Raw genomic sequence first — 57,671 nt, 5'->3', positions numbered from 1 at the left:
TACAGTGTGGTGTTGAAGTCGCCGCCAAAGCCGCGGACGGTGATGCCGGTGGCTTCGCCGCGTGCGCCCGAACGCTGGATCGACACGCCCGGCAGGCGCTGCAGCGAGGCCGCGACGTTCGAATCGGGGAATTTGCCGATGTCTTCGGACGAGATCGCGTCGACCACGCCGGTGGCCGAACGCTTGATGTCGAGGTTGCGCTGGAGCGAGCCGCGCAGACCCGTGACGATAATGTCCTGGCTGACCTCCTCGGGGGTGGCGGTGTCGGTCGCCGGTCCAGCCTGCGGCGTTACCACTTGCGTGGTCTGGATATTTTGGGCGTCGCTGGTTTGCGCTGCAGCCGGGTCTGCCAAAGCGAGCGCGAGCAAGCTCGGAGCGCCAATCAGGATAAATTTGCGCCGGCGTGAGCCTGATGAAGCGCTAATGCCGCGTGCGGTCATGTACGTCACAATCCCCTCCCTCTTGAACTATCATTATTATTCAGTGGCTTGACCCAAAACTCTCGGCGTCGGGGAAGCCACTTGCACTGCTGCCGGTATTGTCCGACATATCGCGCTGGAGAGATTGTTATCGCTACCAGAGACGCTGCGCAATGGTATTTGTCGGTGTAATGCGAAAAAACAATCAACCCACTTGGCCAGATGCGGGTGCGCCGCTTATGCCTGTCGGACGACCGTGAGCAGCGGCGCGAGATGTTGGAGAGGACGTGGATGGCGACGCTTGAGGTCTTGAGTACCGATCATCATGCCGGGTTGCGGCTTGGTCCGCCGCTGTCCGCCGACCGTCATTTCGTGCAGATTGTCCTCGATGAATTCGAGTCGGTTGCGGCGCGATTTCCGATCCTGTTTACCAAGCATCCGGAAACCGGGGCCTTTTATGCCGGCGCGTTGCTGGGCCTGAAGCCCGGTGAAAATATCGCCGCCGGTTCGGGCGATGGAGCCGCTGTTGACCGCCTGTTCGATCTGGTGCGGCAGGGCTTCTTTATCTCCGGCGATCATATTGCGATCGATCCGGCGCACACCCGATTTGTGCGCGCGGGCGGGCAACCGGTGTTCGACGACGGGGGAACGCCCGCTGTGGCGCTGCGACGCGTCCAGAGTGCGTTGAGCCAGTTGCACGCGGGGTTGCCGCAGACCGAGCAGTTCCTCAAGCGGCTGCTTGCGCTGAAACTGGTGGAGCCGATCGACCTGTCGTTCCGCTTCGACGATGGCGAACGACTCGCGTTGGAGGGGCTCTATACGATCAGTCGCGATGCGCTGGCCGAACTGGACGACGCGGCAGTGATCGACCTGTTTCGACAGGGCGATCTCGCGCTGGCGCATGCCGTGCTTGGGTCGCAACACCACATTTCCAGGCTCGCGCACCTGCGCAACGATCGCCTTGTTGGCGGATGACAGCGCTCGATTCGCCGCGTCTGCGCACCCTTGACGGTGGCGCGTTGGACCGCGACCGGTTCCTGCGCGATATTGCGGAGCCCTGCGCGCCCGTCGTGCTGCGCGGTGTGTGTCGCCACTGGCCGGCCTATACGGCGCAGGCGCAATCGCACGCGGCGCTCGTCGCCTATCTGGCGGGCTTCGCGGTCGACCGCGCGGCCGAGATGTTCGTCGGCGACCCTGCGATCGGTGGACGATATGATTATGCTGATGGGTTGAGCGGGTTTACCTTTTCGCGGGAAAGCGTGCAGTTCGGCGAGGCGCTGCGACGGATCGCGGCGGCTGCCCAGTCTCCGTCAGAACCGTCAATCTATGTCGGTTCGCTGCCGACGGATGACTATCTTACTGGTTTTTCTACCGAAAATGCCCTGACGATGTTGTCGCCGGATGTCGCGCCACGGATCTGGCTCGGCACCGCGTCGTCGGTCGCTTGCCATTATGATACGTTCGACAACCTTGCCTGCGTTGTGGCCGGGCGGCGGCGTTTTACGCTCTATCCCCCCGATGCGATTGCGGACCTGTATGTCGGGCCGATCGATCATACGCTGGCCGGGCAACCGGTCAGTCTGGCCGCCAGTGCGCCGCCGGGCGATGGGCGCTATCCGGCCTTCGCCAACGCCCGCGCGCGCGCGATCACCGTCGATCTGGCACCCGGCGATGCGCTGTATCTGCCGAAGCTGTGGTGGCATTCGGTTGAAGCGACCGCGCCTTTCAACGTGCTGGTGAATTACTGGTGGGATGGCTTTGCCAGCGGTCCGGACGCGCCGCACACCGCGATGCTGCTCGCGATGATCGCGATTGCCGAGCGCCCGGCACCCGAGCGCGCGGCATGGCGGGCGTTCTTTGACCATTATGTCTTTCGCCCCGATGGGCATCCGCTCGCGCATCTGCCGGAACAGCAGCATGGTATCCTGGGGCCACTGCGCAGCGGCAATTATGGGCGGATCCGCGCGCTGGTGATGCGGCTGCTGCGCGGCGGGTGAGAAAGCGGCGGGAAAAGGCGCGGCGGGGAATTGACGCGCGTTTGCTTTAGACAGACAAGACGGCGAGTCGCGACGACGCGATATCGGCCTAATGGGGTGTGGGAGAGAGATATGCGATCGCATCGGCAGCTAAGCGCGCTGTGGCGTGCAGCGCGCGTTATAGGCGCGGGCACGGCCACCTTGATGTTGGGCGCGATGCCGGCAATCGGGCAAGTGCCGACGCACGTGCCGCCGCCGGTTGCCGGTGCTCCGACCGTGACGATCGAACGGATCAAAGTCCACGCCCCCACCATCGTCGGCAATCTCGAAGGCGATTCGGCGGACCGCGACGTCCTGGTGATGCTGCCGCCAGGCTATGCCGCCAACCCGAAGCGGCGTTACCCGGTGCTCTACGCGCTCCACGGGTATTCGATCGGTGCCGAGCAATGGACCCACGAAATCCATGTGCCGCAGACGATCGAGGGCGCGTTCGCCACGGGTGTGCCCGAGATGATCGTGGTGCTGCCCGATTCGAAAACGCTGCATAACGGATCGATGTATTCGAGTTCGGTCACCACCGGCGATTTCGAGACCTTCATCGCGCGCGACCTGATCCATTATGTCGACGCGCATTATCGCACGATCGCCGACCGGCGCAGCCGCGGGCTCGTCGGGCATTCGATGGGCGGTTACGGTACCGCGCGGATCGGGATGCGGCATCCCGACATGTTCGGCGCGATCTATATGATGAGCCCGTGCTGCCTGTCGCCGCGCGATCCCGGCCAGATTGACCCCAAGGCCGCCGCCGCGCTGGAGGCCATCCATAGCCGCGAGGAAGCCACCGCGCTGCCCTTTTTCGGGCGCGCGCAATTCGCCACCGCCGCCGCCTGGTCGCCCAACCCGCAAAATCCGCCCTTCTTCCTCGATTTGCCGACCAAGAATGGCGTCGTGCAGCCCGAGGTGCTGGCGAAATGGGCGGCGAACGCGCCGCTTGCCTTTGTCGACCAATATATCGGCAATTTGCGCCAGTATCGCGCGATTGCGATCGATGTCGGCGACCAGGACGGTCTCAAGGAGGACGCCGCCAAACTCCACGCGACGCTGGACCGTTATGGCGTCGCCAACAGCTTCGAACTGTACCACGGGACGCATGTCAGCGATGTCGCGGTCCGCTTTCAGGACTATGTCATGCCCTTCTTCGGCAAGAACCTCGTGACCAAGGCGGCGCGCTGATGCGCAGTGCGCGCATGTTTCTGCGGGGCGGTGCGGCGCTGCTCGCCGCGACGGTTTCGAGCGTGCCCGCGATCGCGCAGTCCGACGATCTCGCGCCGAGCGGGCGGTGGAGCGCCTATAGCGCGGGTGCGGCGCAAGTGCCGCCAATGGGGTGGAGCAGCTGGAACGCCTTTTACGAAGATGTCAGCGAGGAAAAGGTGCTCGCCTCGGCCCAGATCATCGTCGATTCAGGGCTGGCGGCGAAGGGCTATCGCTATATCGACGTCGATGATGGCTGGTGGCTCCAGCGCCGCGCGCGCGACGGGCGGATGGTCATCCGCACCACGACCTTTCCCTCGGCCAAGGGAGCGGGGCCGGGCGGTGACACCAGCTTCCGCCCCTTTACCGACCGGCTCCATGCGATGGGGCTCAAGGCCGGCATCTATTCGGATGTCGGGCGCAATACCTGCGGGCAGGCGTTCACCTCGACCATGGCCAACATGCCCGAGGGCACGCTCGCCGAGCGCGAGGTCGCGCTCTACGGCCATGTCGACCAGGATATCGCGCTCTACTTCAAGGAATGGGGCTTCGATCTGATCAAGGTCGACGGCTGCGGCATCCGCGCTTTCCCGGCGAGCGATCCGCGCGTGAAGGCGGGCCAGTATCGCGCGCTCGCACCGCTGGTCGATGTTGAATCGGTCGGGCGCAGCGACATTGCGGCAGTGCGCGGGCTGTATGAAGAGGTCGGGCGGGCGCTCAAGCGCTACAACCCCGATAATGACTTCCTCTATTCGATCTGCCTGTGGGGCGCGGCCGACGTTCGCGCCTGGGGCAAGGATGTCGGCAATATCTCGCGCACCAGCGAGGACATTTCGCCAAGCTGGTCGCGGATGCTGCACAATTTCGACAGCGTGTCGCGCCGCGCGCTCTATGCGCATCCGGGATCGTGGAACGACCCCGACATGCTGTTCATCGGCACCGGCGATTTCGATGCGGCGCACAGGACCGAGGCGCGGACGCATTTTTCGCTGTGGGCGATGGCGAATGCGCCGCTGTTCATCGGCTATGACTTGCGCAAGGCCCCGCCAACGATGCTGGCAATCCTCGGCAACGCCCGGATCATCGCGCTCGACCAGGATCCCGCCGGCAATCAGGCTGTGCTGGCGTTCGATACCGACGACGTGCAGATCCTCGTCAAGGCGCTGGCCAGCGGCGACAAGGCGGTGGCGATCTTCAACCGCACCGCGTCGCCCGCGCAGGCGGTGCTGACGGCCGACCATCTCAAATTCACCGCTGACGGCGACGTCACGCTCGACGATCTGTGGGATGGTGGCACGACGCACTTCCGCGGCGAGACCAAGCTCGCGCTCGCGCCGCATCAGACGCTTGTGTTCACCGCGCACGGTACCCGGCAATTGCCCGGCGGTCTCTATCTGTCGGAACAGCCGGGCAGCGTGAATCCGGCGGTGGATGGCGTCATCGTCCCCGAGCACGAACCGCTGATCCACCGCGGCATCCTGCCGTGGCGCGGGACGCGCGGCGATGGCGACCACCCGCGTTATGGCGGCTGGGGCGGGGCGCAGGCGGATGGCACGCCTTATGGTGAGACGCTGCAAGTGGCGGGACGGCGCTTCACCACCGGGATCGGCGTGCTCGCCAATTCGCGGCTCGAAGTGCGCAATACGGGCTTTGCCCGCTTCTCGGCGCTGGTCGGCGTCGACGATTCGGCGCGTGACCGCAGCCAGCCGGTGCGCTTCGCGGTCTATGGCGATGGCAAGTTGCTCGGCCAGTCGGCACCGATGCGGTACGGCGACGCGGCCGCGCCGCTGTCGGTCGATGTGCGCGGCGTCACGCTGATCGAGCTCGTCGCGCGCACCGCGACGCCGATGCGCTTCCCCGATCCGGTAAGCTGGTCCGAGGCAGCGCTGACACGCTGACCCCGGCGCGGTCAGCTGGCCATCGCGCTTTGCGTGTCTTCCAGCGCGAGTTCGACCAAACGGCGCATTGCCGCGCTGGCGGCGTCGGGGTCGCCTGCGGCAATCGCGTCGTAAACGAGGACGTGATCGGGGATCGGGTTGCGCGGCAGCGCGCGCAGGCGTTGCTTGAACTGCGTTGTCCAACTGACCGCTGCGCCGATCGAGGCGCTGAGCACCACCAATGCATCGTTGCGGGTCGCACGCAGGATCGTATCGTGAAACTGCCGGTCGGCGGCGCGGCCGAGATCGGTTGCCAGCGAATGCCGCCGCATCGCGGCCAGCGCTTCCTTCATGCGTTTGAGTTCGCTGCGGTCGCGCTTGACGGCGGCCATCCCGGCGGCGGCAGGCTCGATGATCAAGCGCAGTTCGAACAGGCTGCGCACCAGCTGGGGATCGGGTTCACCGGCAAAGGCCCAGCCGAGCACATCGGGGTCGAGCAAATTCCAGCGATCGCGCGGGAGCACGCGCGTTCCCGCTTTTGGTCGGCTTTCGACCAGTCCCTTGGCAATCAGCGCCTGGATGCCTTCGCGATAGGCGCTGCGCGATACGTCGAGCGATTCGGCAAAGACGGTCTCGCTGGAAAGCGTTTCGCCCGGGGCATATTTGCCCGACAGGATCGCCACGCCGAGTTTGTGGGCAATGGCCCCGCGCAGCCGCCGACCCTTGCCGCGCGGGGAGCGCGTTGGCGGCTCGCTGTCGATTGCGGATCCGGCCTCTTCAGCCAGGGAGAGGGAATGTTCGATCGTCACAGCGCCGGACTCTAGCAGCAGCCAGTCGTGACGGAAACTGCGACTATCGTAGGACGGCTTTCCGCAAAGACCGGTGGCACGCTCCGCTACGGTCGCTTGAAGGCCCAGCGGCCGACGACGCTGGCGGGGTCGAACGGGGCCAGCGCGGGGGTGCTGGCTCCTACGGCAATCAGCGCGCGCGACGGGCCTTGTCCCGTCACCTTCGGCGTTATCCGGTAGGTGCCGTCGGTGAGTTGATCGATCCGCCACAATTGCTCGGGTGCGTCGGTGAAGGTCGGCACGGTTGTGACCGTGTCCCCCGACACCGCGAGCGCGCGGCCGGTGCCCGCGATGACGATGCTATAATATGGCGCGCCGAAATAGCCGCCCGCCCCGGCGACGGGCGTGACCGTCCATTGCTGATGCGGCCGGATCATATAATCGCCAAGGTCGACCTTGATTGGCCCGCTTGGCCAACTCGCCTGATCTTCTCCAAGCGTCTGGTTCGCAATCGGGCTGACCGGCGTGTTCGGTGGGGCAAAGAAACTGCGGCGCGCATCGAAGGCGATGCGGGTGTCGTCGACGGCAAGCTCCAGTGCGCCGCCACTGCGCTGCGATTCGATCTCATATGTTCCGGCCGCAAGATTTTCGCCGCCGACCGGCCAGCCATCTTTCCAGAGCAAGGGCTCGATCGCGAGCACGCTGCGCCCGCTGCGATCCATGTCGGCTTCATAGTGCATCGAGAACTTTTCGAGTCCATCGCCAAGGTCGACCAGGCCGAAATGGCCGGCCCCATAGCGCCGCCCGCGCCCCGCCACGACCAGCTTCCCGCCGCCTTTCAGCAGCGGTACGCCCATATGGTCGACGAACGGGCCGGTCGGCGAACGCGAGCGCCCGACGCGAATGTTGTACGACGAATTCGGCCCGTCGCAGCACGTGCCATGCGTTCCCAGCAGATAGTAATACCCGTCGCGGTACAGCAGCGCGGTCGCTTCCATGTCGATCGCGATATCGACCGGTTGGTTGCCCGCACGCCGGGCACCCGTTGCGGGATCGAGCTCGACCATGCGGATATAGCCGAAATAGGTGCCATAGCTCAGCCACAACCGCCCATCGGCGAGCAGGAAGGCGGGATCGATCGCGTCGGCATCTTCGATGCCGTTGCTTTCCGCTACGACGCCGACCTCATGATATCCGAACGCTGGGGAGCTCGGGTCAAGCGAATGGGTCCACATCACCTTGATCTGGCTGGCATGGCCGCCATTCATCCCGCCGCCGCCGACCGCATAGGCGACGTAATAGCGATCGCCGATGTGGATGATGTCGGGCGCGACCCCGCCGCCGGGACGCACGCCACCGCTATGCCAGGTCCAGCCATCTTCGGACACGAGGCCACCGCGACCGGTGCCGAACGTATAATATTTCCCGTCCGACAGCGCGATCGTGGAGGGATCATGGATAATGGGCTCGCCCCCCAATTGGGCAGCGGCGGCACCCGGCAGTGCGAGCAGGGCCGACAGGACGGCAATCGCAGCGTACTTCATGGTCTCTCCAACGGGATCGCGCGCGTTCAAGCGAAGTCGGGGCTATTTCAGGTCGATCGTGAGGTCGCGGACTGGTCGCCCGTCGGCATCGACAAAGCGGACGCAAAAGTCACTGAGCCCAGGGCCGTTGATGACCGCGCCGCGGATGATGTTGCGCCCTTTGTGCAGCGTGAGCGGTTGCGATACGCCATCGTCCATCACCATCCGGCGGTCGCCGTACAGGCCGACGGCTTCGGTGCCATTGACCCACCACATCGATGCCGCGTTCGAGCCGACCGCGAGCCGCACATTGTGCATGTCGCGTGGGCTGTCGACGACGGTTATCGCATGGAAGATCACACCATAAACCGGCTTGCCGAGACTCTGCGCGAAATTGAACAGCTTCACATCGAACAAGCGCGCATCGAGCGCGTGCCAGCGCAGCGGCTCCGGCGTCTTGATCAACGCACCATCGCGCGGCACGGCCTCGGTGCGGCCGGGGAAATCGCTCAGCGCCGCGCGCACATAGCTTTGCGTGAAACCGATATTGCTGCGGTTTGGCTTGACGATCGGTTCCAGCAGCAGCCAGCGTTGCAGAAAGCCGTCGGCGTCGGGGGCCAGCGGCGCACTCGTCGGCGCGGCAAAATAGGGCTCGAAACTCGGTGCAGGCGCGGGTGCCTGTTGCGCCAAGCCGGCGGTCAACGGCGCGACGACGCTCATTGCCAATACGATCGCGATCTTGGTCGGTTTCATGGTTTCGTCGCTCCCGTGCCGCTTGCGCCTGCCGCGCCGCCGTCCTGCAGGCGTGTCAGCAAGCCGTTCATGTCGAGCCACCGGACGAAGGCGTCGAACCACTCGGTGCTCGTCGTGTTTGCTTTGCCAAGGCCGAAGCCGTGGCCGCCCTGGCCGTACAAATGAAATTCGACGGGCCGCCCTGCCTGCTGCCAGGAATCGATCAGGCCGAGCCCTTTGCGCGCGAACAGCGGGTCGTCGGCGGCGAGCACCGCGAACAGTGGCGGGGCATCGGGGCGAACGCGGACCGCCTCCATCGAGCCGTAGATCGGCGCGAGGAACGCCGGGTGCAGCTCGGGGGCGGTGAGCGCGGTGGCCATCGTCGTCATTGCCCCTGCCGAAAAGCCCATCATCCCGATGCGGGCGGGATCGACCCGCCATTCGCGGGCGTGCGCACGGATCAGCGCGAAGGCGGCGCGCGCGTCGGCGATCGGCTCGGCCAGCCCGGCGGCGGCGTCCTCGGGGCGCAGCCGCGACGTGGGACGTCCGGCACCTGCGAACATCGCCGCCACCGCCTGCTCGAAGTCGGGCATAGCGGCGGGGGTTGGCTTCAGGCGGTATTTCAGCACGAAGGCGGCGATCCCGTGATCGGCGAGCGCACGCGCGACGCGCCACCCCTCATTCTCCATCGACAGCATCAGGAAGCCGCCACCGGGTGCCACGATCACCGCCGCGCCGGTCGCCTTGGCTGGATCGGGGAGGAAGGGCGTCAGTGTTGCCGTGCTGACGTTGCGCGTCATCGCCACGCCATATTGACGGAACCACGCCTCTGGTGCCGTCGCGCCCGCGACTCCTCCGGTGTCGAGCCGGATTGCAGAGGGTTCGGCCGGGGCTACAGTCGGCACCATGCGCGCGTCCTGCGCCATAGCGGGGGCGGCCAGCAGCAACGCCACTCCGCACAATGCGGCGCGACCCGCGCCATGCGATGCGAACCAAGCACGACGTCGATCAACGGATCGCCCCACTCCGGTCATCCGGTCTTCTCCCGATCGCCCGGCCTTTTGCTGGCCGGAGCTTCTTGTTTTCGCCGATTGTGCGGCGCGCGCGTTTATGGATCGTTCGGCATTGCTAGACGGCCGGTCGTTCGGCGGTCAATAGTCCGACAAAATATTTACCAGCGCCTTGCCAATGCGGGCATCGGCACCGCACACACGGTTCGGGCTTGGACGAAGCCGCATGGGGAGAGCGATGATGTCATCAAGCGACGCGTTCGCAGCCGTCAATCGACGCGAGACGCTGGCGGCGGGGCTCGCGATTGCGGCGTCACCGACGCTGCTGGCGGCGAAAGCGAGCGACGCGAGCAGCGACCTGCGGCTTTGGTATCGGCAGCCTGCGGGAGCCTGGACCGAGGCGCTCCCGGTCGGCAACGGACGGCTGGGCGCAATGGTGTTCGGCCGCGTCGCGCAGGAGCGGCTTCAGCTCAACGAGGACACGCTATGGGCGGGTGCGCCCTATGATCCGGACAATCCCGAAGCCTTGGCGGCGTTGCCGGAGGTTCGAGCGTTGCTCGCCGCCGGACGCTATAAGGATGCGACGGACCTGGCTTCTGCAAAAATGATGGGCAAACCGCCCGCCCAGATGCCGTATGGCACGCTCGGCGATGTGCTGCTGACCTTCGCTTCCGCGCACGTCCCGACCGTCTATCGGCGCGAGCTCGACCTCGCATCGGGCATCGCCACAACCGAGTTCGAAACCGCGGACGGCCGTTACCGGCGCGAGGTGTTGGCATCGGCCCCCGATCAGGTGATCGTGATGCGGCTGGAAGCGGAAGCCGGCACGCTCGACTTCGATCTGGCTTATCGCGCTCCGCGTGCGATCAGCACGCCGCGCGCGCAATTCTCCGAGGGGGCGACACCCCAGACCACGCGGCCGACCGAGTGGATGCAGCGCGAGGATGCGGAGCGGCCCGGACCGGACGTGACGATCGCTGCCGATGGCGCGCATGCCCTGCTGGTGACCGGATCGAACGAAGCCGCGCTCGGCGTGCCTGCAGGGTTGCGCTACGCGCTGCGCGTGCAGGCGGTGGGGGACGGCGTCATCATCGCGAACCAAAAGGGCATAACCGTGTCCGGCGCGCGCAGCGTGACCGTGCTGATCACCGCCGCGACCAGCTATCGCAGCTATAGCGATACCGGCGGCGATCCGGTTGGCGCGGTGCGTGCCGCTGGTCGGGCGGCCGAACGAAAGGGCTACCCCGCGTTGCGACGGTCGCATGTGGCGGATCATGCGGCGCTGTTCGGCGGGGTGAAGATCGATCTGGGCACCAGCCCGGCGGCGGCGTTGCCAACCGACGCGCGCATTGCGGCGGGCGCGACCGCGGTCGATCCCGCGCTGGCGGCGCTGTATTTGCAGTATGGCCGCTATCTGCTTATCGCCTCGTCGCGACCGGGCAGCCAGCCGTCGACGCTGCAGGGCATCTGGAATGAGGGGACGACACCGCCCTGGGGCAGCAAATACACCATTAACATCAACACCGAGATGAATTATTGGGCAGCCGATCCGGGCGGGCTCGGCCTCTGCGTCGAGCCGCTGGTGCGGATGGTCGAGGATTTGTCCGTTACCGGCGCGCGGACCGCGCGGACTATGTACGGCGCGCGGGGCTGGGTTGCGCATCATAATACCGATCTCTGGCGCGCGACCGCGCCAATCGATGGGCCGTTATGGGGCCTGTGGCCGTGTGGCGGCGCTTGGCTCTGCAACACGCTGTTCACGCATTGGGACTTTGCCCGCGACCCGGCACTGTTGGCGCGGCTATACCCGCTGCTGAAGGGCGCAGCGCACTTCTTCGTCGACACGCTGATCGAGGATCCCAAGGGACGCGGGCTGGTGACCTCGCCCTCGCTCTCGCCCGAAAACGAACATCCGTTCGGATCGTCACTCTGCGTCGGCCCGGCGATGGACCGGCAAATCGTCCGCGACCTGTTCACCAACACGGTGGTCGCTGGCCGCACGTTGGGTCGGGACGGCGAATGGCTCGCCATGCTCGAACAGGTCGGTGCGCGCATTGCGCCCGATCGTATCGGGGCGGGGGGACAGTTGCAGGAGTGGCTCGAGGATTGGGATGCGCACGCCCCCGATCCATACCATCGGCACGTTTCGCACCTTTATGCGGTGTATCCGAGCGCTCAGATCAACGTCCGCGACACGCCTGCGCTGATCGAGGCGGCCAAGGTCAGCTTGCGCCAACGCGGCGATTTATCGACCGGCTGGGCAACCGCATGGCGCATGTGCCTGTGGGCGCGCATGGGCGAGGGCGATCACGCTTACGCGGTGCTGAAAGGATTGCTCGGCCCGCAGCGCACTTATCCCAATATGTTTGACGCGCATCCGCCCTTTCAGATTGACGGAAATTTCGGCGGGGCGGCGGGTATTCTCGAAATGCTGGTGCAGTCCTGGGGCGGCGAACTGCTTTTGCTCCCCGCGCTGCCAACGGCATGGCCCGACGGTTCCATCGCGGGAGTCCGGGCACGCGGTGGCGTCCGCGTCGATCTGACGTGGCGGCAGGGCCGTGCGACTGCGCTCACGCTTTCGGCACCGGCCGGATCGACGGTGAAGATCCGGCTCGGCACCGAGCGCTTTGCGGTAACGATCCCGGCCTCTGGCCGCTATGCGCGACGCTGGGCTTAGCCCGGGACTTTTGCCTTCAGTTCTTCTCGATCGTGACTCGCGCCGCCTTGCCCGGTGCCGCGATGGTGAAGCGCAGCGTCTGTGCCGACACGTCGCTTTCCGCACCGAGCGACGCTCCGTTTTGCGTCACGCGGCCCGGGCCTTGCCAGCCGTGCAGCGTCACCGCAATCTGCTTCCACCACGGCGCAAGCGACCCTTCTTTGCCATCAAACGTAACGGTGACGCCCGCCGCAGTAGCGGCGCAGCGCACGGTCTGACGGAAGAACGCGCCGCGTTGATAGCCAAGCGTGGTGCCATCGTCCTCATACAGCGTACCGCTGCACTCCCCGCCGGGATAAATGTCGAGCATCAGCGGCCCTGACGGCGTTTGCGCGGTGCTCTGGACGAGCGGCTGGCGCGGCAGGATCGTTCCGGCGCGGACGAACACGGGCAAGCGATCAAGCCGTGGCGTTTCGAGCACGCGCTCGCTTTTGGCGTGTTCGGTCGGCACGGCTTGGGTTGCCGACTGGATCGGACCGGTGGTGGCCGCTTCGGGCGTTCCCGCGCGCAGGCCGGTCCAATAGTCGTACCAGCCCCCGGCGGGGAGGCAGACATCGTAGGTTTGCGGCGATTCCGGGCTGGGCGGCGGCGCGATCAGCAGCGCCTTGCCGAGCGTGAAGGCCATCGACTGGTTGCAGCCCATGCTCGCGGCGCTTGGGTAATCGTAGAAGACCGGGCGCACGATCGGGTCGCCGAAGCGGCTGTTCTGGTCCGCCAGCGCATAGAAATACGGCATCAGGCGATAGCGCTCCTCGACGAAGCGGCGGCGGATCGCGAGGTGATCGGGGCCATCGACCCACGGCTCGACACGCGGCGTGCCGGTCGCGCTATGGTCGCGGAAGACCGGGGTGAAGGCACCGATCTCGAACCAGCGGGTGAGCAAATCGGGGCTCGGGCCGCCCGCAAAGCCGCTGACGTCGGCGGCGCTATAGGCAAAGCCCGACAGGCCAAGATTGATGATCTGCTGCACTGACAGTTTCAGGTGATCCCAGGTCGCGCTGTTGTCGCCGGTCCAGGTGACGGCATAGCGCTGCCCCCCGGCATAGCTGGCGCGCGTCATCACGAAGGGGCGCTCATTGGGGCGTAGCTTCAGCAGTCCGTCATAGGTCGCGCGCGTATTCTGCATGCCATAGACATTGTGGATCTCGCGGTGGTCGCCGGTGCGGGGCGCGAAATCGTCACTGGCGATGCGGTGGACGGTGTCGAGCGGCATCGTCTTGGTCGGCGTGTTGAAGATCGCCGGTTCGTTCATGTCATTCCAGAAACCGGCAATGCCGTCCTCAAGGAAGCCCTTGTACAATGTGCCCCACCACGTCCGCGACTTGGTTTGCGTGAAGTCGGGGAAGACCGACGCGCCGGGCCACACCGGCGCGACATAATCAGTGCCATCGGGGTTTTTGACGAATTCGTCGCCGCGTTTGCCGCTCGTATACGGCGCATAGCCAGTCTCGACCTTGGCGATATGCAGATCGGTGATCGCGACCAGCTTGATCCCTTGCGCCTTCATGTCGGCGGTCAGTTTGGGCAGATCGGGGAAGGTTGTGGGGTTGGTGGTGAAGGGCCGGTTGCGGTCCTGATAGTCAATGTCCATCCAGATCACGTCGGTCGGCACGCGATCCGCGCGCAAATGGCGCGCGATCTCGCGGATCTCGTCGGCGGACATGTAGCTGTAGCGCGACTGCTGATAGCCAAGCGCCCATTTCGGGGCGAGCGGGGCATGACCGGTGAGATCGGCATAGCGCCGCGTGACCTCGGCCAGGCTGGGACCGGCGACGAAATAATAATCGATCGGCCCATCGGGGCCACCAAAGGTCAGCGTATCGGCATCGCGGTGGCCGAAATCGAACCAGGTGCGGTAGGTATTGTCGAGCAGGATGCCGTAACTGCCGCCCGGCGCGCCGGTCGAGAGGAAGAACGGAATCGATTTGTAGATCGGGTCGTCGGCGCTGGTGAAACCGAACGCGTCGGTGTTCCAGTCGACAAATTCCTTGCCGCGCCGGTCGAGGCCGCCGGTCTTGTCGCCAAGGCCGTAGAAATGCTCGGTGATCGGCAGGCTTTTGCGCAGCGTAAAGCTCTTGCCGTCGATCGCGACGGGTGCGGCATCGGCGGATATGACCTTGCCGTCGAGCGTTTCGAAGGTGATTGCGCCGCCCGCACCGATGCGGACGCGCAGGCTGGCGGTGGTGAAGCCGTCTGCGGTCGCCGTTACCGTGGCGCGCGCCTTGCGCTGCTCGGGCAGCACCGCCCAACTGGCGTCTTCGGGATAGGCACCGTCGCGCGCGATGCGGACGCGCACCACGCCGTCGGCGAGCGCAATCAGGCGCATTTTGAGCGCACCCGCCGTCACCTCGACCCCATCGCGCTGCGCGGTCAGCACGGCGGCTTGCGGGGTGGCGGTCGCGGCGGTCGCGCTGAGCGGCAGTGCGGCAGTGGTCAGCAAGGCTGCAAGGATCAGGCGTTTCATCGCGTCTCTCTCAATTTGGTTGACCGGGGAGGTGAGTCAGGTGCGGGCGGAAGTTCAGCGCGCAGCGATCGAGGAAATCGTCGATCTTGAGCATGTCGATCCGCTCGATGTCGGGCCCGGCGGGGACCAGCCGGGCGTCGTCGGGAAACGTGCCGTAACCGGCCATCAGGCAGTGCCAGCTGATCGCGCTGTAATAGCGGCCAATTCCCATTTGCTCGATCAGCGCCGCCATGTCGGCCCCGGTGAACCATGCCGACATCAGCGATTTGAGCGGATCCGACAGCTGCGACAGCGCGCGCGCCTCGGCCCAATAGCCGGTCGGGTCGGTGGCGCGTTGGTTGAGCCGGTAATGCGCAACGATATAATCGCGCACGCCGTCATAGCGCGCGGCGATCGTGTCGTTGAACGGCGCGCTGGCGGCGGGGGTGAAGCCGTTTGCATCGACCGCGTCCAGAAACGCCTCGACCGTCGCCATCACGATGTGCAGCGCCGTTGCCTCAAGCGGTTCGATAAAGCCCTGGGCCAGGCCAATCGCCAGTGCATTGTGCGACCAGCTTTTGGCGACCCGGCCGACGCGCATCGTCAGATGGCGCGCGGTGCCGACGTCGCCCACCCCAAGATGCGCGCGCAATTCCGCTTCGGCCTGGTCGGGCGAAAGATGGCGGCTGGAATAGACATAGCCATTGCCGGTGCGCGTGGTCAGCGGGATGTCCCACACCCATCCGGCGCTGAGCGCGGTGGCGCGCGTCTGGCTGGGCAAGGGTGGCGCTTCGTCGCGCGGCGTGGGCAGGACGACCGCGCGATCGTTGAACAGCGTGTCGGCATAGGATTGAAACGGTACACCGAGCGTCTTTTCGAACAAGATGCTGCGAAAGCCGCTGGCATCGAGGAAGACGTCGCCCGGGATCCGCTCGCCATCGTCGCACAGCAGCGCCGCGATATCGCCGCTCGCATCGCGCTCGACATCGGCGATGGTGCGCTGGAGCCGAACCACGCCCAGCTTGGTCGTCGCATGGTGCCCAAGAAACGCGCCAACCTTGTGGGCGTCGAAATGATAGCCGTAGCTCACTTCGAACGGGAAATTGGCGTCGGGTTGCGGCGCGCAGGCCGCCGCCGCGAGCCGGGCGGGGAGCAGGAACCGATCGGGATGTGCCACCACATCGCGCCCGGTCCGCCGCGCGCGCGTATTGTAGAAGAAATGCGGCGCGGTGTGGCTGTCGAGCGCGGTCGGGAAGGGGTGGTAATAGGCGGTATAACCTGCCCGGTCGGACCAGCCGTGAAAGCCAATGCCGAGCTTATAGGTGGCGTCGCAGGCCGGCATCCATTCGGCCTCGGCAATGCCGAGCCGGTCGAAGAAGTACTTCAATTGCGGGGTCGAGCCTTCGCCGACGCCGACGATGCCGATCTCGGGGCTTTCGACCAGCGTCACCTGCGCGTGCGGCCACCGCTGCGCGATCAGACAGGCGGCCATCCACCCGGCGGTGCCGCCGCCGAGGATGACGATCGCCTTGCCTGCCGCCGCCTGCGTCACGCTCGCAGCACCAGCCCCGAATAGGGCGGGAGCGCAGCGGCGCTCGCGGCGTTCGCACTGAGCAGCACCGCGCCCGTTTGGGCAAGGTCGGATGGCCAACCGCGCGTCGTGTCGCCGAGGTTGAACACGCACAGCAAGCGTTCGCCCGCATCGCGGCGCTCGAAGGCGAGCACCGCATCATCGCTGTGCAGGATGCGGATGTCGCCCTGGCGTAGCGCCGGATGGGCATTGCGCACCGCGAGCACCTGCCGGGTCCAGTGCAGCAACGAGTCCGGATCGGCGTGCTGCTGGTCGGCGGCGAGCGCGCTATGGTCGCCCCCGAACGGCAGCCACGGCGTCTCGCTGCCAAAGCCGAGATCGGGCGCGGTGCCAATCCACGGCATTGGCGTGCGCGCGCCGTCACGCGACAGCGTCATCGGCCAATTGGCGATCGCCTCGGGATCGAGCAGCGCGTCGAACGGAATGTCGACCTGAGTCAGCCCCAATTCCTCGCCCTGATACAGGAAGATGTTGCCACGCAGGCACGCCAGCAACAGCATCTTCATCCGCCCAAAGGCAGGCGCGTGCTCGGGCGTCGTCCAGCGCGACAAGGCGCGCGGGGCATCGTGATTTTCGAAGGCCCAACTCGGCCAGCCGATGCCTGGCGCATCGGGCCAGCGCGCCACCGCGTCGGCGACGAGCGCGGGGGTGAGACGCTCGGCATAGAGGAAGTCGAAGCCATACGCGCTGTCGAGCCGCGTGCCGCCTTTGGTGAACAGCTTCATTTCACGGTCGCTGTCTTCGCCGCCAACCTCGGCCACGGTGAACCCTGCGCCATATTCGTCGAGCAAGGCGCGGATCCGCTCGAGGAAGGGCGGGATATCGGCATGGCCCTGATTGTGCAGCTTGAGCTGGAAATCGAACGGCCGCGTGCGTGCGCGGTTGGTGGCGGGCGCGGGCGGGTTATCGGTCAGCGCGGGGTCGTGCATCGCGAAATTGATCGCATCGAGGCGGAAGCCGTCCACTCCGCGATCGAGCCAGAAGCGCGCGGTATCGAGCAAGGCCTGCTGCACCGCCGGATTGTGCCCGTTGAGCTGCGGCTGCTCCTTCAGGAAATTGTGCATGTAATATTGCTGGCGGCGCGCGTCCCAGGTCCAGGCGGGGCCGCCGAACACCGATTGCCAGTTGGACGGCGGGCTGCCGTCGGGCTTGGCATCGGCCCAGACATACCAGTCGGCCTTGTCGCCCGACCGGCTCGCGCGGCTTTGCTGAAACCACGGATGCTCGTTCGAGGTGTGCGAATAGACCTGGTCGATGATCACGCGCAGCCCCAGCGCATGCGCGCGCGCGATCAGCGCGTCGAAATCGGCCAGCGTGCCGAAGATCGGGTCGACATCGCGGTAATCGGCGACGTCATAGCCGAAATCCTTCATCGGCGAGGTGAAGAAGGGCGACAGCCACACCGCATCGACGCCGAGTGCCGCGACATGATCGAGATGCGCGGTGATGCCGTTCAAATCGCCAATGCCGTCGCCGTTCGAATCGGCGAAGCTGCGCGGATAGATTTGATAGATCGCGGCCCCCTTCCACCACGGCGTCGTGGGCGCGGGATCGGGTTTCGGCTGGGCGGTCGATGGGGTCATGAGGCTCATTCGCTGGGGAGGGCGGCGCAGATGGCATAGCCGAGCGGAGGCAGGGTGATCGAGATGCTACCGGGCCCGGTGGCACGCGCGGGGCAGGCCCCCGCAAGCGTGGTGAAGCCGGCCGAGCGCACACCGATTTCGACATTGGCGCTGACCGGCTGGTTCGACGTGTTGAGCGCGACCAGGATTTCATGCCCGTCATCGGCACCGCGCGTGAAGGCGAGCAGGCCGGGCTTGTCCGATGCGGCGCGCACCACCGTGCGGCCGTGGCGCAACTGGACATGGTCGCGACGGATCTGCGCGAGTTTGGCGATCGTCTGGAAAATCGGGTTTTCGGTCCCGAAATGCGCGGTTGCAGTGGTGGTCGTCGTGCCGATCAGGCGGTTGTCGTTGTAACTGGCAACTTGGCTGCCAAACAGGTCCTCGCGCGCATCCTGGTCGCCGCCATGGCCGGTAAAGCCTTGTTCGTCGCCCGAATAGATCGTCGGCACGCCGCGCGCCGACAGCAGCAGGACATGCGCGAGCGTGAGGCGCTGCAGCCGCTCGACCTCGGTCGCATTGGGCCAGGCGAGATCGAGCATATGCCCGATCCGCCCCATGTCGTGATTGCCAAGGAAGGTCGGCAGGCGCTGCGCAGTGGCGTCGCCGCCTTCGTAGAGGATGTCGCCGTCGATCAGCTTGGCGAAAAGGTCGGTGCCAGCCTTGCCCGACAGCATCGCGCGCGCTGCCGCCTGAAAGGAGAAATCAAGGATTTCGGGAAAGCCGTCGCGGCGGGTATATTGCGCGGTATAACCGGGATCGACGGTCTCCGAATAGACTTCGCCGAAGATCGGGAAATTGGGGATGCCGCGTGCCGCCGCGCGCGCTTGCATCGCCGGGACGAACGCCTGCCAGAATTCGGGATTGACGTGCCGCGCGGTGTCGACGCGGAAGCCATCAATGCCGAAGCGATCGATCCAGCTTCCGTAGATGGCGATGAATCCGGCGACGACGCGCGGGTCCTCGGTCATCACATCGTCGAGCCCGCCGAAATCCCCATAACGCGCGGATTCGCCCGCAAAGGTCGAGTCGCCGCGATTGTGATAATAATGCGGGTCGTTCAGCCAGGCCGGGACTTTGACGGCCTTCTCTGCGGCGGGGACGAAGGGCGTATAGGCATAAGCCGGGTCGGTCAGCCGCGCGAAATTCTCGGGCGTTTGCACGGCATCGCCGGCAAAACCCGGATTGATCGGCAGGCCGTTCACCCCGCCGCGCCGCTGATACGGGTAATCGGCCTTGCTGCGATACGCGCAGGGTTTGCCGACGCATTCGCGATACTGGATCACGTCAGCCGTGTGGTTGGCGATGATGTCCATATAGACCTTGATCCCGCGCGTGTGCGCCGCAGCAACGAACGCGGAAAAGTCGGCATCGGTGCCGAAATGCGGGTCGACTGTAGTAAAGTCGGTGATCCAATAGCCGTGATAACCCGCACTTTCCTGCCCCGGCGCACCCTGGACCGGTTTGTTCTTGAAGATCGGCCCGACCCAGATCGCGGTAACGCCAAGCGCCTCGATATAATCGAGCCGCCGCGTCAGCCCCTTCAGATCGCCACCGTGATAGAAGCCCTTGGCGGTCGGATCATAGCCGGTGGCCAGCCGGTCGCCGGTCAGCCCGCCCCTGTCGTTGGTGGGGTCGGCATTGTCGAAGCGATCGGGCAGCACGAAATAGATGATCTCGTCTTCAGGCGCACGCGTACGCACCTGCTCGATCGGCACCGTCGCCGGACCAGCCAGCGCGAGGAGCAGCGCGGCGGCGATGCTCATGCCGTCACCGGCTGCGGCGCGGCGCAGTGGCGCGCGATGAAATCGGCATGGCTCGGCATCTGGGCGACCTCGCGCGCATTGAGTTTGGCGATCGTGTCCATGAATTCGGCGAGGTCGCTCGCCGGGATCGCATCGGCGAGCGGGTGATGGCCGGTCGGCAGCACGCCTTGCCCAGCGAACACCTGCAACCAGCCGACCTCGGTGAACAGTTCCTCATGCTCGCGCGTGATGTGGCCGTTGCCGCGCCACAGGTCGATCTTGGCGGTCAGCGTTTCGGGTAACTCCATGTCGCGGCACCTCTGCCAGAACGGCTCGCTGCGCGCGTTGGCGGCGTAGTGCAGGATGATGAAGTCGCGAATGCGCTCATATTCGAAGTCGCTTTGGCGATTGAATTCGACGCGGTCGGCCTCGGCGATGGTGCGGCCGGGCAGGAGTTTCATCAGTCGCGCAATCGCCGACTGGATCAAATGGATGCTGGTCGATTCGAGCGGTTCGAGGAAGCCACCGGCGAGGCCGATCGCAACGACATTGCGGTTCCACAGCTTGCGGCGCTTGCCGGTGCGGAAGTGGATCGGGCGCGGGTCGGCGAGCGCCTCGCCGTCGAGCCCCGCGAGCAGCGTCGCGGTCGCTTCGTCGTCGCTCAGATGCGCCGAGGCATAGACGATGCCGTTGCCGGTGCGATGCTGCAGCGGGATCCGCCACTGCCAACCGGCCGCCTTGGCGGTGGAGCGGGTATAGGGGGTAAAGGCAGCACTGCGCGCCGACGGCACCGCCAGCGCGCGGTCGGCGGGAAGCCAGTGCGTCCAGTCGTCATAGCCGGTGTGGAGCGTCTGTTCGATCAGCAGGCCTCGGAAACCGGTGCAATCGATGTACAGGTCCGCGCTGACGGTCGTGCCGTCTTCGAGCACCAGCCCCGATACGTCGCCCGTATCACCTTGCGTCACGCGGACGATCTTGCCCTCGATGCGGGTGATGCCGCGCGTCTCGCTATAGCGGCGCAAGTGGCGCGCATAGAGGCCCGCGTCGAAGTGAAAGGCATAGGGCATGTCCGGCAGTACGCGCGCGGTGCGCGCCGCCCCGCGCTGCATCCGCTCGGCCAGCGCCGCCTGGTTGTTGAGCGAATAGGCCGCGAGATCGCCCGCCAGCCCAAGCGCCCGTGCGCGCAGCCAGTAATGATGGAACGGCAGCAGCCCGACATCGCGGCCGATGTCGCCAAAGGCGTGCATGTAGCGCTGGCCGGGGGCACCCCAGTCGACAAATTCGATGCCGAGTTTATACGTCCCCTGCGTCGCGCGCAGGAACGCGTCTTCGTCCAGTCCGAGCGCATCGTTGAACAGCCGGATTTGCGGGATCGTCGCCTCGCCCACGCCGACCGTGCCGATCTCTTCGGATTCGATCAGGTCGATTTCGAAGCCGACCTCCAGAAAGCGCGCGAACGTGGCCGCCGTCATCCAACCAGCGGTGCCGCCGCCGGCAATGACGATCCGGATCGGTCTGGAGCCATTCGGCTCCGCAGGATTGGCCATGGTCCGCGTCCCCGCTTACTCAATTTCAGGTACCGGAAGGGCGAGCGATGGGTACCCCCACCGCTCGCCGATGGCATCGTCGTTCAGAACTTGTACGTGACGCCCAGATAATAGTCCCGTCCGTAGCGCTGGTAATCGATCACCTGGCGCGGGTCGTCATTCTGATAGGTCACGAACGGCCGGTCGGTGAGGTTCTTCGCCTGGGCGAGGATCGCGAAGCCCTTGAGGAAGCCTTCCTGGAATTCATAGCCGATCTGCGCGTCGAGGATGCCTTCCGATCGCGCGGTGCGATAGGTCGGGTTGGCCGACAGGCCGGCCACCTCGGCCAGGAACGACGAGCGGTAGCGATAGTTCACGCGCGCCTGGAAGCCGTTCTTCTCGTAATAGACCGTCCCGCTGCCGGTCCATTTGGACAGGCCGGGCAAGGTGATCGGCTGGGTTGGGTTGCTTGCGAACTTGATCTCGGATTCGGTGTAATTGCCCGAGACGAACACCCCGAAACCATCCAGCGCCTTGGTCAGCGACTTGAACGGCACCGACACCGTCGCCTCGAGCCCCAGCACCGTGCCGCGACCAGTGTTGGCGGGGGCGCTGACATTGCCGATGGTCAACTTGTTGGCGGTGACGATCGCTTGCTGGGCCGGCGTCAACGCGCCGAGCAGCGAGGAGAAGTCATAGGCATAGCTGTTGTTGGGATCGACGAAGTCGGTGAGGTGCTTGAAATAGCCCGACAGCGCGACATAGCCGCCGCCGTGGAAATATTTTTCCAGCGACACGTCGATATTGGTCGACTGATAGGGCTTCAGCGCGACGTTGCCGCCGGACGAGGTGAACACCGGATTGAGCCCGGCATTGGTATTGTTGGTCTGGATGTTGGCGACGTTGATGGCGACATCCTGCGTGACGCGCTCCTGATCGAGGCGCGGGCGCACCATCGTCTGCGAGGCACCCAGCTTGACATAGCCGAGCGGGATCAGCTCGACCGCCATCGTCGCCGAGGGCAGCACGTTGGTGTAGCTGATCTTCTGCGATGCCGGCGCGATCGTCACCACGCCGTTGACGACGCTGGCAATCTGCCCGTCGGAGCGCTGCTCGCTATGCACGACTTGCGTGCCGATCGAGCCCTTGAGCGCCTTGCCCCCCACATCGCCGTCAATGGTGATCTTGGCATAGCCGGTATAGACGTTTTCGGTCACGACATTGTCGCGCACCAGCGACGACGGGCGGTTGTCGTAGAAGGTGTTGAAGCTGTTATTGTAGAGATAGAGCGGGTTGAGCGCGAGCACCGCCGGCACGCCGAGATAGTCGAGCGGGATCTTGCCGAGGATCGCCTGGGTCGGGATCGGGGCCGAGGTCGGCGTGCCGCTGGCCACGGTGCAATTCGTGCCCGCACCCTTAGGGCAGAGGAAGTAGGACTGGTAGGCGCTGGTTTTCTCGCGGCGGCTATAATTGGCACCCGCCTCCCAGCTTTTGATGATGCTGTTATCGAACTCGCCGTTGAGGCTGGCGCGCAGCGACTTCAGGTCGTCCTTGAAGCTTGGGCGGTTGAGGAAGCCGGACTGCACCACGGCCTGCGTGCCGTTATAGCCCCAGCCTTGCGGATCGGTCAGCTTGAACACGCTGGTGTCGGTATAATCGAGCGTCGGCACGATCTTGTAGATGCCGTTCGCCTGCTGCGTCACCTTGACGGTGTCGTTGGGGCCAGAGCCGCCATAACCCACGCCGGTATAGGTCTCGAGCAGGAAGTCGGTGCGCGTGGCATGGCTCCAGCTCGCATCGACATTGAGGTGGATTTTCTCGGTCAGCTTCAGGTCGTTGTTCCAGCCGAACGAGAAATTCTCCGCCTTGCGCTGGTTATAGTCGTTGCGCTGGATCGCATGCACGCCAGAGAAGGTCGTGGTGGTTGCGAAACCATCGTTCACCGTCACGCCGCTTTGCGTGGGGCTGGAAAAGCCGAGCGGGAATTCGATGCCGCGCAGATGCTGCGTTTCCTCGAAATGCGAATAGAGCGCGTCAAAGGTCGAATGGAACACATCCGACGGCCGCCATTCGATCGTCGCCACGCCGCCATAGCGCTTGAGCTCGTTCGACTGGACATAGGGCTTGGCACCGCCGAGTACGAACGGGCTGGCCGCCGTGCCGCTGCCGGCATAGCCCCAGGCGTTGTAACGCTCGTCCTGCGACGGGGTCAGCGTGGCGGAGGCACCCAGCGCGATGCCGAGCGTGTCGCCCGCGAATTTGTCGACATAGGTCGCCGAGGCGCGATAGCCGTAGCGCGTGCCGTCGGGGTTGAGCTTGTTGATCCCGTTCATTTCCCCGCGCGCGCTGACCGCGATGACGCGCTTGCCCTGATCGAGCGGGCGCAACATGCGCAGGTCGACCGTTCCCGAAATGCCGGCGGCGACGAGCGAGGCGTCGGCGGATTTGTAGACGTTGACGGTCTTGAAGAATTCCGAGGGATATTGATCATATTCGACGCCGCGATTGTCGCCGACGGTGACCTGTTCGCGGCCGTTGAGCAACGTGGTCGAGAAATCGGGGCCGAGCCCGCGGATCGACAGGCGCTGGTCGCGGCCTTCAAGCCGCTGCGCGGTCACGCCGGGCAAGCGTGCGAGCGAGTCCGCGATCGATACGTCGGGCAGCTTGCCGACGTCTTCGGCGGAGACCGAGTCGACGATCAACACCGACTGGCGCTTGATCCTCGCCGACGATTCAAGGCCAGCGCGGATGCCGGTGACGACGATGGAGTCATCGACCGCAGCGGGTGCATCGGCAGGCGTGGGCACCGCCGGGGTGGCGGGTTGCGGGGTCGGATCGGCCTGGCTGGTGGTCGCCTCGACCTGCGCCTTGGCGGTCGGGTTGGCGTTGGGCGTGGTGGCCTGCGCGAAGGCGACGCCCGGCATCACCAATGCAGCGGCGAGCGCGGTCGTGCTGGCGCATTCGGCGAGCCGCGCGGACAAAGACAGGTGGCGCGTCGGCGCAACCGCGCGATCGGCGCGGCCCGGCATGAATTTGGTCATTTGGTTTCCCCTCAAGCGGGACGAACCCGCACATCCTCACGAAATTCAGTTTCCTCGACGTCGTCATCCGCGTCGATTGGCTAGGAGCAGGCTATATTTCGGACGGGGTCATTGCAAAAGTGGCGGGCATACGTATTCACAGGGGCGGCGGGTCGGGGGTTCTGCTGTATTATTTAAACAATACACTGGTATAACTGGGATGGCCAAGCGGCCGACTTCGTTCGATATCGCACAACTTGCCGGGGTCTCGCAGCCGACGGTGTCGCGTGCGTTGCGCGGGGTGAAATCGGTCAACGCGCAAACGCGCGCGCGGATCGAAGCGATTGCCCACAGCTTGCATTATGCGGTCGACAAACACGCATCGAGCTTGCGCAGCCAGGCGTCGAACACGCTTGCGTTGCTGTTCTTCGAAGAGACGGCGGACGAGGACGCGACGATCAATCCGTTCTTTCTGTCGATGCTCGGCTCGATCACCCGGGCCAGCGCGAGAGCGGGGTACGACTTGCTGATCTCGTTCCAGCAGCTTTCGGGCGACTGGCATGTCGACTATCAGGACAGCCACAAGGCCGACGGCATCATCCTGCTCGGCTATGGCGATTACGAGGCGTATCGCGCGCGGCTCGACCATCTGGCGGAACAGGGCACGCATGTCGTGCGCTGGGGCGCGGTCGGGACGGGGCCTGCGGGCATCACCGTCGGTTCGGACAATCGCGGCGGCGGTGCGCAAGCGACGGCGCATCTGATCGCGCAGGGGCGGCGACGGATTGCGTTCCTCGGTTCGGCCGACAGCCGCTATCCCGAGCTTGAGGAACGGCATCGCGGCTATGGGGATGCGCTTGCGCAAGCGGGGCTGGTCGCCGATCCTGCGCTGCGCGTCGATGCTATCACCAGCGAGGAGGCTGGTGTCGAGGCGGTTGCCACGCTCAAGGCGCGCGGTGCGGTCTATGACGCGATTTTCGCGGCGAGCGATAGCATCGCGATCGGCGCGATGCGGGCGCTGGCGGCGGAGGGACGGAGCATCCCGGGCGATGTCGCGGTGGTCGGGTTCGACGATATTCCCTCGGCCTCGCTGACCACGCCACCGCTGTCGACGGTGGCGCAAGACACGCGGCAGGCGGGGGCATTGCTCGTCAGCACCTTGCTCGGTCAGCTGCGCGGTGCGGCGATCACACCGCCGCCGCTGCCGACCCGGTTGATCGCGCGCGCCAGCAGCGGCGCGTGAGCCTCAATCGTCGAACAGGAACAGGTTGAGCGTCAGCCGCCCGACCAGCGGGTCGGGGGTAAGCACCACTTCTGGCGGCAGCCACGCACAATGCAGCGTGTTGCCAGCATAGACGAGCGCGCGGTTGAACGCCCCGGGCTGCACCGCGATTTGCTCGAACAGCGGGGTGTCCCCGGCGATATAGGACGGCGCGGGCAGCCCATGCGCGCGCACGCCGGCGTCGAGTTCGGCGGAATAGCGTTCGAGCCGCATAGCATCGACGCTTTCAAAACCAGTCGCGCGTTGACGGTAGAAGGCGGTGCCGCCCTGCGCCGTGTGGCCCAGGAACAGCAGCAGCGCGATCCGGCGCGGCTCGACCCCATCGAAATGCGGCAAACGCTGGATCGGTGCGAGCGCGCCCGGCGACGTGGTGACGAGCGAATAATAAGCCTCCGACACCGCCGGTGCGCGCTCGAGCCCGAAATGGGTGGCGAGCAGGGGTGCCACCTTCGCCCGCATCGCCTCGGCCAGTCGCGGCGGCACAGGCGCGCGCAGGCCCGGATAATGCGGCCCGATCGGGGTCAGCCGCAGCGCGGCGGCATCTTCGCGGAGCAATTCGGGGTCATTCCAGAACGAGTCGAGCACGAGCAGCGGGCGCTGCTCCTGGCCTTGGCGGTGGAGGGTTACGGTCATCGACATCGCACCGTCATGCCCGGCGCGGGACGATCCTCGCAAGCGGCGTGGTGGTTTGCGTATTCGTATGCACCCTTGTGCGCTACCGGGCTTGTCGGCAGTCAGGCGCGACAGACTGCGGCCGACCGAGCGGAACCGCAGCAGGGGAGGTGGGCTTGAACGAGAAACCGGTGCAGCGCTTCGGCGGGTTGTGGAATATCAGCTTCGGCTTCTTCGGTATCCAGATCGGCTTTGCGCTGCAAAACGCGAATATGAGCCGGATTTTCCAGACGCTTGGCGGATCGCTGGATGATCTGTCCTATCTGTGGATCGCGGCCCCGCTCACCGGGCTGCTGGTGCAGCCGATCATCGGCCATTATAGCGACCGCACCTGGACACGGTTCGGGCGGCGACGCCCCTATTTCTTTGCGGGCGCGGTGCTGGCGGCGCTGGCCTTGTTCGTCATGCCCGACGCCCGGATCCTGTGGTTCGCGGCGTTGACGCTGTGGGTGCTCGATGCGTCGATCAACGTGTCGATGGAGCCGTTTCGCGCCTTTGTCGGCGATATGCTGCGCAAGGACCAGCATACGGCGGGCTATGCGCTGCAGACGGCCTTCATTGGTGCGGGCGCGGTGGTCGGTTCGCTCTTCCCGTTCGTACTGACGCATCTTGGCGTGTCGGGCGATGCGCTGGGCGGGATTCCGGCGACGGTCCGCTACAGTTTCTGGTTCGGCGGTGCAGCGTTGCTGCTGGCGGTGCTGTGGACCGTCGGCACGACGCGCGAATATAGCCCGGCCGAGATGAAGGCCTTTGGCGAGCCGATGCTCGGCGGGCCCGCGACTCAACCCGTCCACGCGCTTGCGGCACGCGGGCTCGGCGCGAGCCTTTGCTGGATCGCAGCGGGCGCGGGCGTCGTGGTCACGGTGCCCACGCTTGGTCTGCAGAAGGAGGTCTATCTGCTGGGGGCGTTGCTGATCGCTTATGGCCTCGCCAGCATCGCGGCGATCCTGCTCGCGCGCGGCGGCAAGGCCGATAATCCGCTCAGCCTGATCATCGGCGATTTTTCAGGCATGCCGACGGTGATGAAGCGGCTGGCGCTGGTGCAGTTCTTCAGTTGGTCGGCGCTGTTCATCATGTGGATCTACACCACCCCCGTCGTCGCCCAATATGCCTTCGGCTCGAGCGACCCGACCAGCGCCGCGTACAATGCCGGTGGCGATTGGGTCGGGGTGCTGTTCGCGGTGTATAATGGCGTCGCGACGATCGTGGCGTTGCTGGTGTTGCCACGGCTGGCAGCGCGGATCGGCAAAGTGCGCACGCATGGTATCGGGTTGCTTTGCGGCGCGCTTGGGTATGCGAGCTTCCTCGTCCTCCGCGACCCCAATTTGCTGGTTTTGAGCGAAATCGGGGTCGGGATCGCCTGGGCTTCAATCCTTGCCATGCCCTATGCGATCCTCGCCTCCAGCCTGCCGCAGGCCAAGCTCGGCATCTATATGGGCCTGTTCAACGTGTTCATCGTCGTGCCGCAACTGCTTGTGGCGACGGTGATGGGGTCGGTGCTCAAGGCGTTCTTTCCGACCGAGCCGATCTGGACGATGGCCTTTGCGGCGGCGGTGATGGCGCTCGCCGCACTTGCGATGCTGCGCGTGCCCGAAACCGGCAACGCCTGACGCGCCCCGCTTTAGCGGGCGCGCCAGGTGGCGGGCAGGGTGCGTTCAGGCAGCGTCACCGTGACCGTCTGCCGGATGTCGCGGGCCGAGTCCGCCAGCATGACCGTGTAGGCACCCCCGGCAATGTGCCAGCGATGGTGGGCTTCATCCCAGGTCGCGAGCAAACGCGGATCGACCGTCAGCGTCACCGCCTTGCGCGCGCCGGGTGCCAGCGCGACCTTGGTGAAACCGGCAAGACGCTTCGGGGCTTCCCAGCCGCCCGCGACTGGGGCGACATAGAGCTGCGGAACGCTTGCCCCTGCCCGCGCACCGGTGTTGCGCACAGAGAAGGTCGCGGTGAGCACGCCGCCCGGCGCTGCTGCCTGCAAGCCTTCGCTGACGAAGCGCGTGTAGGACAGGCCGTGGCCGAAAGGGAATAAGGGTGCGATGCCCTTGGCGTCGAACCACTTATACCCGACCGTCGCGCCCTCTTTATACACCACGTCGCCGCTATGCGGTTTGGCGGGATCGGGCAGTTGATCGACGCTGCGGGCGAAGGTCACCGGCAGGCGGCCCGAGGGATTGGCCTTGCCGAACAGCAGGTTGGCGACGGCCTTGCCGCCCGCCGTGCCCGGATACCAGGCCTCGAGCACCGCCCCGACCTGATCGATCCACGGCATTGCCACTGGCCCGCCGGTTTCGAGCACCACCACGGTGCTGGGGTTGGCCGCGCCGACCGCGCCGATCAGCGCGTCCTGATTGCCGTCGAGCGCCATCGCCACGTCGAACGATTCGCCCGCCCATTGCGTGGCGAACACGATCACCACATCGCTGTCCCGGGCAAGCGCCGCCGCCGCCGCCGGATCGCTGCCATCGGCGTAGCGGACCGTCGCCCCCGGGGCCTGGCGCTGGATCTCGTCGAGTGGCGAGGACGGGTAATACATGATCGGCCCGGGCCAAATCGTCGGTTGCAAGCCCGGCACGGCATTGCCGCCGACCGGATAGACCAGCGACGATCCGCCCCCGGCGAGCACGCCCTTGTCGGCATGGCCGCCGATCACCGCGATCCGCTTCGCGCTGGCGGCAAGTGGCAGCAACCCATGCTCATTTTTCAGCAACACGGCCCCGGCTTCGGCTCCGGCACGCGTCACGGCGGCGTGGGCGACATAGTCGATCGGCTGCTCGCTCACCGGGCGCTCGAACACGCCTTGCGCGAACAGCGCGCGCAGGATGCGGCGCGCCATCAGGTCGAGCCGGGCCGCGGGAACCGTGCCCTGCTCGATTGCTTGGCGCAGTGGCCCTCCGAAATAGGGTTCTTTGTCGAACGGGAACCCCGAATCCTGGTCTAGCCCGGCCTTGGCGGCGGCGACGGTGCTGTGCGTCGCGCCCCAGTCGCTCATCACATAGCCCTTGAACCCCCAATCGCTGCGCAGCACGTCGGTCAGCAGCCAGCTATTCTCGCAGGCGTAAACGCTGTCGACGCGGTTGTAGGAGCACATGATCGAACCCGGATCCGCACGTTCGATCGCCAATTGGAACGCCAGCAGATCGGACACGCGCGCCGCGCTGTGATCGAGCACCGAATTTCCGGCGTTACGATCGGTCTCCTGGTCGTTGATCGCGTAATGCTTGATCGTCGAGACGATATGGTTCGACTGAATGCCGATCACCTGTTCGCCGACCATCGTACCAGCCAGCAGCGGATCTTCCCCGCCATATTCGAAATTGCGGCCGTTGCGCGGCTCGCGCAGCAAATCGACCCCGCCTGCGAGCATGACGTTGAAACCCGAGCGCCGCGCTTCATCGCCGATCATGGTGCCCCCCGCGCGCGCAATCGCGACATCCCAGCTTGCGGCGGTGGCGAGGTTGGAGGGCAAAGCAGTGCGCTCGCGCTTGACCGCGGCACCGCCCTGAGTGGCAACGCCGACCCCGGCGTCGGTCTGATGCTGCGCCGGGATGCCGAGCCGTGCGATCGCCGGCACATACCCCGCCGAGCCGCTATGTGCGGCGGCGGGTGCGCGGTATTGCAGTCGTGGAAAGTCGGTGCCGAAATAGCCGAAGACGAGGGTCTGCTTTTCGTCGCGCGTCATCGCGGCGAGCAGCGCCTTGGCGCGCGCATCGGGGGACAGGCGGATATCGTTCCAGGCACCGCGCAGCGCGGGCTTCGTCCATTCGGGCAGCACGGGCATACCGGCGTCGGGCGCGGTCTGAGACGGCGGAGGCGGCGCTGCGACCTGGGCGGAGGCCGCAGCAGCGACCAGCAGCAACGGCATAGCCGCAACACGAAATGTCATGACGAAATTCCTCTCTCGGCGGAGGTCGTACCGCGCTCCCGCAGAAACGCCAAGATGCCGCGATTGCGGTACCATTCGCAAAAAAGAGGGTGTGCGGAGCAATCAGGTGGCGCGCCGCTCCGTCGTCAGCCGCAACAGCACTGGCATGGCGAGCAGCACCAGCGGATATTGCAGCAACAGCCCGGCGATGATCGCGATGGCGAGCGGTTGCTGGATGCCGGATCCCTGACCGATCGAGAGCGCGAGCGGCAGCAGCGTGAAGATCGCCGCCAGCGTGGTCATGGTGATCGGGCGCAGGCGATTGCGGCTGGCCGCGCGCGCAGCCTCTGCAGGGGGCATGTGCCGCGCGAGATCTTCGAATTCGGACACGTAGAAGATCGCCATTTCGGTGCCGATGCCGATGATCATCGTCATCCCCATCAGCGCGGTGATGTTGAGATCGACCCCCGACGCCCATAAGGCGGTGAACACCGCAGTGGTCGATAGCAGCGAGCAGCCGATGATGATGACCGGCAGCCAGAAGCGCCGATAGAGGATGAGCAGGAGCGCGAATTCCGCGATCAGCGCAGCCCCGAACACCTTGAGCAGCCCGGCAAAGGCGATCTGCTGTTGCTGATACAGCCCGCCCAGTTCGTAGCGGATGCCGGGGGCGAGCGTCCCCGGCCGGTCGAGCGCGGCGGTGACATCGGCGACGGCGGCCCCGATCCCGCGCCCCTGAATGCGCCCGGTCACCGCGATCATCGGCTCCAGATTTTCACGGCCGATCTGTGGCTGGCCGGTCACCGCCTGGATTGAGGCCACGCGCGACAAGGGGAATACGTGCCCATCGGTCGCGCGGATCGGGAGTTGGGCGAGGCCGGTCTCGCTCATGGTCAGCGCCTCGGGCAGGCGCACGCGCACGTCGACCGCCTTGCTCGCCTGGGCGAGCGTGGTCGCCACGCTGCCCGTCAACGCGGCATTGAGCTGGGTTTCGACATCGGCGGGGGTGACGCCTTCCAGCCCCGCGCGCACCGGATCGACCCGCACCGTGAGCGCATCGCCGGCCAGTTGCACGCCGTCTTTCACTTCGACCACGCCATCGATCTTGCCGATCAGCGCGGCGACCTTTCGCGCTTCGCCCGGCAGCACTGCCGGATCAGCGGCATACAGCTTCACCTCGATCGGTTGCGGCACGGCGGTGAGATCGCCGATCAAATCCTCGATCAATTGCGCCACTTCGATCTGCACGCCGGGCACCTTGGCGGTCACTTGCCGCGCGACCTCGGCGGCAACCTCTTCGGTCGGGGCGTGAGTGGGCTTCAGCCGGACGAAATAGTCGCCATGATAGCTTTGCCCCAAATCGCCGCCGAGCCCGGTGCCAAGGCGGCGCGAGAAGGTGAGGACATAGGGATTGGCGCGCAGCATCGCATCGATCTGGCCGACTTGCCGCTCGGTCTCGTCGAGCGAAGTGCCGGGCGGGGTATAATAGTCCATCACGAACCCGCCTTCATCGACCTTGGGCATGAAGCCGCTCGGCACATTGCTGTAGCTGACATAGCCAAGCAGCAGCAGCGGCACCGCGATGACCGCGAGCAACCAGGGCCGCGCATTCAGCCGGTCGAGCGTGCGGCTGTGCAGCCGTGCGATGCGGTCGTCCTTGCCCGCGCCGGGATCGTGCCAGGAATCGAAATCGACCAGCCAGCGCACCAGCACCGGCACGACAAACGCGGTCATCGCCCAGGAAATGGCCAGCGCCGCTGCCATCGTCAGCGACAGCGCCTTGGAAAAGGCACCCGTCACCCCGGTCAGGAACGACAAGGGCACGAACACGATCAGCGTGGCGAGGCTGGAGCCGGTTAGCGGTGCCAGAAACTCGCGCGCCGCCGGGATGACGGCGGCATCGCCGCGCGGCGTGCCATCCGCGCCGGTGGCACCAGCGCGGCGCGCAATATGTTCGACCATCACGATGACATCGTCGATCAGCAGGCCGACTGCGGCGGCGATGCCACCCAGCGTCATGATGTTGAAGCTCATGCCGAGCACGCTCAGCACCAGCACGGTGGCCGCCAGTGTCGCGGGCACCACGATCGCCGCGATCAGCGTGACGCGCCAGCTCCGCAGGAACGCCAGCAACACCAAGGCCGCGAGCACCAAACCGATCAGCACTGCATCGCGCACGCTCGCCACCGCTTCGGTTACCAGTGCGCTTTGATCGTACCAGCAGATCAGCTTGACGCCGCTCGGGAGCGCCAGCCCGGCCAGTTTCTGCTGCACCGCCTGGGCGATCTGGACGGCATTGCCGTCGGGCTGTTCATAGATGTTGAACAGTACGGCGGGTTTGCCATCCTCCACGATGCGCTGCCACACCGGAACCGCGCCTTCCTGCACCGTCGCCACATCGCGGACGCGCAGCACGCCTTGCGGATCGGCGCTGATGACGATCGCGCCGATTTGCGCCGCGCTCGCCACGCTGCGATCGGCGATCACCAGCGACAGCCGCCCGCGATCCTGCACTTGCCCGACCGCGCTCAGCACATTGCCGTTCTTGATCGCCGCGCTGAGGTCCGCCATCGACAGATTGTGGTCGGCCAGTCGGTGCGGATCGGCGAGCACTTGCACCTCGGCGGTGCCGCCGCCCTGTACGCCGACGCGCGCCAGCCCAGGGATCGCGGAGAGCAACGGTGTCACCTGATATTTGGCGATTTCCTGCAACGCCACCGGATCGACCGTTTCGGACACCAAAGCATAAGAGAGGATCGGGAACACCGTCGGGTCCATCCGGCGCACGGTATATTGCGTGCCCGGCGGCAGCGTTGGCAGCGTCCGCGCCAAAGCGGAATCGACCAGCAAGGTGCTGGCGGTCATGTCGCGGCCCCAGCCGAAATCGATCGAGATTTGCGCGGTGCCGCGACTGGTGCCCGAGCGCACGTCGCGCACGCCGGGAATGGCGCGGATCGCCTCCTCGACCGGGCGGGTGACGGTGAGTGCGGTCTGGTCGGCGGGGCGGCTGCCGGAATCGAGATCGACCACCACGCGCGGGAACGACACTTGCGGGAACAGCCCGACCGGCAAGGCGAGCGCAGCGACGATTCCCGCCAGCGCGACCGCGAGCGCGATCAGAACGAAGGCGCGCGATTGCTCGCGCAGCAAACGTTCGAGCATCAATGCGCCCACCGCACGGTATCGCCATCACCGACCTGATACGCCCCATCGACGATCAGGCGGCGCTTCGGATCGATCGCGCCGGTGACCACATCGCCCGCATCGGAGGCGAGCAGGATGGTGACCGGCACCGCCTTGGCTTTGGTGCCGGTGACTTGAAAGACATGCGGCGCACCGCCCGCCGTCACCACCGCGCGGTGCGGCACGATCCAGCCGGAAACCTGCCCGGTCGCAATCGCGACCTGGATGCCTTCGCCGGGCAGCAAGGCCCCTGCGGGAAAGGCGATGTCGACATCGACCATGCGGGTTTTGGCGTTGAGCGCCTGGCTGACGCGCAGCACATGGCCCGAAAGTGCGGTACCGCCCGACAGCCGGAGCAAGGACGCCGATTGGCCGATCGCGACCTTGTCACGCTCCGCCGGATCGACCCCGGCGGTGACGACGATGCCACCTGCCCGCGCAACGGTGAGCAATGTGGCCCCGGCTTGCGTACGGTCGCCTTGCGCCGCGCTCACAGTGGTTACGATGCCGTCGAATGGCGCGGTCAGCGTGTGGACGGCGCGGCCAGCACCCTCGGCTTGCAGCGCGGCGAGCGCGGTGCGCGCATCGGCCACCGCTTTGTCCGCTTGGACGAGCTGATCCTGCGTTGCCAGTTGCTGCGCAAGCAGTTGCGCGGTGGTCGCACGCTGCTTGCGCGCCGAATCCAGCGCCTCGACCGCCTGGAGATAGCCGCTGCGGCTGGCGGGGGCAGGGACGAACACCGCCAGCGCTTGCCCGCGCCGCACCGTCGCGCCCGGCGTAACGAGCAGCCTGGTCAGTTGCCCCGGTTGCGCTTCGCTGAAGGTCTGCGCGCCGTTGAGCGCGGGCGCGACCGATCCATAAGCCGTGACCGTCTGCGGCAGCGCGCCTTGCTTTGCCGCGACGGTGGAAACCAGCACGCTTTGCGGTTCGGCCTTGGTCTCGTCGGATGCCGCTCCACAGCCGGCGAGCGCGAACGCGGCGGTCAATGCGATCAGCGCTTTCATGGCGCGGTCGTCCCGGTCTCGACCGTCGGCAGGCCATCGCCAACCAGCGTTTGCAGCGCGATCTGCCGGTCGAGCAGCGCCAGCTCCAGCGTCATAATGTCCTGTTCCTTGGCAAAGCGGTTCGAGACGAGATCGACATAGCCGCGCTCGTCGAGATTGGAGGCGCCGAACGCCGCTTGCGCGCGCTCGGCGGCGAGGCGCGCGGCGGGAAGGTCGCGGCGCGCCTCGGCGAGCTGGGCGCTGAGTTGCTCCATCTCGCGCAGCATCGCGCCGACCGTTCCGATCGCCGATGCCAGTCGCGCGGCATAATCGGCATGGAGTTGCGCGCGCGTTGCCTGCGTGATCGCGACATTGCCCTGGTTGCGATCGAACACGGGCAGGCTGAGCGTCGCGGTCGGGCCGCCATTGATGACGCTGGAATTGTCGCTGCTGACGCTGCCGCCGAGCACCAGATCGGGAAATTGCGACTGGATCGCCTGGCGCACTTGCTCGTCCGCCGCCGCATAGCCCATGCGCAGCGCGATCAGATCCGGGCGGCGTTCGGGCAGCGTGGCGAGCCCGGTGCGGATCGCAGCCGGGTCGAACGGCGGCAAATCGACCTGCGTCGCCAGCGGCACGACGACATCGGGGGCAAGGCCGAGCAAAGCATTGAGCTGATGCGCCAAAGCGAGCTGTTTCTGGTCGAGCGCATTGAGCGCGCTGCGCGCCGCCTGCAGCGCGACGCGATCGGGGGCGACGGTCACCAACGTTACGTTTCGCGCCGCCAGCGCCTGTTCGAGCTTCGCATTGCGCGCGGCCAGCAACTGATAAGCGGCGAGATAGCTCGCGCGGCTGGTGCGCCCGACGATCAGGTCGCTCGCGATCTGGCGCGCCTGGCCCGCGACTTGCCATTCCTGCCACACGACATCGGCGGCGACTTGCCGCTCGCTGTCCCGCGCGGCGCGGCGGCGGGTGCGATAGGTGAGCAGCGTCTTGAGATCCTGGCCGAGGCCCACATTCCAGGCCGGCACCGTGCCCACACCCGACAGCAATGGCAGAAATGCCCCGGTGAGGGACGGGTTGGGCAAGGTTCCAGCCTGTTTTGTTTGCCCGGCGGCAATGGCGCGCTTCAGTCGGGCGGCCTTGAGCTCGGGATTGTTGGCCAGCGCCAGATCGACAATGTCGGTGACGGACAATGGGCCGGTCGGCGGCGCGGGACTTGGGCGATCCAACGCCGCGAGCGTCGGTGCGAGCGGCGGGTTGGTCGCCAGCGGTAGCGCCGCATAATGCGCGCAGCCGCTCAGGAATCCCGCGAGCAGGATCGCCGTAAAGCGAGCAGCGAGTCGCCGCGCAGGCCGTGTTTCGCCGTTCATGAAATTCCGAGCATAGCGTTGGAAAGCGATGGTCGCGCTATGGATGCAGATGGCCGGGATTGGACATTGATTCTTCACAATCTGACCCAATACCGCGCGGATCATCGCCGTTTTGCTACAAAAACGCCGCATTAGGAAACGCTAACGTGACGCGCGCGGGTGATGCCGTCAGAAGGGCCGCCTCGCTTTATCGTGGAGACCGCCATGCGTCCTCAATCGCTTCTTGCCGCGTTCGTTGCCCTTGCTTTGCCCTTGGCGGGAGGGGCCGCCGCCGCGCCGCGCTATACCGTCGCCGCTGCGATTGCGGGGCCGGACGGGCCGTGGGATTATGCGCGGACCGACGATGACGGCACGCACCTTTATGTCGCACGCGGCGCGAGCGTTACGGTGGTCGATCTGGCAACGGGCAAGGTTTCGTCGATCGGAAACGTTCAGCGCGGCCATGCGGCGGTGCCGCTGCCGGGCGGCGCGCTGCTGGTGACCAGCGGGACCGATGGCACCGTGCGCGTGCTCGACCCAGCCACGGGCACCGAGAGTGCCACGATCACCGTCGGCAAGAAGCCCGACGCGGCGATCCTCGATCCCACGAAGACGCATGCCTATGTGATGAACGCGACCAGCGGCACCGTGTCGGTGATCGACCTTGCCACGGCCAAGCTGACCCAAACCATCACCGTCAAACCCGCGCTCGAATATGCAGCGTTCGCGGCGGACGGGACGCTGTTCATCAACAATGAAGAAGCCAATGAGATCGAGACGGTCGATGTCGCGCGCGGGGTGGCGGGTTCAGCGATTGCGCTGCCCGGCTGCGACGCGCCGACCGGCCTTGCTTATGACAGGCCCCACAACCGCCTCATCGCGGCGTGCGCCAATGGCAAAGCGGCGGTCGTCGATGTCGCGACGCGCACGTTGACGAGCTTGATCGCGATCGGCGCGGGGCCAGATGCGGTCATCCTGGATGAAGTGCGGCAGTTGGCGTTCATCCCCTGCGGTAAGGATGGCGTGCTCGATATTCTTTCGCTGTCGGGCGCAGCGGTTGCGCATGTCGGCACGGTCAAGACCGAAGTGGGGGCCCGCACCGGCGCGCTCGATCCCAAAACCGGCACGCTCTATTTGCCAAGCGCGAAGTTCGTACCCGCCCCGGCCGGCGGTGGGCGACCGGCGATGCTGCCGGGCACGTTCCACATTCTGGTCGTGCGCCCGGCCTGATCGCGGGCTTTGGCTCAGAGCCCGCTGAACCAGTTATAGCCGTACGTCTCCCAATAGCCGCCGGTATAGTCATTGCCGATCGCGATCTCGCCAATGTGCTTGGGGTTCTTGAAGCCAAGCTTCGTTGGCACGCGCAACTTCATCGGGAAGCCGTGCTGGCGGGGCAACACCGCGTCATTCATCCAGAAGCAGAGCTGGGTTTGCGGATGGAGCGCGGTCGCCATGTCGATCGAGGTGGTATAATTGTCGTCGCAGCGGAAGGTGACGTATTTCGCGTGCCGATCCGCCCCGACCCGCGCCAGAAAATCGGAAAAGCGCACGCCCGTCCATTTGCCGATCGCGCTCCAGCCTTCGATGCAGACGTGGCGCGTGATCTGGGTGAAGCGCGGCAACGCATAGAGTTGGCGCAGCGTCCAATCGTCCTTGCGCTCGACCAGCCCGGTGACGTTGAGCAGGAACTCGCGCGGGTCGATCCGCGGGGCCAGATCGGGCGAATTGGGCGTGTAGAAGGAATTGAACGGAAACGGGCGGGTGATCATCCGCGCGGGATATTCGCGCGCGAGCGTATTGGGGTTGAACAGCCAGGCCTGCGCGCGGTCGTTGAAGTCCGACATCGCGCCGAGCACGCGCTCGGCGCTCAGGCCGTCCACCACGTCGCAGCCGCTCAGCATCGCAAGCGTGCCAAGCCCCAGCGCGTTGCGCAGGAACAGCCGCCGCGTCGGCACATCGAGGCCGCGCGCGGCGTCGCTCAGGATATAGCGGGTTTCGTCGTTCATGGCTTACGCCCCCCGGATCATCGCGAGCAGGCTGCGCGGCACCAGCAGCGACATCGCAACATGGACAAGCAAGAAGAGAACGATGCCGCTCATCGCCGCGAAATGGACGATGCGGGCGACATCGAAATCGCCGAACAGCCAAGTCAGCCAGCCGAACTGCACCGGTTTCCAAATCGACAGGCCGCTAGCCACGACCAGCACGCCGAGCGCGATCACACCGGCATACAGCAGGCGTTGCACCCCGTTATAGACCGACAGATCGGCATGACCGAGCCGACGGCGCAGCGCGGCGATCCCATCGACGACTGCATCGCGCAGGCTGATCGGGCGAAGTTTGCGCGCAAACCTGCCGCTTACGAAACCATAGACCAGGTACAGGATGCCGTTGACGAACAGCACCCACATCGCCGCGAAATGCCATTGCAACCCGCCGATCAACCCGCCGCCGAGCGTGATAGCGTTGGGGAAGACGAATGGCGCGATTGGGTCCGCATTGTGGATCGCCCAGCCGCTCAGGATCATCACGATCATCGCAACCGCGTTGATCCAGTGGCACAGCCGCACGATCAGCGGGTGGATGGTCACACGGCGTGGTCTGGCGAGGCTGCGCGCTGTCATGTCAGGATCCTGCGCCATCGAATGAAGAAAACTGGGGGGAAGCGCAGGAGGTTGGCCTCCCCCCAGGTCGGAGCAATGCCTTACGGGAGTAGCACTGCGTCGACGACGTGGATCACCCCATTGCTCTGGTTGACGTCGGCGATCGTGATCGTCGATGTGCCACCCTTGGAATCGGTGATCTGGAGACGGCGGCCCGCCATGGTGAAGGTCAGTTCCTCACCCTGGACCGTCTTGAACATTGCGCGGCCATTGCCGGCCTTGATCTTCGCGCGCAGCGCGGTGGCCGACAGCTTGCCCGGCAGCACGTGATAGGTGAGGACCGAGGTGAGCTGGCCCTTGTTTTCGGGCTTCAGCAGCGTCGGAACGGTGGCGGCGGGCAGCTTGGCGAAGGCGGCGTTGGTGGGCGCGAACACCGTGAACGGACCGGGGCCCGACAGCGTCTCGACCAGACCGGCGGCCTTCACTGCGGCGACCAGCGTGGTGTGATCCTTCGAATTCACCGCATTCTGGATGATGTTCTTGTTGGCATACATTGGCGCACCGCCAACGGTGACCGGCGCGGGCATCGCCATTGCAGCGGTAGCGACGCCGGCAACGCTTGCCGTGGCAAGCATGATCGAAGCAAGAATGGTCTTGTTCATGAAAAAATCCTTCAATGTTGCAGGATGATGAAATGTTCAGGCAGTAAGTCTAAAGATGCTGAGGAACGCACACGTCATCTGTGCGACCGGAGGAAGCAGGATCTTAGAAATCTGCCCGCCGATGCCCTCATTACGGCCGCGCACTGACCGTGGATGCACAGGCTTCGCAATTTTTTGGGCGGGTGTTGGCGGTAGCCGCGAAATTTCCGCGGGCATGCATCCAAACGCCCGAGGACTTCCGTAGAAAAAGCGTCAGCCATGTCGGCCTGACATTGCCGATCTGTCCCAACCCCGGGGATCGGCATTTGTGATCGGGGCGCATACCGGGCGGACGCAACCGCTTCCCCCGATACGGGAGCGTCCGGCGGTGTGTGCGTTTGTCCGGAATACGGGGAGCGATGCTCCCCGTATTTTCGTCCCCAGCTTCGGAAGCGTGATGTCTCCGCCGTCGCTGAACATCCTATTGCCGAGGTCGCTTTAAATTTTGTTGAAAATTACCAAATATAGATGGCGTATGGCGTGATGGAAAAGCAAATCATGCCTGGCCATATGGCGATCCCGTCGTTCAGGAATGCGACGTCTCTTTTACCGGAACAGGCGCTGGCGCTGGATTTTGTTTTGGGGGTGTTGCGGGAACCTTTGCTCAACCGGGCAAAGGATCGGTTGATCGACGATGCCGTGTTTCGAGATCTTGTTGACGGTTACCGTGCCGTACTCGATTCGCTGGTCTCGCCCGCTGCGACGGGGCGAGAGGAGGCCGCGTCCGAGCTGCCATCGCCGGACGTGTGGGCGGCGATCGAGGCGCGGCTTACCAAGTCCGCGAACGGATGAGCGGAGCCCTGCTCAAATATAGTCGGCGGGCAGATCCGGCTCGAGGCCACGGCGGATGGCGTTGATGGCGTTGACCACGCTGCCATGCACCGCATGCGCGTCATATCCGAGGTTGTAGCGAAGGAAGACGAAATTCTCGGTGCTCATCAGCGTCAGCATCGCCGACGCCACGTAATTGCGCATCGCATCGCTCAGTTCGGGATGTTCGTTGCTGAGCATCCGGTTTAGGTTTTGATAGCCAAGGTCGTACAGTGGCTTGCGCAGCTCGCGCCCGATTGCCGAGAGATACGTCTCGCTGACAATCTGTCCATCCTGTTCCCAGGCGCGATACCGCCCTTCCAACCACGCGAGCAGTTCGTCGATCGTTCGCGGAAGCTGGATTTCGGGCCCGCCGACCGCGCGTTCCAAATGCCATTTGATAAAGGCGCGGATCAATTCGTCGCGCGTGCGGTAATGCCGGTAAACGGTCTGTTCGGTCACTTCGGCGACGCGTGCCACTTCGGCGATGCTCACCGCTGCGAGATCGGCATCGCGGATAACCGAGCCGACCGCTTCGAGGATGATGAGCGACGTTTGCTCTTTCAGGCGCGCGCGGAGCGGGCTTTGATACGGTGCCTTGGCGGCGTCGTTCGTCATTCTCTACCAAACCTGCCAGTATCGCGGTCGAAAGCACCGATCATGCTAGCGCCTTTTCCGCCGCATTTGCCACCCTTGCGTCCGGGGGAAGGTCGGTGAGGGCGGCATGCAAGCGGCGAAGGCCGCGCTGCACACGGGCCTTGGCGGTGGGGGTCGGCACGCCGTCCAGCTTGCCGACTTCGTCATGCGTCCAGCCATGGACGACGACGCGGCAGATCGACGCGCGTTGCTCGGGCGAAATCCGGGCCAGTGCCCGGTCGAGATCGATGCGGTCGGTGACCGGCTCCGGCGCGATGGGCAGGTCGGGCAGGGCGTCGGTGGTGGTCTGGTAGCGGGCGATCGTTCGATCGTGCCGAAGTCGGTCGATCGCCGCGTTGCGGAGTATGCGCAGGATCCACGTCGCTGCGCTGCCGCGCGCCGGATCGAACTGCGCGATATTGCGCCAGATCCGGACATAGGTTTCCTGGAGCACGTCTTCCGCCGTGTCGCGCGTCGAGAGGATTGACAGTGCTTTGGACAAGAGGCGCGGCGCGGTCATGTCATAGACCCGTTTGAAGGCGCGTTGGTCGCCGTGACGCACCCGCAAGAGCAGCAGCCCGAGCGGATCGACGTCGGGTTGGCGTGATGCGCTGTCGCCATCGACAGGCGTATCTGCATCGTCGCGCGCGCTTACCTCGTCGAACATGTCTCAGCCTCCGCTTATGTGCGGCGGCACTACCCTGACCGTGTCGAACGACTCATCGGGGTGGTGATGCCAACTCCATGTTAGTATAACTAACATAAAGGAGGTGACAGTCAATCGATTTGTGGTGCCTCTTAGGGACGACATATGGCGAGCGCCGGTCGCGCCCTTTCGCACCCCGGAGGCCACCGTTATGATGCGTGGCGCGGGGGCGAGACTCAAAGCGAATGGCGGGCGGCACAAACACGCAGAGATTGCTGCTGCTGGCGGGTGCGTGCCGCCTGTTCGCGGCCTGTGGCGCGACCGATGCCTTGGCGGCCGAGCGGCAGGTCGACATCGTCGTGACGGCGCGCAAACGCGACGAAAAGGCCGAGGATGTCCCGGTGGCGCTTACCAAGGTCACAGGAGAAGCGCTCGATCGCCGCAGGCTTTACCAGATTGAGGACCTCAAACAGCTCTCCCCCAGCCTGAACATCAGCTATTTCAACCCGCGCGGAAACTACGTCTCAATCCGCGGTATCGGTCGCAATCCGGCTAGCGATGGACTGGAACCCGCTGTCGGGATTTTCGTCGATGGCGTATATCTCGGGCGGCCTGGCATGGCCGCCTATGATCTGGCGGACATCGACGCTGTCGAAATTCTGCGCGGACCCCAGGGCACCGTGTTCGGCAAGAACACGACGGCGGGGGCAATCGTGATCACCTCCAAAGCGCCGACCTTCACGCCCGAGGGGAGTGCCGACCTATCGGGGGGAACGAATGCCTATGGGCAGCTGCGCGGAACGGTATCGACCGGGCTGATCGACGATGTGCTCGCGGCGCGCGTGTCGGTGTACCACACCGGGCAGCGCGGGTGGATCAACCGGATCGACAACCCCAGTCCTCTGAATGGCACCGATCGGACCGGGGCTCGCCTCCAGTTTCTGATCGAGCCGACCGCGCGCCTTCGGCTGCGCCTGATCGCGGACTATCATGAAGAGCAGGACAGTTGCTGCAGCCTGGTCGCGGGCTCGTTCGGGCCACCATCGGCGACCTATGTGGCGCGCGTGGTCGCTGCTGGCGGCAGTGCGGTGCTGGGTGGCGACGCCTATCGGACCAGCGTGAATGCCCCCACATTTGTGCGCGTTCACCAAGGCGGGATCACTGCCAATCTGGTTTATGATCTGGGCGCGGCCGAGGTTACCGCCATCACCGGCTATCGCGAATGGCATTATCGCGCGGGCTTTGACGGGGATCTGTCGAGCGCAGACGCCTATGCCAACGCCGCCGTGCCGACCGACGACTGGCAATTCAGCCAGGAGCTTCGCATCGCCAATCGGAGCGGCGGCAAGATCGATGTGACGGCGGGGGTGTATTATTTCCGGCAATCGCTGCAATCGGCGCTGCGCCTTGTCTTTGCCGGGAAAGCGGCGAATTTCCTGGGCAATACGATCGCCCCGCCGCCCTTTCTCGCTGCCTTTAATGGCACCACCAGCTCGACCGAATCCGACCTGAACGCGCAAAGTGCCGCGGCGTTTGTGCAGGGCACCTGGCACCTCGATCCCAAGCTCGCGCTGACGCTCGGTGTGCGCGGCACGTATGAGCGCAAATCCGGCGTGATCGATCGTCCGGCCAATGCCGCGCAGCCAAGCTATCATCAGGCGCTGGCGGTTGAGGAAGTCGATCCCTCGGGCACGTTCGCGCTTAGCTATGCCTGGTCTCCCGACCTCCATCTGTATGCAAGCTATGCGCGCGGGACCAAGGCTGGCGGGATCAATCCGATTGTCGCGACGGCGCAGGACGATCAGATCGTGCGGCCCGAGCATGCCGACAGCTTCGAGCTTGGCCTGAAATCCACCGCGTTGCGTGGGCAGCTCCATGTCGACCTTGCGCTTTTTTATACGCGCATCGGCGATTATCAGGCGACGCTCAATCGCTTGTTCGGGGCGATCCTGACGAATGTCGGGCGCGTGTCGACGCGGGGCGTGGAAGTGGAGGCGCGTTGGCGGGCAGCACCGGCCTTCGACCTTGCCATGACGGCGGCGTATAATGATGCGCACTATGATAGCTATCGCACCGCCCCGTGCCCGCCCGAGGCGGCGGGCGCGACCGCTTGTGATTTGAGCGGTGCTCCGTTGGCGGATGCGCCCCGCTGGATCGTGAACGCATCGGCACAGTATAGCCGTCATGTGCGGGCGATCGGGCTGGCGTCGATCGGGTTCGACTATGGATACCGGTCATCCTATTTCGGCAATATCGACAACAGCCGTTATTCGCGGTTGGGAAATGTCGGCATCGCCAACGCGCAGCTCGGTTGGACGAGCGACCATTCCGGGACCACCGTGCAGCTGTGGGTCAAGAACCTGGCCGATATCCGTCACCTTGAGAGCTATCCGCTTGGCGGGGCGACCCTGTATGGGGCCTATTTCGGCACGATCGGCCTGCCACGGTCCGCCGGGCTGACGGTGCGCCAGCAGTTCTGACTGCGGCCGAGCCATGCGATGGCGCGGCGTATTTTTAAAAGGCACCTGTCATGGCGACGTCATTGCCGTGTGGTGACAGCGGCGGGGCTTATCCAAGCGCCCGCCGCCCGGTGGGAAGCTGTCAACGAGAAGGTGCATGATAGTGTTTAGACTCGTTGCTGCTTTGCTGGCGGCGTTGTGCGCGATCGGACCGGTTGCCGCGCAGGCACCGGACCAGCGTCTCAACGCGATGCGCGTGCTTGGCTCGCACAATTCCTATCGCCCCGAATTGACCGAGCAGACGTTGGCAGAGCAGCGGCGCATCCTTGGTGCCGAATCCCCGGGCGTGGAATATGGCCATCCGCCGATTGCGCGGCAGCTCGACCTCGGGCTGCGCCAAGTCGAATTCGATCCGGTTGCGGACTCATTTGGCGGTCTGTTCGCCGCGCCTTATGTTGGCGACGCCGCCAGCTTTGCGGCGATGCGTCGGCCCGGTGCTAAAGTGTTGCATGTGCCGTTTGTCGACCGGCACAGCCTCTGCCTGACGCTCAACGCCTGTTTCGCTGAAGTCGCGGCGTGGTCACGGGCACATCCGGGGCACACGCCGATCACGGTGCTGGTCAATGCCAGCGACGGGCAGGGCGACAATCCAATCATGCCGCAGTTAATGCCCTTCGACGCAAAGGCTTTGGCGGCGATCGATGCAAGCGCGCGCGCGATTTTTGGGTCCGCCCGCCTGATCACGCCCGATCAGGTGCGTGGGCCTTGGCCGACCTTGCGCGAGGCGGTGTTGCACGGCGGCTGGCCGGGGCTGACGGCGGCGCGGGGCAAGGTGCTGCTGGTGCTCGACACCAATGATCGCGTGCTCGACGTCTACCGGCATGGCCATGCCGCATTGCGCGGCCGCGCGATGTTCGGCACCTATCCCGAAGGCGACGCGGAAGCCGCCATCCTCAACATACAAAATCCGGTTGCGGAGGAAGAGCGCATTCGCCGGGCGGTCGCGCAGGGCTTTATCGTGCGCACCCGCGCCGATTCCGACACGGTCGAGGCGCGGCGCGGGGACTATCGCCGGTTCCAGGCGGCGTTGCGGTCGGGCGCGCAGATCATCAGTACGGATTATTATCCGGGCGCACCCGATCCGCTGCATCTCGGCTTTACGGTGCGGCTGCCATGATGCGCGGCATGACTCTGGCGATTGCCGCGCTTGCGCTTCTGTTCGGTGCAGGCGGCGCGGCCGTCGCGCGTGCCCGTCCGCAGTTCACTGTGGAAAAGGTGGTATTGCTCTACCGCCACGGCGTGCGCGCACCGTTGGATACGGAGGCGGCAATCGATGATCTTGCGCATGCCCCCATGCCGGCCTGGCCCGTCGCCCCGAGCATGCTCACCCCGCGCGGTGCGGAAGCGCTGCGGCTGATCGGGGCGTGGCGCAGACGGCAGTTCGTGCAAAGCGGGCTGTGGCGCGGGCAATGCCCGGGCCCGCGCGATCTGACGATCTGGACCAACACCGCCGCGCGCACCATCGCCAGCGGCGCGGCGCTCGCCAACGGCCTGGCACCGGGATGTGCCGTGCCGATCGGCCATCTCGCGGACGGGCAAACCGACCCGCTGTTCGAACCGCTGCATATCAGCCCGCTGCCCTTTGACGGCGCGGCCGCGCTCGCCTCGATCCAGGCCTATACCGGTGGCGTGGCCGCCATGACCGCGCGCCATATCGCGGGCTTGCGCGAGATCGCCCATGTCATCGGCTGCGACCGGGGTGCTGCGCCGTGCGATCTGGCGGGCGTGCCGGCCGAGGTTCGCGTCGCCGATGACGGCCGCGATATCGCGCTGACCGGACCCATCCGCCGCTATTCCGGCACCGCCCAGATCTTGCTGCTCGAATATCTGGAGGGGATGCCGCTGTCGCACGTTGGCTGGGGGCGGACCAGTCCGGCCGCGGTTACACGGCTGGGTGCGCTCCATGCCGCGCTGTTCGATGTCTATGCGCGGACGCCTTATATGGCGGCGCGGGTCGCGGGGCCGTTGGCGCTGCGGATCGCGGCGACCCTGCGCGATCCTGGCGCGGCCAAAGTGAGTATCTTCATGGGCCACGACACCAATGTCGCGGCGCTATCGGCCATGCTCGGCGTGCGCGTGGCGGCGCGCGGCTATGCTGCTGGGGATCCGCCACCGGGCGGTGCGCTCGGGATTGAGGTCCTGCACGATCGGCGCGGGCGGCGCTGGGTGCGGCTCTTCTTCGAAGCCGCCGATCCGCAGCAGATCCGGCACCTCGTCCCATTCTCCGGCAACGAGGCACCGGCGCATCGGATTTTGGTCCTGCCGTCCTGTCGTGGGATCCGTGCCGCCATCAAGCAGCGCGGTCTCTGCCCCTTGGCCGAAGTGACGCGGTTGATGGAACAAAACGCCGTCGGTTAGGGCACCGCCCGGACGCGGTTCGCAAACAAGCGGCGTCATCCTTACGAATGATTTATTTTGTAACGACACCGTAACGAATCTGACGCGGCGTTGCACCCGCGCTGACACACCCCCCTGTTAGGCGGCCCCGACCGATCGGCTTTGTACGTCGGTCGGACCAAAAATCATCCATTGGGGGTCGTTGTGAACCATTGTCGTTTTACGTTTAAATCCATGCTGATCGCATCGGTCTTCGCGATGCCGATCATGGCGCACGCGCAAAGCACCAAGCCGACCGATGCCGAGCCGGAGACGACGGGCACCAAGACCATCGTCGTCACGGGCAACCGCAAGGTTGCGCAGACCACAGCGCAGGAACAGGTGGCCTCGCCCAACGCGATCGCCGTGCTGTCGCCCGAGACGATCGAGCGCGCCCCCGATGTGAACATTGCCGAAGCCCTCGCGCGCTTGCCCGGCGTGTCCGTGTTCAACGGCGGCCAGGGCAACACCAACAGCGTGTTCGTCGATATCGCCGGTCGCGGCCAGGGCAATTACGTCTCGCTGCGCGGGATGGCGGCCGAATATAACATCAACCTGATCAATGGCGTCGAAGGCGCGCAGGGCATGCCGTTCAGCCGCCAGGTGCCGCTCAACCTGTTGCCGCCCAGCGGCATGCACCGCGTGGTCGTCAACAAATCCTTCCTCGCCACCGAAGACGGCGGCGCGATTGGCGGCTCGATCGATTTCCGCACGCCGACTGCGGCGGATTTCGAGAATAGCTCGGCGCTCAACGTATCGGTCACCGGTCGCATCAACACGCGCGCGCGCGATTATGGGCAGAAGTCCGACGGTGAGACTGCTTCGCTGGAAGTCGCGCACGGCTTTGGGGAGTCGAAGGCCTTCACCATTTACGTCGGCGGTTATTATGACCGCTCCAACTTCACCAACACCATCATCGACGGTGTCTATCCGGCGGCGACCAACGGCCAATGGGCCTATGCAAGCCAGAATAAGGACGGCACCAGCGCCTCGGGTCTGTCGCCTGCGCAGAATCTCACTTCCACCGGGGTGAATGCCGGGTTCACCCAGGGCACCAACCAGCGCTACGGCGGCAGCCTCTCGCTCGATTGGACCCCAAGCGACACCCAAAGCTGGTATCTGCGCGGCACCTATGCCCAGAACGAGATCACGCAGAATTCCTATTATGCGCAGATTTACGGCGACAGCGTCGGCCAGACCCAGATCGGCACCAGCGGTGTATATGCCCCCAGCATCGGGCAGATCCGGCCACGCTATTACTTCACCACTTCGCCCGAACAGGCGTTGCTGGCGACCGCGCAGTTCGGCGGCAAGCTGAAGCTCGGCAAGCTGACGCTGCAGCCCAATGTCTTCTTCAGCTATGGCGAATATAACGCGCCGGACCATCAGGAAATTTCCGCGCGCAAGCCCAATAGCGGGACCGCGATCCCCTATAGCGGCTCGACCATGTTCACCTATCAGAACGGCATCCCGCTGCTGATCGGGTCGGCGGCGCAATATGCCTATATCAACGACATCGCCAATTATAACGCGCGCCGCTCAGGCGATCTTTCGGCCGAATTCAGCCATCAGAGCAAATATGGGGCGAAGTTCGACGCGGACATCGATGTTGATAGCGGCTTCCTGAAGACAATCAGCTTCGGTGCCAAATATCGCGATGCGTATCGCAAGCACACCTATAACGATTATTACACACCGCGCGTATACAACGCGGCTGGCGCTGAGGTGAACTGGACGACCCTGGGCATCTTCGGTGGCACCGTGGGATCGATCGTTCCGGGAGTTTACAATTTCGCCGCGCCCTTGATCAACCGTGGTGCGCTCGACCAGGTGTTCAACAAAGCGATCCTTGCGACCTACGGCTCCTTCGCCGCCGCCGATGACAGTTGCAATGATCCCAATCCCGCGATCAAGAACGTCAACAACCAGAATTGCAACACGCAAACCGGGCATGAGCGGATCACCTCGCTCTACGCTATGGGGACGTTCGAGACCGGTCACGCCGAAATCCTGGCGGGCCTGCGGTATGAGCATACCGGCATCACCAACACCTTCTGGGTGCTGCCAACCGACGGGACCGGTGCCGAAATTGCGGGCAACTTCGCCTCGAGCAAAACGACCTATGACAAGGTATTGCCGAGCCTCGCGCTCAATTATCGTCCAACTTCGGGCAGCGTCTATCGGCTGTCGGTCTCGCGGTCATATGTTGCGCCGTCCTTCTTCCAACTCGCCGGCGGCCAGCGCATCAATCGCTCCAGCGGCGGTGCCGAAGCGGGCGGCACCACCTCGATTACCAAGGGCAACCCCAATCTGAAGGCGCTCGATTCCACCAATGTCGATGCGTCCGCCGAGTTTTCGAGCGCTAAAACGTCAGGCTCGATCAGTGCCTTTTACAAGCACATCGAAAACTTCACTTATTCGCGGGTGAACAGCTTCACCAATGTCACCAGCTCGAAGGAAAATGGCTCGACCACCATTTCGCAGCCGGTCAACGGTGGCGCGGGCGATGTCTACGGGCTGGAACTGGCTGCTTCGACCGTGCTTGATCCTGCGGCCAGCATTCCAGGCCACTTCATCCTGTCGGGGAACGTTACGCTGGAAGGATCGAGCGTCGATCCCAAGGGCGGCTTGTCGAGCAACGAACGTCTGCTCAACCAGCCGAACCTGACCGGCAACGCGCAATTGTCCTATGTGCTGGGTACGTTCCAGGCCGATCTGTCGTATCGCTATATCGGGTCCTATGTGTACCAATATGCGGTGATTGACGGGAAGAGCGACCTCGATGGCTGGGTGCGCGCCAACAGCCAGCTCGATCTGCACGTCGGCTATCGCTATGGCCGCGCCAAGCTCGAAGCTGCTTTGTCGAACCTGACCAATCAACGCAGCTACTATGCCACGATCGGGCGCAACAGCTCGACGATCGGGTCGATCGTGGACTCGGGCCGCACCGCGACGATGAAGGTTTCCTACCAGTTCTAACGTGAAAAGGGGTCCTACGGACGGACCCTAGCAGGAACGGGGCAAGTCGGCGGTCTTCTGGCCGATCGGCTTGCCCCGTATCCGCAATTGGCGCGGATGGATTTCCGCAGTGTAGCGCACTCTGCGCGTATAAAGCGCTTAATATTCATAGACTTTATGTGCGACATTACATGGTGCACCGCACCATGATACGCGATCTGCGTTCAAATTTTCGCGGTATCGCCCATTACACTTGCGTACACACCCGCCTTGGTCGCATTATTTGCAGGCCGCAGTGTATCGAGCGGATTCAAGTAGCGTCGCGTACCTTTGTTTCTTGTCCTGTATAATCTTAACAAAACAAGGAGAATCAGTATGTCCGACCCTTTTATCGGCCAGATCATGCAGGTCGGCTTCACCTATGCACCATTAGGTTGGCTGCAATGTGCCGGGCAGATTTTACCGATTTCGCAAAACCAAGCGCTGTTTGCGCTGCTCGGCACAAATTTCGGCGGTGACGGCGTCAACACCTATGGCATTCCAGATGTCCGCAGTCGCGTCATGGTCGGCACGGGCCAGGGGCCTGGCCTGTCCAACTATATTGTTGGGGAAACGACCGGTGACGAAAACAACGTGCTGACCCTCAGCAACCTGCCCCAGCACAACCACACGGCGGTGTTTCATGGAACAGCAGGGGCGACGACGGCATCGGGCACCCTCTCGGTCCTGACCGCAGCCACGACCACGCAAGTGACGAACGCTCCAGCTGCCGGAAGTCAGCTTAGCAACGGGTTCCCCAATAGCGGCCCGGGCGCGGTTAAAGTGTATGCGCCCGCCGGATCCGGCACGACCGCAGTCAATATCGGCGGGCTCACGGTGACGGGTGGTTCCTTCACCCCGCAGGGAACGGTCACCACGGGTTCAACGGGTAACAACTTCCCTGTGCCCAACATTCAGCCATCGATCGGCATCTTCACCATCATCGCGACTTCTGGCATTTGGCCGACGCGCCCTTAACAAAAGGTCGCCTGATACAGTCGGGGCTGTCCGGGCCTCGGCTGTAACTGGCTTATGGCAATGGGGTAGGGGCCGCCCTTGCCACAATCGAACTCATAGGTTTCATCGAGCAGATAGACGGTTTCGGGCGATTCGAAGATGAGCGTAAAGGGTTCGCGGAAGTGGTTGACCAAATGGCTTTTGCGGTCGATCTGCAGCAGCCGCACTTCAACGGGTTCAGGCACCGTCAACACTCGCACCGCTTTGCCCACCCAAGGCTCAAAATCCTCCGCCGCCGGCAGTTTCATTGTCTTTCCCCTATGCGTTGCTTTGTCGCCACTGCGATTGCCCCTGCAATGGTAAAGCCTGCAAAGACGGGCGCAACCATTCAAACGCGCATTGATCGCCCATTGCCGCGTTTTCCCGATCCGCGCGCCACGACGCCCGCGCTGACGCCGATGCTGGCGGCAGCGGGGGTACGGCTCCGGGCGGCGGGGCGTGACGATCTTGGCTTTCTCCGCGCGCTGCACCGCGCGATCAGCGCGCCCGATTTCGTGCTGGCGCCATGGGGCACCGAGGCGCGCGAGCGTATCATCCGCGAACAGTTCGACCTGCAGCATCGCCATTTTCTGAAAGCCTTCCCGCGCGGCGACTATTGGATCGTCGAGCGCGTGGAGGGCGATACGGTGGCACCGATCGGGCGCTATTATCTCGATCGTCACGGTCCCGTGTGGCACGCGCTGGAGATGAGTTTTCTGCCGAACAAGCGCGGTTTTGGCGTGGCCTTGCTCCGTTGGACCAAGACCTTGCTCGCCGCAGCGGGCGGCCAGGGCTTTGATTTGCATGTCGCGCATTCCAACGCTCGTGCGCGGGCGCTCTACCTTAAGCTCGGTTTTCGCGACGTCGACCCGCCGCTCGATTTCCACCAGCGCATGCTGTGGCTGGCGGGTTCAGCGGACCGGGAAAGATGAGCGGCTATTGTTGCGGATGGCGTTGATAGGGCGGAAGGTCTTGCTCTACGCATGCAGGCAGGGCCTAGGCGGCGTGGATAAATTCAAAGATATAACCACATAACGGGCAGCCGCAGGATGGCGCTAGGCGGTCGAGAGGGCGATATGGATAAAGATATGGCTCGAATTTTGGCCAATGGTGGGACCGCTGCCTCCCGTGAATTGGTGCGGTTGTATGATATTTTGAAGCATAATCTGCCGGAAGATACCGATCTTCGGAAAGGCATAGCAGCGGCGCTCGCCGAAATAGGGCTGCTGGTTATTCAACCAGCGTTTGACGCTTGGCCGGAGTTGCAGGAAGAATTTGAGCTTCGGCTGAACAAGTATGGCGTAACCACCTGACCGATACCGTTGACGTCGGGCGATCCTGCAATGGAGGTCGCGCCCGCTGCGGATGCCCTCCGCACCCATGGTCCGACGGCGGTTGAATCTCCGGAAACGATAGTTATCAATATCGCATTGCCCTTACGGTCCGATCGTGAGAAGGTCGCAGGCCGGTGAGCGCGGCGGGAGAGATGGGTTGAGCAATCATCGCAAGCCGATGCAGGAGCGGTCGCGCAAGACGTATGAGCTCCTCCTCTCGGCCGCGGAATCGCTGCTGGAGGAAGTTGGCATCGAGCGGATTTCGAGCAACCTCATCGTTCAGCGCGCCAAGCTGACCTCCCCCGCTTTCTATCGATATTTCGATGACAAATATGCCGTGATCGAGGCGCTGGCGGAACGACTGATGCAGCGCCAGAACGAAGCCCTGACGCGCTGGATCGACCGCTATCAGGATGCCGGATACGATACGTTGGTCGACCATGTCGAAGATCTTGTCCGCGAAATGGACGCGATCACGGGGCAGCAGCCGGGCGCGATCTGGATCATGCGGGCGCTGCGCGCGGTGCCGAGCCTCGCGCATATCCGCCTGGCCTCGCATCATTTCGTCACCGATCTGATGACGGATGTGTACGCAACCTATCTGCCTGACATCCCCCGCGAGCTGATCCACCGACGTACGCGGCTGGCGGTCGAGATCGCCTATTCGGTCGATGAAATGCTCAAGGAAGAGGCCGGTTCGCGGGAACACGTCTTTGAAGATCTGACCTATATTTTTCGCTCGCTTTATTATCACCCCGATTTGGGAAGGGTGCCCCCGCCGCGCGCCGCCACCGAGGCGTCCGACCTCGCCGTGTCGATCCAGGCCTGACGGGACAATTCGCGACCTGTCATAAAAACGATACCAAAGACTACCATATGCGCGTCGACACGAATCATCGGGGCGCACAATGATCCATTCCCTTGTTCATCGATCGGCGCTGGTCGCCACCTTGCTGGCTGGCACCGCGATCGCCACGCCAGCGCTGGCGCAGCACAACGCAACCGCCGATCAGGCTATGCCGACGCAGGAGGAACCGGATAAGACGCGTGTCGCCGATGGGGATGACATCGTCGTGACCGGTCGGGCGGGCACGTCGCGCCAGCGCAAGGTCGAGACGAGCTACGCAATCTCGACGATTTCGGACCAGGATCTGCGCATCCGCGCCCCGATCGGCGTTGCCGAGGCGCTCAAGCAAGTGCCCGGTTTCTATAGTGCGCCGACCTCGGGCGAAGTCGCCGGCGGCGTGCGCGTGCGCGGTATTCCGAGCGACGGCTACCAGACGGTCGCCCTGCTCGAGGACGGCATCCCGATCCAGGGCGATCCGGGTCTCGGCTGGCTCAATGGCGACCAGTCGCTGCGCATCGACCAAAGCGTCGAGCGGATCGAAGTGGTGCGCGGTGGGCCGTCGGCGATCTTCTATTCGAATGCGCCAGGCGCTGCGATCAACTTCATCACGCGAAAAGGCGGCGATACGCTCGAAGCGCTCGCGCGTTACGAAGCGGCGAGCTACAATTCGCACCGGATCGACGGGTGGATCGGCGGCCCGATCGGCGCGACCGGGTGGCATTTCTTCGCCGGCGGCTATTACCGGGCGTCGGATGGTCCGCACAATTCGGGCTACACGCAGGACCGCGGCGGCCAGTTCCGCGTCAACCTGTCCAAAGAGTTTGATCGCGGCGGAATCAGCTTCGGCGTCAAGCGGATCGACGAGCGCGTCGGCTATTGGGGCGGCGGCATCTATCAGGCCAATGTCGACGGCACGCCCAGCAATGTCGTGGGCCTCGACAATAAGGTCGATAATGTCGTCGGGCCCGACACCCGCTATTTCAATTTCCTGACGCCGAACGGTACGGTCAAGTTCGACAATGGCATTGGCAGCAGCGTCAAGCTGACCCAGCTGAGCTTCCAGGCGCATTACGACATTGCCGACAGCTTCAAGGTCGAGGAGAATGTCCGCTATCGCACGAGCTGGACGCAGCGGAACAGCATCACGCCTTACTCGGTCGCCGCGTCGGCCAGCGCGTTGGTAACCGGTGCCTTCGGCAAGCCCCCGGCGGGCACCAGCTATGCGCTGGTGTATCGCGACAGCGGCGCGGCGTTCGACCTTGCCAAGCAGAACGGCAACGGCCTGGCGTTGATCGATCTCGCGCGCACGCACACCGTGCCGCTCGACGAATTTATCACCGACACCCGTCTGGTCGGCAAGGTCGATCTGTTCGGCACGCACAACCTGGCGTTCGGCGTCTATTATGCGCGCGAGCAGGAAGATTATAACGCGCTCAGCGCCGCCGTGCTGACGGACGTCAAGCCGCATGCCGAAGTGCTTGATGCCTATCTCGTCGATGCGAAGGGCAACAAGCTGTTCAAGATCAGCGACAATGGCGTCATTCAATATGGTGCCGAATATGCCAATGCGAGCGGCAGTTCGGACAATATCGCCGCTTATGCCAGCGACGAATGGCAGCTGACCAGCAAGTTCCGGCTCGAAGGCGGCGTGCGTTACGAGCAGATCAAGACCCGCGGGCAGGTCGAAGGCACCAAGAAGGTCAATCTCGGCCAGAGCCCGACCAGCGCCGATGATTCGGTCGGCGTCGGCACCGGCGTGTTCACGCCGTTTTCGCGGAAATACGATCATGTCGGCTGGACCGCCGCCGCCAATTATCAGGTCCGTTCGTTCTTCGGGGTGTTCGCCCGCTATACAGACACGTTCCGGCTACCGGCGGTGTCGAGCTTCATCACCAACGCCAATGCGACCCCCGTCGTGCAGACGCTCAACATGCTTGAGGGCGGGGTGAAATATTCGCGCGGCAAGGTCGATCTCTACGCGACCGCCTTCCGCACCGTGTATAACAGCTACGCGATCAGCGATTATCAGAAGCTCGCCAATGGTCTGCTGTCGCCGGTCACGGTCTATGGCGATACCAAGACCACCGGCACCGAGATTGAAGGGACGTGGCGGCCGACCGACTGGTTCGATCTGCACGCCTCTTGGACGTGGCAGGACAATCGCTTCAGCAAGTTCGTCTATACCAACAGCGCCGGTGTGCTGACCGATTATTCGCACCACAAGGTCAACGGCGTGCCCGACAATACCTTCCGCATCACCCCCGGTTTGACGCTGTTCGACCGCAAGGTGCGGCTCCAGTCGGACGTCAATTATGTTGGTGCGCTCTATACCGATGTCGCCAACCAGATCCGGCTGCCATCCTATTGGTCGGTCGATTTCGACGCGCAATTCCAGATCACGCCCAAGCTGCAATTCGGGCTGATCGTGGCCAACGTCACCAATGCGTTCGGCCTGGTCAACGGCAACCCGCGCGCGGGGACGATCGACAACAGCCAGGCCGGACAGCCGGTCTATATCGGCAGCTCGCTCTACCAACGGAACTATCGCGGGTCGCTGACCTACCGCTTCTGAGGCGCGTGCGCGGCGTGACGCCCTCACGCTGCGCGCCGCTTTCGCTTTTCGAAAGGATCCTGCCGTGCGTGTTGGTCTCACCCTGCTGGCGCTTGTCATAGCGCAGACGCCGTTGCTGGCCGCTCCGGGCGATGCGCCGCGCATCGCGCCGGTTGCCAGCCTGACCGATGGCCAGTGGCTCAAGGGCGATCTCCACCTGCACTCGCGTCACAGCCAGGATTCGACCAACAATCCCGAAGCGAAGATCATAAAATTCGCCGAGGATACGGGGTTCGACTATCTCGCGATCACCGATCACGACAATCACGTCGCCGGTGACGTAGCGCACCACACCTGGAGCGACCCCGAATTCAAATCCAAGTCGGTAATCCTGCTCTACGCCGCAGAATGGACGACCGAGCGCGGCCATGGCAACGTCTTCTCGGCCAAGCCGTACGACCATCAGCGCCTGTTCGACGTGCGCGACGCGCGCGACGCGAAGACCCTCGCGGTCAAGAAAGCGCTCGGCATCCACCTTTCGGGCAACCATCCCGCCGGCAAGGACCATTGGGGCTTCAGCTTCGACATGCTCGATTCGCTCGAAGTGTGGAATTCGGCGATCTGGCCAAACAATGCCGCGGCGATTCTGATCTGGGACGACATGCTCAAATCGGGGCGCAAGCTGACCGGGCGGGGCGGCAGCGATTCGCATCACGGCACGCCCGACACGCCCGAGCAGAAAACGTCCCACACGGGCGAGCGCAGCGCCAATTATGTCGGCACGCCAACCACCTGGGTGTTCGCGAAAACGCGCAATGCCAAGGGCGTGGTCGATGCGCTGACCAACGGCCGCGTGTCGATCAGCGCCAATCCCTATGACCCGCGCGTCGAGCTGCGCGCCGATCTCGACGGGGACGGGCGTATGGACATGATGATGGGCGACAATGCGCGTCCGACCGGCAAACCGGTCACGTTTCAGGTGCGTCTGGTCGGCGGTGGCGTGGCCGGTGCGGTCTATCACGTTCGCGTGATCAAGAATGGCGATCCGCTCGGCACCTTTGACACCGACCCGGCGAGCAACGCCGTAAGCTTCGCCGACACGCCCGCCGCAAAGGGGCGCAGCTATTACCGGGTCGAGGTGGAAGGCCCGCAAACCCCCTATCCGCAAGTGCCGGTTTCGACCGTGCTGAGCGGCAAGATGATCGCGCTGTCGAACCCGATCTATTTCAACTTCGATCCCCACTTCTGACGCGCCGCAGCTTTTACCCACCCAAAAAAAGGCGGGAGCGGCCGTGCCGCTCCCGCCGAGGTCCCGAGGAGGGATTAGAAAGTCCCGCGCAACCCGACCAGAACCTGTCGACCCGGCTTATACTGGGTGAAGGTGTCGTTGCTGAACTGGAAATAGGATTTCAACGTCGCATCGGTGAAGTTCGCGACGTTTACCGTCAGTTGCGGCAGATTCTTGATGCCAAAGATCTTGTCGAGATCAAATGCTGACGAGAAATCGTACGACGTATAGTCATTGTTGAACAACGCCGCAGCCGGGATGCCGTTCTGCGCGGCACCGCTGCTTTGCGAACCGCGGCGGGACGTCGTCGAGACGCGCAACATCACGCCATGCTTCTCGTAATAGCCCGTGATATTGTAGGTGAAGGGGGCGACGCCATAAGCGATCGCGGCGCCCTTGCTCGTCTGGTCGACGATCGTCGCATTGGCGTTGAAGCCGAAGCCGGTCACGCCAATGTGCTTGGTCAGGAAATCGAGCGGCTGGACCCACTGGAATTCCAGGCCGTTGATCGTCAATTTGTCGGGCACGTTGGTCTGCGACGTAAGCTGGACCTGCGCCTGGGTTGGGCCGCCGCGCGAATTGAGCGCGATTTGCTGGGTTGGGTTCAGCGTGTCGTAGGTGATGCCATATTGCGCCAGGAAGCTGAACGGCACCGTCGTGATATTGGTGGTGGTGAAGCCGGTGATCGACTTGCGGAAGGCGTTGACGCTGATCACGCCTTCACGACCGGTATAATATTCGAAGCCGAGATCGAGATTGGTCGACAGATAGGGTTTGAGCGCGGGGTTGCCGATCGTTGCCTGGTCGGCCGAGGGTGCGCCGAAGTTGACGCCGGGTAGCTGCGCCGAGGGGTCGGGCCGGGTCATGGTGCGCGACCCCGCGACGCGGACGACGGCATGCGCGCCAATGTCGTAGGCGAAGGTCGCGGCGGGCAGCCAGTTGCGATATTCGTTGCGCGTGGTCACGCTCGTCGAGATGTTCGGATACCGGCTGCCATCGGGCAGCGAAGCACCGCCGGCCAGCGTGTTGCGCGGATCCGGCAGCGACACCGTCCCCGTGATCGTCTGGATCGTGTCGACGAAACGCAGACCGGCATTGAAGCGCAGGGTGTTGCCGCCAAGCTCCTGCGAACCATTCAGCGTCGCGAAGGCCGACTTCACAACCTCGCGGATATAGCCGCCACTTGCGCCGGTGTTGGCCGCGCCGACGGTGGGTTCGTTGTCGTGGAACGACTGATAGTTGGTCGCATTGGCGAATTTCGGGAAGTCCACCGTGACGAAACCGGCCGGTCCCGGGATCAGATAGCTCGGGAAGGCGGCATTGGGCACGAGTGAGCCGCCATAAGTGACCGGGCCGGACAACCCAGCAGTCGATCCGGTGCCATAGCCGGGATAGGTCGGGTAACCGGCGGGTGCCGCGCCGGGTGCGTTCAGTCCGACGCACGACGGCTGTGTGTTCGGTGAGGGGACGAAGACGCTCGGGTTATTGCCGCAGACCGCATTCTGCCACGCCTGGCTGTTGTCGAAGCCCTGGATCAGGCGGGATACGTCGTCAAAAGCACCGCCGACCTTGAGGTTCAGCTTGGGGCCGCCCCAGGTCAGATCGGCGCGCGCGCCCTTGGTCTTGTTGATGCGCCGCTCGTCCGAGATGTTGACGCGGGAGCCCGCGTTCCAGCCGAAGTTCGCCGGGTTGTTGAGATCGATATTCGGCGTGATCACCGGGCCGTTATCGGTGTTGGCGTAGGTGACCGTCGTGCCCACGCCGAGCGCGGTGGTCGCGCCGACCGTCGGGTGT

Annotated in this window: 42 protein-coding genes (1 of these 42 running past the window's edge); 19 read left to right on the top strand and 23 right to left on the bottom strand. The window is 64.6% G+C overall.

Features of this window, described 5'->3' with window-relative positions; all coding sequences use genetic code 11:
- Positions 1 to 440, bottom strand: the beginning of a protein-coding gene (locus tag ON00_RS08600) for a TonB-dependent receptor (protein ID WP_010404987.1). The gene continues 2,533 nt to the left of window position 1, outside the view; the window shows 440 of its 2,973 coding nt (coding positions 1-440); it begins with the start codon at positions 438 to 440; the stop codon falls past the left edge of the window.
- Positions 441 to 710: 270 nt separating this feature from the next.
- On the opposite strand from ON00_RS08600, the gene ON00_RS08595 reads away from it, so the two are divergent.
- The 4 genes from ON00_RS08595 to ON00_RS08580 all read left to right on the top strand — a co-directional run bounded on the left by ON00_RS08595 (position 711) and on the right by ON00_RS08580 (position 5,544).
- On the top strand, positions 711 to 1,394 hold the full coding sequence (locus tag ON00_RS08595; protein ID WP_010404985.1) for a SapC family protein: 684 nt from the start codon (positions 711 to 713) through the stop codon (positions 1,392 to 1,394).
- A complete protein-coding gene (locus tag ON00_RS08590; protein ID WP_010404983.1) occupies positions 1,391 to 2,416 on the top strand; it encodes a cupin-like domain-containing protein in 1,026 nt (341 codons plus the stop codon). The genes ON00_RS08595 and ON00_RS08590 overlap by 4 nt, the downstream gene beginning before the upstream one ends.
- Positions 2,417 to 2,527: 111 nt before the next feature.
- On the top strand, positions 2,528 to 3,628 hold the full coding sequence (locus tag ON00_RS08585; RefSeq protein WP_010404981.1) for an alpha/beta hydrolase: 1,101 nt from the start codon (positions 2,528 to 2,530) through the stop codon (positions 3,626 to 3,628).
- Positions 3,628 to 5,544, top strand: coding sequence for an NPCBM/NEW2 domain-containing protein (locus tag ON00_RS08580; protein ID WP_010404979.1), 1,917 nt, complete (start codon positions 3,628 to 3,630; stop codon positions 5,542 to 5,544). Before ON00_RS08585 ends, ON00_RS08580 begins: the two co-directional genes overlap by 1 nt.
- A gap of 11 nt (positions 5,545 to 5,555) precedes the next feature.
- Here the strand turns inward: ON00_RS08580 and ON00_RS08575 are convergent, their stop codons facing one another.
- From ON00_RS08575 to ON00_RS08560, 4 genes are all read right to left on the bottom strand, one after another.
- The gene (locus tag ON00_RS08575) at positions 5,556 to 6,308 is read right to left on the bottom strand and encodes a FadR/GntR family transcriptional regulator (protein WP_050810977.1); all 753 of its coding nucleotides are present in this window, start codon (positions 6,306 to 6,308) and stop codon (positions 5,556 to 5,558) included.
- Between the two features lie 110 nt (positions 6,309 to 6,418).
- Positions 6,419 to 7,855 carry a family 43 glycosylhydrolase gene (locus ON00_RS08570; protein WP_010404975.1) on the bottom strand — a complete coding sequence of 479 codons (1,437 nt, stop codon included), beginning with the start codon at positions 7,853 to 7,855 and terminating at the stop codon, positions 6,419 to 6,421.
- A 42-nt stretch (positions 7,856 to 7,897) separates the two neighbouring features.
- Positions 7,898 to 8,587, bottom strand: a complete 690-nt coding sequence (locus ON00_RS08565; protein ID WP_010404972.1) for a hypothetical protein — start codon at positions 8,585 to 8,587, stop codon at positions 7,898 to 7,900.
- On the bottom strand, positions 8,584 to 9,600 hold the full coding sequence (locus ON00_RS08560; protein WP_010404969.1) for an alpha/beta hydrolase: 1,017 nt from the start codon (positions 9,598 to 9,600) through the stop codon (positions 8,584 to 8,586). The genes ON00_RS08565 and ON00_RS08560 overlap by 4 nt, the downstream gene beginning before the upstream one ends.
- 217 nt (positions 9,601 to 9,817) lie before the next feature.
- On the opposite strand from ON00_RS08560, the gene ON00_RS08555 reads away from it, so the two are divergent.
- A complete protein-coding gene (locus ON00_RS08555; RefSeq protein ID WP_010404964.1) occupies positions 9,818 to 12,253 on the top strand; it encodes a glycoside hydrolase family 95 protein in 2,436 nt (811 codons plus the stop codon).
- A gap of 16 nt (positions 12,254 to 12,269) precedes the next feature.
- On the opposite strand, the gene ON00_RS08550 is transcribed toward ON00_RS08555, so the two are convergent.
- The 6 genes from ON00_RS08550 to ON00_RS08525 form a co-directional block, all read right to left on the bottom strand.
- Positions 12,270 to 14,756, bottom strand: a complete 2,487-nt coding sequence (locus ON00_RS08550; RefSeq protein ID WP_010404961.1) for a glycoside hydrolase family 31 protein — start codon at positions 14,754 to 14,756, stop codon at positions 12,270 to 12,272.
- A gap of 10 nt (positions 14,757 to 14,766) precedes the next feature.
- A complete protein-coding gene (locus ON00_RS08545; RefSeq protein ID WP_010404960.1) occupies positions 14,767 to 16,287 on the bottom strand; it encodes a tryptophan halogenase family protein in 1,521 nt (506 codons plus the stop codon).
- Positions 16,284 to 17,909: an alpha-glucosidase family protein gene (locus tag ON00_RS08540; RefSeq protein ID WP_010404958.1), complete on the bottom strand. Its 1,626-nt coding sequence runs from the start codon at positions 17,907 to 17,909 to the stop codon at positions 16,284 to 16,286. Before ON00_RS08540 ends, ON00_RS08545 begins: the two co-directional genes overlap by 4 nt.
- 5 nt (positions 17,910 to 17,914) lie before the next feature.
- On the bottom strand, positions 17,915 to 19,714 hold the full coding sequence (locus tag ON00_RS08535) for an alpha-amylase family glycosyl hydrolase (RefSeq protein WP_010404956.1): 1,800 nt from the start codon (positions 19,712 to 19,714) through the stop codon (positions 17,915 to 17,917).
- Positions 19,711 to 21,240, bottom strand: a complete 1,530-nt coding sequence (locus ON00_RS08530; RefSeq protein ID WP_010404954.1) for a tryptophan halogenase family protein — start codon at positions 21,238 to 21,240, stop codon at positions 19,711 to 19,713. Before ON00_RS08530 ends, ON00_RS08535 begins: the two co-directional genes overlap by 4 nt.
- An 83-nt stretch (positions 21,241 to 21,323) precedes the next feature.
- On the bottom strand, positions 21,324 to 24,260 hold the full coding sequence (locus tag ON00_RS08525; RefSeq protein WP_010404953.1) for a TonB-dependent receptor: 2,937 nt from the start codon (positions 24,258 to 24,260) through the stop codon (positions 21,324 to 21,326).
- Positions 24,261 to 24,459: 199 nt separating this feature from the next.
- On the opposite strand from ON00_RS08525, the gene ON00_RS08520 reads away from it, so the two are divergent.
- A complete protein-coding gene (locus ON00_RS08520) occupies positions 24,460 to 25,482 on the top strand; it encodes a LacI family DNA-binding transcriptional regulator (protein ID WP_010404952.1) in 1,023 nt (340 codons plus the stop codon).
- A 3-nt stretch (positions 25,483 to 25,485) separates the two neighbouring features.
- On the opposite strand, the gene ON00_RS08515 is transcribed toward ON00_RS08520, so the two are convergent.
- Positions 25,486 to 26,160, bottom strand: a complete 675-nt coding sequence (locus ON00_RS08515) for a DUF6445 family protein (protein WP_010404950.1) — start codon at positions 26,158 to 26,160, stop codon at positions 25,486 to 25,488.
- Positions 26,161 to 26,303: 143 nt separating this feature from the next.
- Here ON00_RS08515 and ON00_RS08510 point away from each other — a divergent pair, with 143 nt between their 5' ends.
- Positions 26,304 to 27,803: an MFS transporter gene (locus tag ON00_RS08510; protein WP_010404947.1), complete on the top strand. Its 1,500-nt coding sequence runs from the start codon at positions 26,304 to 26,306 to the stop codon at positions 27,801 to 27,803.
- 11 nt (positions 27,804 to 27,814) lie between these two features.
- Here ON00_RS08510 and ON00_RS08505 read toward each other — a convergent pair whose 3' ends face one another.
- The 4 genes from ON00_RS08505 to ON00_RS08490 all read right to left on the bottom strand — a co-directional run bounded on the left by ON00_RS08505 (position 27,815) and on the right by ON00_RS08490 (position 35,594).
- Entirely contained in the window at positions 27,815 to 30,076 is a 2,262-nt protein-coding gene (locus ON00_RS08505) for a glycoside hydrolase family 3 C-terminal domain-containing protein (RefSeq protein ID WP_010404944.1), read from the bottom strand.
- A gap of 102 nt (positions 30,077 to 30,178) precedes the next feature.
- Positions 30,179 to 33,217: an efflux RND transporter permease subunit gene (locus ON00_RS08500; RefSeq protein WP_029622555.1), complete on the bottom strand. Its 3,039-nt coding sequence runs from the start codon at positions 33,215 to 33,217 to the stop codon at positions 30,179 to 30,181.
- A complete protein-coding gene (locus ON00_RS08495) occupies positions 33,217 to 34,242 on the bottom strand; it encodes an efflux RND transporter periplasmic adaptor subunit (RefSeq protein WP_010404938.1) in 1,026 nt (341 codons plus the stop codon). The genes ON00_RS08500 and ON00_RS08495 overlap by 1 nt, the downstream gene beginning before the upstream one ends.
- Entirely contained in the window at positions 34,239 to 35,594 is a 1,356-nt protein-coding gene (locus ON00_RS08490) for a TolC family protein (protein WP_040601975.1), read from the bottom strand. The genes ON00_RS08495 and ON00_RS08490 overlap by 4 nt, the downstream gene beginning before the upstream one ends.
- Before the next feature lie 204 nt (positions 35,595 to 35,798).
- Between ON00_RS08490 and ON00_RS08485 the strand changes: the two genes are divergently transcribed.
- The gene (locus ON00_RS08485) at positions 35,799 to 36,803 is read left to right on the top strand and encodes a YncE family protein (RefSeq protein ID WP_010404934.1); all 1,005 of its coding nucleotides are present in this window, start codon (positions 35,799 to 35,801) and stop codon (positions 36,801 to 36,803) included.
- Between the two features lie 14 nt (positions 36,804 to 36,817).
- Here ON00_RS08485 and ON00_RS08480 read toward each other — a convergent pair whose 3' ends face one another.
- The 3 genes from ON00_RS08480 to ON00_RS08470 form a co-directional block, all read right to left on the bottom strand.
- A complete protein-coding gene (locus ON00_RS08480) occupies positions 36,818 to 37,579 on the bottom strand; it encodes a molybdopterin-dependent oxidoreductase (protein ID WP_010404932.1) in 762 nt (253 codons plus the stop codon).
- Positions 37,580 to 37,582: 3 nt separating this feature from the next.
- The gene (locus tag ON00_RS08475; RefSeq protein WP_010404929.1) at positions 37,583 to 38,197 is read right to left on the bottom strand and encodes a cytochrome b/b6 domain-containing protein; all 615 of its coding nucleotides are present in this window, start codon (positions 38,195 to 38,197) and stop codon (positions 37,583 to 37,585) included.
- 80 nt (positions 38,198 to 38,277) lie between these two features.
- Positions 38,278 to 38,838 (bottom strand): fasciclin domain-containing protein, encoded by a 561-nt coding sequence (locus ON00_RS08470; protein WP_010404927.1) that lies wholly within the window; start codon positions 38,836 to 38,838, stop codon positions 38,278 to 38,280.
- Positions 38,839 to 39,345: 507 nt separating this feature from the next.
- Here ON00_RS08470 and ON00_RS08465 point away from each other — a divergent pair.
- The gene (locus ON00_RS08465) at positions 39,346 to 39,669 is read left to right on the top strand and encodes a hypothetical protein (RefSeq protein ID WP_010404924.1); all 324 of its coding nucleotides are present in this window, start codon (positions 39,346 to 39,348) and stop codon (positions 39,667 to 39,669) included.
- 12 nt (positions 39,670 to 39,681) lie between these two features.
- Here the strand turns inward: ON00_RS08465 and ON00_RS08460 are convergent, their stop codons facing one another.
- Both ON00_RS08460 and ON00_RS08455 read right to left on the bottom strand, forming a co-directional pair.
- Positions 39,682 to 40,305: a TetR/AcrR family transcriptional regulator gene (locus ON00_RS08460; RefSeq protein WP_010404922.1), complete on the bottom strand. Its 624-nt coding sequence runs from the start codon at positions 40,303 to 40,305 to the stop codon at positions 39,682 to 39,684.
- Between the two features lie 40 nt (positions 40,306 to 40,345).
- Entirely contained in the window at positions 40,346 to 40,990 is a 645-nt protein-coding gene (locus ON00_RS08455) for an RNA polymerase sigma factor (protein ID WP_010404921.1), read from the bottom strand.
- Positions 40,991 to 41,214: 224 nt separating this feature from the next.
- On the opposite strand from ON00_RS08455, the gene ON00_RS08450 reads away from it, so the two are divergent.
- The 5 genes from ON00_RS08450 to ON00_RS08430 all read left to right on the top strand — a co-directional run bounded on the left by ON00_RS08450 (position 41,215) and on the right by ON00_RS08430 (position 49,839).
- Positions 41,215 to 43,449 carry a TonB-dependent receptor gene (locus tag ON00_RS08450; RefSeq protein ID WP_010404920.1) on the top strand — a complete coding sequence of 745 codons (2,235 nt, stop codon included), beginning with the start codon at positions 41,215 to 41,217 and terminating at the stop codon, positions 43,447 to 43,449.
- Between the two features lie 136 nt (positions 43,450 to 43,585).
- Positions 43,586 to 44,605, top strand: a complete 1,020-nt coding sequence (locus ON00_RS08445) for a Ca2+-dependent phosphoinositide-specific phospholipase C (RefSeq protein WP_010404919.1) — start codon at positions 43,586 to 43,588, stop codon at positions 44,603 to 44,605.
- An 8-nt stretch (positions 44,606 to 44,613) separates the two neighbouring features.
- Complete coding sequence (locus ON00_RS08440) at positions 44,614 to 45,846, top strand: histidine-type phosphatase (RefSeq protein WP_040601973.1); 1,233 nt, start codon at positions 44,614 to 44,616, stop codon at positions 45,844 to 45,846.
- A 213-nt stretch (positions 45,847 to 46,059) separates the two neighbouring features.
- The gene (locus ON00_RS08435; RefSeq protein ID WP_010404915.1) at positions 46,060 to 48,843 is read left to right on the top strand and encodes a TonB-dependent receptor; all 2,784 of its coding nucleotides are present in this window, start codon (positions 46,060 to 46,062) and stop codon (positions 48,841 to 48,843) included.
- A 354-nt stretch (positions 48,844 to 49,197) separates the two neighbouring features.
- A complete protein-coding gene (locus ON00_RS08430) occupies positions 49,198 to 49,839 on the top strand; it encodes a phage tail protein (protein ID WP_010404914.1) in 642 nt (213 codons plus the stop codon).
- On the opposite strand, the gene ON00_RS08425 is transcribed toward ON00_RS08430, so the two are convergent.
- A complete protein-coding gene (locus ON00_RS08425; RefSeq protein ID WP_010404912.1) occupies positions 49,836 to 50,126 on the bottom strand; it encodes a DUF6916 family protein in 291 nt (96 codons plus the stop codon). The two genes, ON00_RS08430 and ON00_RS08425, sit on opposite strands and share 4 nt — an antisense overlap.
- Before the next feature lie 102 nt (positions 50,127 to 50,228).
- Here ON00_RS08425 and ON00_RS08420 point away from each other — a divergent pair, with 102 nt between their 5' ends.
- The 5 genes from ON00_RS08420 (at position 50,229) to ON00_RS08400 (ending at position 55,838) form a co-directional block, all read left to right on the top strand.
- Positions 50,229 to 50,789 (top strand): GNAT family N-acetyltransferase, encoded by a 561-nt coding sequence (locus tag ON00_RS08420; protein WP_211207119.1) that lies wholly within the window; start codon positions 50,229 to 50,231, stop codon positions 50,787 to 50,789.
- 144 nt (positions 50,790 to 50,933) lie between these two features.
- Positions 50,934 to 51,170: a hypothetical protein gene (locus ON00_RS20555; protein ID WP_154651302.1), complete on the top strand. Its 237-nt coding sequence runs from the start codon at positions 50,934 to 50,936 to the stop codon at positions 51,168 to 51,170.
- Positions 51,171 to 51,348: 178 nt separating this feature from the next.
- Complete coding sequence (locus ON00_RS08410; RefSeq protein WP_010404904.1) at positions 51,349 to 52,020, top strand: TetR/AcrR family transcriptional regulator; 672 nt, start codon at positions 51,349 to 51,351, stop codon at positions 52,018 to 52,020.
- Positions 52,021 to 52,099: 79 nt separating this feature from the next.
- Positions 52,100 to 54,610: a TonB-dependent receptor gene (locus tag ON00_RS08405; protein ID WP_010404902.1), complete on the top strand. Its 2,511-nt coding sequence runs from the start codon at positions 52,100 to 52,102 to the stop codon at positions 54,608 to 54,610.
- A 64-nt stretch (positions 54,611 to 54,674) separates the two neighbouring features.
- A complete protein-coding gene (locus tag ON00_RS08400; RefSeq protein ID WP_010404900.1) occupies positions 54,675 to 55,838 on the top strand; it encodes a CehA/McbA family metallohydrolase in 1,164 nt (387 codons plus the stop codon).
- Between the two features lie 74 nt (positions 55,839 to 55,912).
- On the opposite strand, the gene ON00_RS08395 is transcribed toward ON00_RS08400, so the two are convergent.
- On the bottom strand, positions 55,913 to 57,671 hold a 1,759-nt coding region (locus ON00_RS08395), incomplete at its 5' end, for a TonB-dependent receptor domain-containing protein (RefSeq protein ID WP_010404899.1).

This window comes from Sphingomonas echinoides ATCC 14820, assembly GCF_000241465.1.
Lineage (GTDB): Bacteria > Pseudomonadota > Alphaproteobacteria > Sphingomonadales > Sphingomonadaceae > Sphingomonas > Sphingomonas echinoides.
Note: the sequence above shows the minus strand (reverse complement) of the source record. Positions and strands in the feature narration are given on the sequence as shown.

What these genes read in the sequence shown, in the direction of transcription:
- ON00_RS08550 (WP_010404961.1), bottom strand. Translation starts at nt 14,756, where the DNA reads ATGAAACGCCTGATCCTTGCAGCCTTGCTGACCACTGCCGCACTGCCG.
- ON00_RS08455 (WP_010404921.1), bottom strand. Translation starts at nt 40,990, where the DNA reads ATGTTCGACGAGGTAAGCGCGCGCGACGATGCAGATACGCCTGTCGAT.
- ON00_RS08470 (WP_010404927.1), bottom strand. Translation starts at nt 38,838, where the DNA reads ATGAACAAGACCATTCTTGCTTCGATCATGCTTGCCACGGCAAGCGTT.
- ON00_RS08435 (WP_010404915.1), top strand. Translation starts at nt 46,060, where the DNA reads ATGCTGATCGCATCGGTCTTCGCGATGCCGATCATGGCGCACGCGCAA.
- ON00_RS08580 (WP_010404979.1), top strand. Translation starts at nt 3,628, where the DNA reads ATGCGCAGTGCGCGCATGTTTCTGCGGGGCGGTGCGGCGCTGCTCGCC.
- ON00_RS08555 (WP_010404964.1), top strand. Translation starts at nt 9,818, where the DNA reads ATGTCATCAAGCGACGCGTTCGCAGCCGTCAATCGACGCGAGACGCTG.
- ON00_RS08430 (WP_010404914.1), top strand. Translation starts at nt 49,198, where the DNA reads ATGTCCGACCCTTTTATCGGCCAGATCATGCAGGTCGGCTTCACCTAT.
- ON00_RS08405 (WP_010404902.1), top strand. Translation starts at nt 52,100, where the DNA reads ATGATCCATTCCCTTGTTCATCGATCGGCGCTGGTCGCCACCTTGCTG.
- ON00_RS08520 (WP_010404952.1), top strand. Translation starts at nt 24,460, where the DNA reads ATGGCCAAGCGGCCGACTTCGTTCGATATCGCACAACTTGCCGGGGTC.
- ON00_RS08595 (WP_010404985.1), top strand. Translation starts at nt 711, where the DNA reads ATGGCGACGCTTGAGGTCTTGAGTACCGATCATCATGCCGGGTTGCGG.
- ON00_RS08505 (WP_010404944.1), bottom strand. Translation starts at nt 30,076, where the DNA reads ATGACATTTCGTGTTGCGGCTATGCCGTTGCTGCTGGTCGCTGCTGCG.
- ON00_RS08425 (WP_010404912.1), bottom strand. Translation starts at nt 50,126, where the DNA reads ATGAAACTGCCGGCGGCGGAGGATTTTGAGCCTTGGGTGGGCAAAGCG.
- ON00_RS20555 (WP_154651302.1), top strand. Translation starts at nt 50,934, where the DNA reads ATGGATAAAGATATGGCTCGAATTTTGGCCAATGGTGGGACCGCTGCC.
- ON00_RS08475 (WP_010404929.1), bottom strand. Translation starts at nt 38,197, where the DNA reads ATGACAGCGCGCAGCCTCGCCAGACCACGCCGTGTGACCATCCACCCG.
- ON00_RS08485 (WP_010404934.1), top strand. Translation starts at nt 35,799, where the DNA reads ATGCGTCCTCAATCGCTTCTTGCCGCGTTCGTTGCCCTTGCTTTGCCC.
- ON00_RS08590 (WP_010404983.1), top strand. Translation starts at nt 1,391, where the DNA reads ATGACAGCGCTCGATTCGCCGCGTCTGCGCACCCTTGACGGTGGCGCG.
- ON00_RS08465 (WP_010404924.1), top strand. Translation starts at nt 39,346, where the DNA reads ATGGCGTATGGCGTGATGGAAAAGCAAATCATGCCTGGCCATATGGCG.
- ON00_RS08495 (WP_010404938.1), bottom strand. Translation starts at nt 34,242, where the DNA reads ATGAAAGCGCTGATCGCATTGACCGCCGCGTTCGCGCTCGCCGGCTGT.
- ON00_RS08490 (WP_040601975.1), bottom strand. Translation starts at nt 35,594, where the DNA reads ATGAACGGCGAAACACGGCCTGCGCGGCGACTCGCTGCTCGCTTTACG.
- ON00_RS08565 (WP_010404972.1), bottom strand. Translation starts at nt 8,587, where the DNA reads ATGAAACCGACCAAGATCGCGATCGTATTGGCAATGAGCGTCGTCGCG.
- ON00_RS08535 (WP_010404956.1), bottom strand. Translation starts at nt 19,714, where the DNA reads ATGAGCATCGCCGCCGCGCTGCTCCTCGCGCTGGCTGGTCCGGCGACG.
- ON00_RS08585 (WP_010404981.1), top strand. Translation starts at nt 2,528, where the DNA reads ATGCGATCGCATCGGCAGCTAAGCGCGCTGTGGCGTGCAGCGCGCGTT.
- ON00_RS08560 (WP_010404969.1), bottom strand. Translation starts at nt 9,600, where the DNA reads ATGACCGGAGTGGGGCGATCCGTTGATCGACGTCGTGCTTGGTTCGCA.
- ON00_RS08540 (WP_010404958.1), bottom strand. Translation starts at nt 17,909, where the DNA reads ATGACCCCATCGACCGCCCAGCCGAAACCCGATCCCGCGCCCACGACG.
- ON00_RS08570 (WP_010404975.1), bottom strand. Translation starts at nt 7,855, where the DNA reads ATGAAGTACGCTGCGATTGCCGTCCTGTCGGCCCTGCTCGCACTGCCG.
- ON00_RS08480 (WP_010404932.1), bottom strand. Translation starts at nt 37,579, where the DNA reads ATGAACGACGAAACCCGCTATATCCTGAGCGACGCCGCGCGCGGCCTC.
- ON00_RS08460 (WP_010404922.1), bottom strand. Translation starts at nt 40,305, where the DNA reads ATGACGAACGACGCCGCCAAGGCACCGTATCAAAGCCCGCTCCGCGCG.
- ON00_RS08450 (WP_010404920.1), top strand. Translation starts at nt 41,215, where the DNA reads ATGGCGGGCGGCACAAACACGCAGAGATTGCTGCTGCTGGCGGGTGCG.
- ON00_RS08445 (WP_010404919.1), top strand. Translation starts at nt 43,586, where the DNA reads ATGATAGTGTTTAGACTCGTTGCTGCTTTGCTGGCGGCGTTGTGCGCG.
- ON00_RS08440 (WP_040601973.1), top strand. Translation starts at nt 44,614, where the DNA reads ATGACTCTGGCGATTGCCGCGCTTGCGCTTCTGTTCGGTGCAGGCGGC.
- ON00_RS08530 (WP_010404954.1), bottom strand. Translation starts at nt 21,240, where the DNA reads ATGGCCAATCCTGCGGAGCCGAATGGCTCCAGACCGATCCGGATCGTC.
- ON00_RS08515 (WP_010404950.1), bottom strand. Translation starts at nt 26,160, where the DNA reads ATGTCGATGACCGTAACCCTCCACCGCCAAGGCCAGGAGCAGCGCCCG.
- ON00_RS08525 (WP_010404953.1), bottom strand. Translation starts at nt 24,260, where the DNA reads ATGACCAAATTCATGCCGGGCCGCGCCGATCGCGCGGTTGCGCCGACG.
- ON00_RS08500 (WP_029622555.1), bottom strand. Translation starts at nt 33,217, where the DNA reads ATGCTCGAACGTTTGCTGCGCGAGCAATCGCGCGCCTTCGTTCTGATC.